A 46341-nucleotide genomic window follows, 5' to 3' on the forward strand; every position below is an offset into this window, starting at 1 on the left:
TCCTGGAGCTGCTCGACGCGCCGGCCGACCCGGCGCCGACCGACGTGGCGCCGGGGCGGCCGCCGCTCGTCGCGACCGACCTGGCGGCCGGCTGGCCGGGCACGCCGCCCGTCGTCGAAGGCCTCGACCTCGACCTGCGCGCCGGGCGGTCGGTCGCGATCGTCGGCCCGTCCGGCACGGGCAAGACGACCACGCTGCTCACGCTCGCAGGCCTGCTCCCCCGGCGCGGTGGCTCGCTCACGCTCGGCGGGCACGACGTGGACCACCTCTCCCGGGACGCCACGGTGACCGCGGTCGTGGTCGGCACCGAGGACGCCCACGTGTTCGGCACCACCGTGCTCGAGAACCTCCGCGTCGCGCGCGGCGACGTCACGACCGAGGAGGCCGACGAGGTCCTGCGGCGCGTCGGGCTGGGCGACTGGCTCGACAGGCTCCCCGACGGCCTCGACACCCTGCTCGGCCCCGACGCCCGGACCGTCTCCGGCGGCGAGCGGCGGCGTCTGCTCGTCGCGCGCGCCCTGCTGTCCCCCGCCCCGCTGCTTCTGGTCGACGAGCCCGCCGAGCACCTCGACCCCGCCCGGGCGGACGCGCTGGTCACCGACCTGCTGCGCGACCCCCGTGGCGTCGTCGTCGTGACCCACCGGCTCACGCCGCTGGCCGCCGCCGACGAGGTCGTCTGGCTGGACGGCGGACGGGTCCGCGCCCGCGGCACGCACGCGGAGCTCGTCGCCACCGCCCCGGGCTACGGTGAGTCGCTGGACCGCGAACGCGCGACCGACGGGCAGGAGGCCGGACATGCCCGTTGAGAAGGGGCAGCTCACCGAGGTGCCCGACTCGCCGCTCCCCCTCACCGGCGACGCCCTGACCGACCTGCTCGGCGCCATCCTTGCGGTCGCCAGCGAGCTCGAGCTCCCCACCGTCCTCGAGCGGTTCGTGCAGGTCAGCGGCGAGCTCACGGGCGCCCGCTACGGTGCGATCAACGTGCTCGACCCGCAGGGGGCCTCGACCCTCTTCGTCTTCACGGGGGTGCCCACCGCGGTGGCCGCCGCGCTGGGGACCGCGCCGCACAACCAGGGCGTGCTCGGCCAGATCCCGAGCACGGGGGTGCTGCGCCTCGGGGACCTGCGGGAGCACCCCGCCTTCCGCGGCTTCCCGCGTGAGCACCCGCCGATGGGGTCGTTCCTGGGCGCCTCGGTGCGCGTGGGCCCGCGGGTGTTCGGGCAGCTGTACCTGTCCGAGAAGGCCGGCGGGTTCACGCAGGAGGACGAGGACGTCGTCGTGGCCCTGGCCGCCGCCGCCGGCGTCGCCGTCGCCAACGCGCAGCTCTACGCCGAGGCCGAGCGGCGCGAGCACTGGCTGCGCGCCGGCCAGGACATCACCACGATGCTGCTGGAGGACATCGACGAGGAGGAGGCGCTCGAGCACATCGCCTCGACCGCCCGCGAGGTCGCGCACGCCGACACGGCCGCGCTCGCGCTGCCGGGCGTGGGTGGGGAGCTCCTCATCGAGCTGGCGGTCGGGCACGCGAGCGATCGCCTCCTCGGCGCACAGATGCCGCACGGCGGTCGTGCGTGGACGGTGATGACCGAAGGCAAGGGCCTCACGCTGCCGTCCCTGTCGGCGGCCCGCTCGGTCGCCGTCCCCGTCATGCGCACGTTCGGACCCGCGCTGTACGCGCCGCTGCAGTCAGCCGGCCGCAACATGGGCGTCCTCATCCTGCTGCGCCGTATCGGTGGCCCTCCGTTCGAGGACGGTGACCTGGCCACCGCCGAGTCGTTCGCCGCTCAGGCCGCGCTCGCCTACGTGCTGGCCGGCGCACGGCACGCGCAGGACGTGGCCGCGCTCCTGGACGAGCGCGAGCGCATCGCGCGCGACCTGCACGACCTGGCCATCCAGCAGCTGTTCGCCACCGGCATGCAGCTGGAGACCGTCCGGCGGCGCGCAGCGCGGGGCGTCGACCCCTCCGAGCTGACCGGCATCGTCGACGAGGCGCTCGACAACGTCGACGGGTCGGTCCGCCAGATCCGGCAGATCGTGCACGAGCTGCGCGACCCCGACGCGGCCTCCGGGCTGGTCGAGCGCCTGCGCCGGGAGGCCTCCCTCGCACGCACCGGCCTCGGCTTCGCGCCGTCGTTCGTCCTCAGCCTCGACGGTCTGGCTCTGGTCGACGACGGCGTCGACGAGGACCGTCTGGACGAGCGGGTCCACCCCGCGCTGACCTCCGACGTGGTCGCCGTCGTGCGGGAGGGGCTGGCGAACGCGGCCCGGCACGCCCATGCCTCGTCGGTCACGGTGCGGGTCTCCGTCCGCGGGACCGGACCGCTCGGGGACGTCCTCGTCGAGGTGCAGGACGACGGCGCGGGCCTGCCGGTGCGACGCGAGCGGTCGTCGGGCACGGGCAACCTCGCCTCGCGCGCCCGCCAGCACGGCGGGACGTTCAGCCTGGGCGTCCCGCCCGACGGACGCGGCACGCTCCTGTCGTGGGAGGCGCCGCTCGGCTGAGCGTGCTGTCCCGGGTCTCAGTGCCCCGGCTCGGCCCGCCAGCTCGTGTGCTTGCGCGACGCCACCCACGCGGCCACCTGGGTACGTCGCTGCAGGCCCATCTTGGCCAGCAGCGAGGTGATGTGGTTCTTCACCGTCTTCTCGACGACGCCGAGCCGCTCCGCGATCTCCCGGTTCGACAGCCCTTCCCCGATGAGCTCGATCACCTTGAGCTCGCTCGGCGTGAGGTTCTCGGTCGGGTCGTCGTGCCCGGCCTTGCGGCGCGTCACCGTCCGCTCGTCGAGCAGGACCCGGCCGGCCGCGACCGCTCGGATGACGTCCGTGATCTCGGCGCCGCGCACGGACTTGAGCAGGTACGCGGCGGCCCCGGCGTCGAGCGCCGCGGCCAGGGCGTCGTCGTCGTCGAACGACGTCAGCACGATGGCGCGGGCTTTCGGCAGGGTCTCGCGCACCGTCCGCAAGAGCTCGATGCCCGTGCCGTCAGGCAGCTGCAGGTCGACCAGCAGCACCTGCGGGCGCACCAGAGCGGCGCGGCGGGCACCGTCGGCCACCGACCCCGCCTCGGCCACCACCGACATGCCGTCGGCGCGGTCGACGACCTCGGCGATCCCTCGGCGGACCACCTCGTGGTCGTCGATGATCATCACGGTGATGGGTCCTGCGGAGGCGCTGGTGGGGGGCACGATGGCATCGTAACGACGTGACCACCCTGCTGCTGCCATCGACACTGACCGACGAGCCCACCGTCCCCGCGGACATCCGCGTGCTGCGCTACGACGTGCACGAACCGATGCCCGACGACGCCCTCGATGCCGAGGCGCTGGTGCTCTGGGGCAACAGCGACGAGCTCCTGGCCGACGCCGCGCGGCGCCTGACCCGGCTGCGCTGGGTGCAGACCCTCGCCGCCGGGCCCGACGCCGCCCTGGCCGCGGGCTTCGCCGACGACGTCGTCATCACCTCGGGCCGCGGCCTGCACGACGGGCCCGTCGCGGAGCACACGCTCGCGCTGATCCTCGCCGCCGCTCGCCGGCTGCCCGAGCTCGTGCGCGCCCAGGACGCGCACCGCTGGGCCGGCGACCTGGGCGGGATGCAGGACGCGCGGCCCGGCCAGGTCTTCCGCACGCTGGACCGCTCCCGCGTGCTCATCTGGGGGTTCGGCTCCATCGCGGCACGGCTCGCTCCCCTGCTCACGGCTCTCGGCGCCCAGGTCACCGGCGTGGCGACGACCGCGGGCGACCGCAACGGCTTCCCCGTGATCTCGGCGTTCGACCTGCCCGACCACCTGCCCCGCACCGACGTCCTGGTCTCGCTCCTGCCCGCCACGGACCGGACACGGCACGCCGTCGATGCCGATGTCCTCTCCTCGCTGCCGGCGCACGCGTGGGTGGTGAACGTGGGCCGGGGCGCCACCCTGGACGAGGCGGCGCTGCTCGAGGCGATCCGAGCGGGGCGACTGGCCGGCGCCGCCCTGGACGTGTTCGAGACCGAGCCGCTGCCGGCGGACTCGCCGCTCTGGGACGAGCCCCGCATCCTCATCAGCCCCCACGCGGCCGGCGGTCGGCCCATCGGCGCAGGTGAGCTGATCACGGCGAACCTCGGGGCGTTCCTGTCCGGGGGCAAGCTGCGGAACGTGGTCCGTCGCTAGAACCGACCTCGCCGCGGGCGGGGCTGGCAGTGCGGGCAGGAGTACGACGACCGGTTCATGAACTCGTCGCGACGGATCGGCGTGCCGCAGCGCGGACACGGCCTCCCCTCCTGGCCGTAGACGGCGAGCGAGCGGTCGAAGTACCCGGACGCCCCGTTCACGTTGACGTACAACGCGTCGAAGCTGGTGCCGCCCTGCGCCAGCGCCTCCGTCATCACCTCGTGCGCGCCGGCCAGCGCGCGCTCGACCTCGGAACGCCGCAGCGTCTCGGTCGGCCGCGCGTAGTGCAGCTTCGCGAGCCACAGGCCCTCGTCGGCGTAGATGTTGCCGATGCCCGAGACCAGGGTCTGGTCGAGCAGAGCGCGCTTGAGGCCGGTCCTGCGCCGTCGCACCGCGGCGACGAGCGCGTCGTGGTCGAGCGCGGGGTCGAGCAGGTCGCGGGCGATGTGGGCGACGGGCTCGGGGACCACCGGGGCAGGCGAGCCGAGCCCGCCCGGCAGCCCGTCGCGCGTCGGCACGAGGTCGGGGACGCTCAGGTGGCCGAAGGTGCGCTGGTCGACGAAGTCGAGCGCGGAGCCGTCGTCCAGCGCGGCCCGCACGCGCAGGTGGGGGTGCTCGAGGAGGGGCTCGCCCGGTCCGCGCACCAGCAGCTGCCCGCTCATGCCGAGGTGGGCCATGAGGGCGTCGTCGCCGTCGTCGAGCAGGAGCCAGAGGTACTTGCCGCGCCGGACCGCCGCGTCGAGCCGCCGCCCGTCGAGCCGGCCGACGAAGTCCAGCGGTCCGCCGGTGTGCCGCCGGACGCTGTAGTCGCGCCGCACCTCCACGCCCGTGACCGTGCGGCCAAGGACATGCCGGGCCAGCCCGTCCCGGACGGTCTCGACCTCGGGGAGCTCGGGCACGTCAGGCGGAGGTGTCCTGCTGCAGGAGGGCGAGCGCCCGGTACGCGTCCGCGGCGGCGTCCTGCTCGGCGAGCTTCTTGGCGGAGCCGATGCCGACCCCGCGCGGCACCCCGGCGACGACCGCGCGAGCGGTGAACGTACGGGAGTGGTCGGGCCCCTCGCCGGTGACCTCGTAGAAGGGGGCTCCGAGACCCAGCGTCGCCGAGAGCTCCTGCAGCGACGTCTTCCAGTCGAGCCCGGCACCGAGGTCCGCGGCGGCCTCGAGGGACGGCCCGACCAGCCGCTCGACCAGCCCGCGCGCCGGCTCCAGGCCGTGGGACAGGTAGACGGCACCGAAGACCGCCTCGAGCGTGTCCGACAGGATCGAGTCCTTGTCCCGACCCCCGGTGGTCAGCTCGCCCTTGCCCAGCAGCACGAAGCTGCCCAGGTCGAGCTCGCGGGCGACGACGGCGAGCGCGCGCTGCGACACCGTGGCGGCCCGCATCTTCGCGAGGGCACCCTCCGGCAGGTCGGGGTGTGCCCGGTAGAGCGACTCCGTGACCACGAGCCCGAGCACCGAGTCCCCGAGGAACTCGAGCCGCTCGTTGGTCGGGATGCCGCCCGCCTCGTGCGCGAACGACCGATGGGTCAGGGCAAGCACGAGAAGCTCGGGGTCCAGGTGGACCCCGAGCTTCTCGAGAAGTTCTGCCGCGGCACTCACGCCGGCCCTCCGGTCATCAATGCTGCGCGGCGGGACGAGCTGAGGCTCAGCGAGCCTCGAACTCGGTACGCACGGCCTCGGCGTAGGCACGGTCCTTGTAGGTACCGCACGTCGGGCAGGCCGTGTGCGGCATCTTGTTGGACTTGCACTGCGGGCACGTGTGGAGCGTCGTGGCAGTGGTCTTCCACTGCGACCGACGCGCACGGGTGTTGCTGCGCGACATCTTGCGCTTCGGAACAGCCACGGCTAGCTCTCTTTCGTCTCGTCGTTCGAACCCAGCAGGTCGCCCAGGGCGGACCAGCGGGGGTCAAGCGTCTCATGCGAGTGGTCAGGGTCATCCGCGAGCCGTGCGCCACACTCGGAGCACAGACCGGGGCAGTCGGGTCGGCACAGCGGCTGGAACGGCAGAGCCGGCACGACCGTGTCCCGCAGCGCGGGCTCGAGGTCGACCAGGTCGCCCTCCAGCTCGCGCACGTCCTCCTCGTCGTCGCCGTCCTCGACCGCGATCGCCGCGCGCTCAGGGTAGACGTACAGCTCCATGAGGGAGACGTCGACGTTCTCGACAACCTCGCCCAGGCAGCGCACGCACTCCCCGATCGCCCGGCCGCGGACGGATCCGGAGACCAGGACCCCCTCCATGACCGCCTCGAGCCGCAGATCCAGCTCGACATCGGTCCCGGTGGGGATGCCGATCACGTCGGTACCGAGATCCTCCGGGGCGCCCACGGTGCGCTGCACGGTCCTCGTCGATCCCGGACGTCGGCCGAGCTCGTGCGAATCGAGCACGAACGGCGAACGGGGATCGAGGTGAACAGGGCGCTGCACGGCCAGGGTCCCCTCGTTGATCTCGGTCCGTGCCATGAGCGGCAGAACCAACGGGCAACTCTACGGCACAGGTCAGGAGCCGCCCAAATCCTCCGGGAGTGGCGCAGGTCTCAGCTCTCGTCGGCCCCGAGCCGCCCGGCCAGCTTCGCCCGGCCCGCCTGCACCTGGCTGAGCACCTTGCCCAGGTCGATCTCGAAGTCGGCCAGGCGGCGGTCGCAGTAGTCGTCCGCGTCGCGCTGCAGCCGCTCGGCGGTCTCCTCGGCCTCGGCGACGATCTGGGCCGCCCGCTCCTGCGCGGCCAGCACGACCGCCTCCTGCTCGACCAGGGCGGCGGCCTGGGCGCGCGCCTGAGCCAGCACGGCGTCCGCGTCGGCCTGCGCGACCGACCGCGCCGCGTCGGCGTCGGCCAGCACCTCGTCGGCGCGCGACAGCTGGCTGGGCAGCACGTCCCGCGCCTGCTCCACCAGGTCGAGCAGCTCGGCGCGGTTCACCAGCACCGAGGACGACATCGGCATCGCGCGCGCGTTGGCCACCGCCGTCCCGATCGCGTCCAGCACGCCCGTGAGGCCCTCAGGCCGGGTGGTCGGGTCCTCGTCCGTCATCGTGCGTCCCTTTCTCGAAGTGCCGCCCGCACAGCGTCCACGACACCCTCCGGCACGAGGTCGTCGATCGGTCCGCCGTACCGGGCCACGTCCTTGACCAGCGAGGACGCGATGTGCGCCAGCTTCTGGTCACCGACCACGAACACCGTCTCCACGCCGGACAGGTGCCGGTTCATGAGCGCCATCGGCAGCTCGGCGTCGAAGTCCGCGCCCCCCCGCAGGCCCTTGACCACCGCGGAGGCACCGACCGTGCGGACGAAGTCGGCCAGGAGGCCGTCGACCGCCTCGACCCGTACCCCGTCGAGGTCCCCGAGCGCCGTGCGCGCCAGCGTGAGCCGGACGTCGATCGGCAGCAGGGCCGCCTTCGACGAGTTCCGGGCGATGCCGACGACGACCTCGTCGAACATCGATCGCGCGCGCCGGATCACGTCCAGGTGCCCGAGGGTCAGGGGGTCGAACGACCCGGGGCAGACGGCGATGGTCACGACGTCAGGGTAGGCCAGCGGCGTGCACGGGCCAGCCGGACGCGCGGCGCCCTACCCTCGGGCATGGCCTCCGACGTCGTGCTCGAGCACGCCACTGCCGCCGACTCCCCCGCCGTCCGGACCGTGCTGGCCCGCGCCTACCGGACGAACCCGCTCATGGCGTGGGCGCTGCCCGACGAGGAGACCCGCGAGGACGCGTGCGCCGCCTGGCTCGGGCCGTCCGTCGACCGGTACCTGGCGGTCGGTCGGGTGCACGTCGCCCGCCGCGATGGCCGCGTGGTCGGGGCCGCGGCGTGGCGGCTGCCCGACGCGGAGCCTGCCCCGTCGTCGCTGCCGACGCCCGCCGGGGCGCTGGCCGCCCTGGTGGGTGTGGACCGTGCTGCGGAGATCCTCGCGGCGCTCGCGTCCGCCGCACCGCTCGCACCCGCCGCGCCGAGCCCTTACCTGAACTTCCTCGCGGTCGAGCCGCCGTGGCAGGGCCGCGCCATCGGCCGACGGCTGGTCGAGGCGGGAATCGCCGCCGCCGGGGACGCCGGGACGTACCTCGCGACCACCGACCCTCGGAACCTGCCGTTCTACGGACGGCTCGGCTACACCGGCGTGGGGACGGTCCGACTGGGCGACGACGGCCCGCTGCTCACGGTGCTGCAGCGAGCTCCGCGAACCACATGACGGTCTCGCCGTAGGCGCGTCGGTCGAAGCGCTCCAGCGGCGGGGTCCAGGCGGGCTCGGGCGTCCGCGACGACCGCTCGACCACGACGACCGCGTGCTCGGACAGCGCGGGCGCCACAGCCGCCAGCACGTCCCCGAGGTCCTGCTCCGACAGGTCGTAGGGCGGGTCGACGAGCACGAGGTCCCAGGGCGCCACCGGGGCCCGCTGGGCGAACCGCTCGGCCTTCTCGGAGACCACCTGCACGTGGTCGGCCAGGCCGAGCGACGCGACGTTGCGGCGGCAGACCTCCACGGCGTCGCGGGCGGCGTCGACGAGCGTGACGTGCTGCGCCCCGCGGCTGGCCGCCTCGATCCCGAGCGCGCCGGACCCGGCGTACAGGTCGAGCACGCGGGCGCCGTCGACGACGTCCAGGTGCTCGAGCCGGGAGAACAGGGCCTCGCGCACCCGCTCGCTCGTCGGCCGGGTGCCCGCCTTGGGAACCGCGAGCGTGCGGCCACCGACGGTGCCGGCGACGATGCGGGTCACTTGCGGACGCCCGCCTTGTCCTGCATCGACTCCTGCGACTCCATCATCCGTTCCATGAGCGAGCCCGTGCGGATCGACGACGCGATCGCCACCGCGATGACCGACAGGATGACCTGCACGTACAGCAGGATCGGGTTGACCGTGCGCAGCAGGACCGCGATCCAGACCGGGAGCAGGCCGAGCACCACGAGGTCCGGGCCGCGCGCGAGCACGGTCGCCACGCCGGTGGGCAGGGCTCCCATCGGCGTCGAGACGAGCGCGCCGCCCCAGTCGGGCGCCGGCCGGTACGAGGCCCGGACCGCGGCAGCCGCCCACACCGGCGTCGACGCCAGCCCGAGGGCGATCCAGCCGGGCACGTCGGAGGCCCAGCGGCCGACCGCGGCGAACGCGACGACCGACCAGAGGGCCATCGCGGCGGCGGGCACGACCATGCGCAGCCGTCGCACCGTCTTGGCCTCGATGGGCAGCAGGCGGTCGAGGATCGGGGCCATCTCGGCACGCCGGGCACCCTCGCCGGTCGCGCTCATGGCGACGTAGCCCGCCACGAGCAGGCCCAGCAGGACTCCGAACGGGCTGGCCAGCTGCGGAACCGTGCTGACCAGCACGGGCACCAGGGCCGCGACCCCGAGCTGCACGACGTGCCGCGCGGACCGGCGCAGCACGACGAGGTCGGCGGTGATCAGCGCGGACGCCGGCCCGCGTGCGGTGCTCAGCGGGGAGAGCCAGCGCCGCACGGGGGGCGCGGCGCCGTCCGTCAGGGCGCGGCCGAGCTCGCGCGAGTCCATGGAGACCACGGCACCGACGGCCTGCGTGGCCACGGAGCCGCTCTCGCGCAGGGTCCGCTCGGGCATCCGCCCGAGCCGGTGGTCGACGAGGAAGGCGAGGCCGACGACGACGACCGCCAGGGCGGCCAGCAGCCACCAGGGCGGACTCGGGACGGCGTCCACCGACCAGCCCGCGAGCGACAGCGCGACTGCGGCCACCGGGGCGAGGAACAGCAGCACGTCGCCGACGAGCGCGATCCCGCGCCGCGACACGCTGGCCGACTGCCCCACCGCCGCCAGCAGCACGATCCCGGCCGCGACGACCGCGGCCGTGCCGGCGACCCGCACCACGCGGTGCCCGGGATCGGCCAGCAGGCCGGCGTCGAGGAGCGCGACGACCACCGCACCGACGAAGCCCGCGAGCAGCGGCAGGCGGCGGGCCGCCGGGCGCAGCAGGCCCCGCCGGTCGACGGGCAGCCCCAGCCACCAGGCCGCCTCGGCACCGCCCGCACCGACCGGGCCCAGCCGGCCGGCGAGCGACAGCAGCACCCCGGCGAGCGCCACGAGGATCACGACGACCAGCGTGGCGAGGCTCAGCGAGACCGGCGCCTCGACGTCCGGAGCGGGCGGCAGGGCGACGCGCATGGCCTGGGCGGCGCCGAGCGCGATGCCGATGCTGATCGCGATGCTGATGACGACGTAGTACACGCTCGACAGAAGCGAGCCGATGCTCGCGCCGCCGCGGGAGTTGGCCGCCTGCGACGTGAACCGGCGGATGCTCTTGGCGGACGGGACCTCGCCGACCTCGAACGGCTGGACCGCGGGCTCGTCGTCGAGCATGTCGTCGTGCAGGTCGGTCACGGGTTCTCCCGCGAGATGAGGTCGGCGGCCTGGTCCGGGGGCAGCAGGCGCGTGACGTCGTCCGCCACGTGCACCGCCCGGTCGGCGACGGCCCGCAGGAGATCGGGGTCGTGCGTGGCCAGCAGCACCGCGCCGCCCGCCTTCTTCTCGGCGACGATCCGGTCCGCCAGCCGGTCCCGCATGGCCCGGTCGAGGCGCTGCTCGGGCTCGTCGAGCACCAGCAGCGACCGGGGCCGCACGAAGCCGGCGGCGAGCAGCAGGCGTCGGCGCTGACCGGAGGAGAGCGCGACGGGCAGGGAGCGCGCGTGGTCGGTGAGCCCGAACTCCGCGAGCAGCCCGGCGACCACCTCCTGCGCGCCGTGCACGCCGTGCCCGCGGGCCGTCAGGTAGAGGTGCTCCGAGACCGTGAGCGCCGGGAAGTAGGCGTCGTCGTCGAGCACGCTGGCCACCTTGGTGCGGAAGCCGACCTCGCGCTCGTCCACGGGGGCGCCGAACACCTGCAGCGTCCCGCCCGACGGCTCCAGCAGCCCGATCACCGCGCGGAGCACGGTCGACTTGCCCGAGCCGTTGGCCCCGACGAGCGCGACCACCTTGCCCGGGGCCAGCGTGAACGACACGGGTGCGCACACGGGCGCTCCGCCGTAACCGACGAGCAGGTCCTTGGCGCTGATCACGGGCTTCGACACGTGCGCCAGGGTATCCGCGCTGGATGGGTGCTGCCGTCAGCTCTGCCCGAGGAACTCCTCGCGCCCGTCCGCCAGCTGCGTCGCGATCGCCGCCTGCAGCGCGGGCCACGCGGCCAGCTCGGGGTCGGCCTCGACCAGCGCGCGGGCGTCGTCGCGCGCCCGGTCGATCACCGCGCCGTCGCTGACGATGCGCAGGAACCGCAGGGTCCCGCGCCGCCCCGACTGCGCCGAGCCGAGCACGTCGCCCTCGCGGCGCAGCTCGAGGTCGACGCGCGCGAGCTCGAACCCGTCGGTCGTCTCCGCGAGCGCGCCCAGCCGMCGGGCCGCGACGGTGCCCTCGGGGGCGTCCGCGACGAGCAGGCACAGCCCGGGCGCGCTCCCCCGGCCCACGCGGCCGCGCAGCTGGTGCAGCTGCGAGAGCCCGAAGACGTGCGCGTCGAGGATCACCATGACGGTCGCGGCGGGCACGTCGACGCCGACCTCGATCACCGTGGTCGACACGAGCACGGGCGTGCGGCCCGAGGCGAAGTCGGCGATCGCGCGGTCCTTCTCCTCGCTCGTCATCCGCCCGTGCAGGAGCCCGACGGCCGCGCCGCCGAGCCGCGGGTCGGAGCGCAGGGTCTCGGCCACCTCGAGCACGGCCCGCAGCGGCTTCTTGGGGGCCCGCTGCGCGGCGGCCTGCGCCTCGCCGACGGTCGCGGGCTCGTCGGCGACCAGGTCGACGCCGTCGTCGGCGTCGCCCGATCCCTCGGCGTCCTCGTCGATCCGCGCGCACACGACGAACGCCCGGCCGCCCTTCTCGACCTCTTCGCGCACGCGGCTCCACGTGCGGTCCATCCAGACGCGGTTGTCGGCGGGCACCACGTGCGTGGTGATTCCGCTGCGCCCGGCGGGCACGTGCCGCAGCTCGGAGATCTCGAGCTCGCCGAACACGGTCATGGCGACCGTCCGCGGGATCGGCGTCGCCGTGGTCACCAGGAGGTGCGGCGCGTTCGCGGCCTTGGCCTGCAACCGGCCCCGCTGCTCGACGCCGAACTTGTGCTGCTCGTCGATGACCACGAGCCCGAGGTCCGCGAACTGCACCGGGTCGGAGAGCAGCGCGTGGGTGCCGACGACGATCCCCGCCTGTCCGCTGGCGGCCTCGAGCAGGTTGGTGCGCCGCTCCGCGGCCGACTGCGCGCCCGTGATCACCGCCACCCGGGTGCCGATCTCGGACCCGCCCAGCAGGCCGCCCTCCGCCAGGTCGCCCAGCATCGCGCGCAGGGTCCGCACGTGCTGCGCGGCGAGCACCGACGTGGGGGCCAGCAACGCCGCCTGCCCGCCGGCATCCACCACCTGGAGCATCGCCCGCAGTGCGACGACGGTCTTGCCCGAGCCGACCTCGCCCTGGAGCAGCCGCTGCATGGGGTGCGGTCGGGCGAGGTCGTCGGCGATCTGCTCCCCCGCCGCCACCTGGCCCTCGGTGAGCGTGAACGGCAGCCGGGCGTCGAACGCGTCCAGCAGGCCCCCGGTCCGCGCCGGTCGGGCCGTCGACTCCTCGCGCTGCGCGTGCGCGCGTCGGCGGGCCAGCTCCGCCTGCAGCACGAACGCCTCCTCGTACCGCAGGCGCGCCTGCCCCTTGCGCCAGTCCTCCTCGGTCTGCGGCACGTGCACCCCGCGCAGCGCCGACCAGCGCGAGGCCAGGTGACGCTCCGCGCGCACCAGGTCAGGCACCGGGTCCGGCACGTCCTGCTCGGTCAGCGGGTCGAACGCCTTGCGCACCGCCTTGCGGATCTTCTCCGACTCCAGGCCGGCGGTCGCCGGGTAGATCGGGATCGGCCACTCGGCCTCCTCGAGCGCGACCTCCTCGTCCACCTCGAGCCCGAAGATCGCGTAGACGGGGTTGGCCAGCTGCAGCCGCCCGTTGAACACGTTGATCTGCCCCGAGAACAGCCCGAGGCTGCCCGGCACCAGCCGCCGGAGGTGGAACTCCGCCGCGTTGCGGTGGGGCATGAAGATCACCAGGTCGAGCGTGCGGGTGCCGTCGGTGATCTTCGCCTCGACCCGCGGCTTGCCCGTCTTCATCGCGGTCTTGATCTCCGCGCCGCGCACCCGCGCGACGAGCGAGACGTTGGCCCCGACCGCGAGGCTCGCGATGTCGGTGACCTCGCGCGAGTCCGCATACCGCCACGGGTAGTAGGACAGGAGGTCGCCGACGGTCTCGAGGCCGAGCCCCGTGAACTTCTTCTGGTCGGCCGGCGTCGCGGCCGCGAACCGCTCGTCCAGCGGCTCGACGGGCGTGTGGACGCTGTCGGGATAGGTCAGCCGGTCCGGGCTCGGCCTGCGCGTCGCCACGTCAGTCCAGCCCGATCACGAGCGCCGGGCCGTGCCCGGTCGGGCCGACCACCGTCGTCTCGACGCCCGGGTGCCGCCCCGCCAGGTGTGCCAGGAGCCCGTCGACGAGCGCGCCGTCCGGAGCGTCCCGCACGAGCACCGTCAGGCTCTCGGCGGACACGGGTCGAGTCACGGCCACGAGCGCGTCGGTCGCGTCGCACGCGGACCGCTCCGTCGCGACCTCGACCTCGCGCACGTCGAGCCGGGCCAGAGCCGCGTCCGCCGCTGCCCTCCCCTCGACGGTCGGGCCGGCGCCGGCGAGCGCCAGCGCACCCACCACGAGCCGGACCTCGTCGCGGGCGTCGAGCACGTGGACGAGCACACCGGGCGTGGCGAGCTCGACCGGCGTGCCCGCAGCGCCCGGCAGGAGGACCACGTGCGCGGCGCCCGAGTCGACCACCGCCCGTTCGAGGTGGACCGGTCGGACCGGCGCCTCCGGGCACTGCACGACGGTCACCGCACCCGTGGCGGCGTACCAGGCCGCGAGCCCCGGCGCCGCCGTGCAGACGACGACGCCCCACCGCTCGGGCCCACCGTCGATCGCCGACCCGCCCGCGTGCGCACCCGAAAGCAGTCGCACGAGCACCTGCTCACGGCGACCCACCGCCGCGCCATCGATCGCCGCGGCCGGGTCGTCGGTGTGGACGTGCACGTGCCACCAGCCGTCGCCGCCCACGACGGCGACCGAGTCGCCGACCGCGCCCATCCGGCGACGCAGCTCCGCGCCGGTGTCGACCACGGGCTGCTCGTCGCTCACCAGCAGCATCACCTCGAACGCCCCGCCGGTGGCCTCGGCCGACGCGTGGTGGGCGGCCGCGGCGGGCAGCCAGTCGAGCGGGACCGCCACGGGCCGCTCGTCGCCGGCCGCGCGGGCCAGGGCGTCGAGCACGACCAGCAGGGCGCACGCGCCGGCGTCGAGCACGTGCGCGGCGCGCAGGACGGGGTGCGCGGCGCTGATCCGTCCGAGGGCGCGCAGGGCCTCCGCCACCGCCTCCGCGAGGGTGGTCGGCAGGTCGGCGCCCGCGTCCGCAGCCGTCGTGGCGGCGCGGGCCACGACGTCGGCGAGCGTGAGGACGGTGCCCTCCTGCGGCTCGACTGTGGCCTCCCGGGCGGCCCGGGCCGCCACCGACAGGCAGCGGGCGGCCTCGTGTGCGCCCGCGGCGGCCGGCAGCGCGCGGGCGAAGCCGGTCAGGTACTGGCTGACGATGACCCCGGAGTTGCCGCGGGCGGCCAGCAGGGCACCCCGGGCGAAGGCCCGCGCCACGTCCGGCGCGCTCGCGTCGGAGCCGGCGAGCGCCACTGCCTCGACGCCCCCGGTGACGGTCAGCAGCACGTTGGTGCCGGTGTCGGAGTCCGCGACCGGGAACACGTTGACGGCGTCGATCCGGTCCCGGGCCGCCTCGAGGGCGGAGCAGGCCGCGGCCGCCCACGTGCGCACCGCCGCCGCGTCGAGCAGGTCCACCGCACCTCCGTCGTCCCCGGCCACCCCGGACAGCTCGAGCAGGCCGCCGCTCCCGCCTGCACCTGCGCTGCACCACCCTGCCTCATCGCACCCACATTTGGGTCGACGTGCCCGATGGGCTAGTCTTGACCGGTTGCCCGGCCATGCTGGGCACTGGTGGTGCCCCGCAGCGGCCCCCGAATCCTCTCCGGAAACGGCATGGAGTCGGCGTCGCTCGTGCGCTCCGACACATACTTCGCCGCACACGCGGCAGATGATCCGTACAGAGCAACAGGAGAAGACCGTGGCTGCCAACTGCGACGTCTGCGCCAAGGGCCCGAGCTTCGGGCACAGCATCTCGCACTCGCACGTGCGCACGAAGCGTCGCTGGAACCCGAACATCCAGCGCGTGCGTGCCGTCGTCGCGGGGACGCCCAAGCGTCTCAACGTGTGCACGTCGTGCCTCAAGGCCGGCAAGGTGCAGCGCGCGATCTGACGTACCCCTGAATCGTCCGAAGGGCCATGAGGTTGTCACTTCATGGCCCTTCGTCATGTCCGATTCCTGTGGCATGGTGACCTCCATGGTCGAGCAGCTGGACGAGGTGACGATCCGCGTCGCCACCGAGGGGGACGCCGCAGGGATCGCCCGGGTGCACGTGCGCTCGTGGCAGGAGGCCTACGCGGGAATCGTGCCCGACGCGTACCTGGCCTCCCTGGATGCCGACGAACGCACCGCCCAGTGGGGCCGGTACCTGCGCGAGGGCCCGCGCGAGGAGATCCTCACGTGGGTCGCCGCCGTGCCGGACCGACTGGTCGGGTTCGTCACGGTCGGACCCGGTCGCGACGAGGACGCGCGGCGCGGCGACCGGGAGATCTTCTCCATCTACCTCGATCCCGGCACGTGGGGGCACGGCGTCGCCCGTGACCTCATGCGGACCGTCATCGCTGAGGTCGGCGACCGGACCACCATCACGCTGTGGGTGCTCGCGGACAACGAGCGCGCGCGGCACTTCTACCGGCGTCACGGCTTCCAGGCCGACGGCGTGGAGCGCTACGACGACATCGGCGGCGAGAGCCTGCTCGAGGTCCGCTACCGCCGAGGCTGAGCCCTCACCCGCCGAAGTGGTCCCAGCCCGACCTCGCCGGCGCGGCCACCCCGTCGACGAGGACCCCCGGGACCGGCCCGTCCGTGACCCGGCCCACGACCCGGAACCCCTCCGGCAGCACGGCTCCGGACGGGAACGTCGCCAGCAGCGCGTGGTCCTCCCCGCCGTCGAGCACCCACCGCTCCACCGTCGCGCCGAGCCGCGCCGCCTCGTCGCCCAGGCGGCACAGGTCCTCGGCGAACGCCGCCACCTCCAGGTCGATCTCGACACCGCTCGCGCGGGCGAGCCGACCGGCGTCCCGCAGCAGGCCGTCGGACACGTCGAGCATCGCGGTGGCCCCTGCGGCGGCCGCGGCCGGTCCCGCAGCCAGCGGCGACACGGGCCGCAGGTACGCGGCCACGAGCTCCGCGTCCGGGTCCACGACGCCCGACTCGAGCAGGGCCAGCCCGGCCGCCGACCACCCGGCGACGCCCGCGTGCGCCACGACGTCGCCCGGGCGCGCACCCGACCGCAGCACAGGCGCGCGTCCGGCCAGGTCACCGTGCGCGGCCACGGAGACCACCACCAGCGGCCCGCCGGACAGGTCCCCGCCCACCACGCCGACCCCGTGCGGGGCGCACTCCGCGGCGAGGCCGCGGGCCAGGCCGTCCACCCACGACGCCGGCAGGTCCGGCGGGATCACCAGGGCGACCACCAGGCTCGTGGGCCGCGCGCCCATCGCGGCGACGTCGGCGAGGTTCTGCACGGCCGCACGTCGGCCGACGTCCTCGCCCGAGGACCACGACCGCCGGAAGTGCCGGTCCTCGACCAGCACGTCGGTGGTCACGACGAACCGGCCGTCGGGCGCGGCAACGACCGCGGCGTCGTCGCCGGGTGGGACGAGCGTGTCGGCGCCCACCGGCAGGAGGGGGAAGATGCGGGCGAGCAGCTGCTCCTCGGTCAGCTCGGAGACGAGCAGAGAGCCTGGGTCGATGCTGGAGGTGTCGCCGGTCACCCCGACACGGTAGAGGTTCGGCGCGCCGCTCGGGTTACCGTGACCGGGTGCCCCAGCCGCCCCTGCACCGACGCCTGCTGGCCGTGGCCTCGGTCGGTGGCGTCGCGGTCCTCGGCGGGTGCGCGAGCACGATCCCGGCGCGGGTCGCCCCGCATGCCACGGACCCCGTCTGCGCGTCCGTCGTGCTGGCCGTGCCGGACTCGCTCGGCGCGGGCCTCCCCCAGCGCGACACCACGGCGCAGGCCACGACGGCGTGGGGCGACCCCGCGGCGCCGATCGTCCTGCGCTGCGGCGTCGAGCCTCTGGGGCCGACGACGGACCACTGCCAGACCGTCGAGACGCCGGGCGGCCCGAGCATCGACTGGGTCGTCGTCGAGGGAGAGGACGGCGACTGGACGTTCACCACGTACGGACGCCAGCCCGCGGTCGAGCTGCACGTGCCCGCCGCGGTCGCGACCGAGCGCTCGACGTCCTTCGTCGACCAGCTCGGGCCCGCCGTCGCCCTGACCGAGCAGGTCCGCAGCTGCGTGTAGGTCAGCGCCCGTAGAGGGAGGCCACAGGGCAGTCGAACGCTGCCCGGTCCGCCAGCCCGACCCGGTTGAGGTACTCGACGATGATCTTGTACGACCGGAAGAAGCCGACCTCGGTGTAGTTCACCCCGAGCTTCTCGCAGTAGTCGCGCACGACCGGCTGCACGTGCCGGAGGTTCGGCCGCGGCATGCTCGGGAAGAGGTGGTGCTCGACCTGGTAGTTGAGCCCGCCCATGACGAAGTCGACGGCCACGCCGCCCCGGATGTTGCGGGACGTGAGGACCTGGCGGCGCAGGAAGTCCACCTTCATCCCCGCGGGGATGATGGGCATGCCCTTGTGGTTCGGCGCGAACGATCCGCCGAGCAGCACACCGAACAGGGCCATCTGCACCCCGATGAACGCGAGCGCCTTGCCGGGCGGGAGCAGCCAGAACAGCAGGCCGACGTAGACGGCGAGCCGCGTGATGACGATCGGCGCCTCGACCCAGCGGTGCGGCACGGTGCCCTTGGCGAGCAGCAGGCGGACGCTCGACGCGTGCAGGCTGAGGCCCTCGAGCATGAGCAGCGGGAAGAAGAACCAGCCCTGGTGGCGGCCGAACCACGCGCGCCAGCCGCTGCGGGTCTCCAGCACGTCCTGCGTCCAGACGACGACGCCCGGCGCGATGTCGGGGTCCGCCCCCACCTGGTTGGGCGAGGCGTGGTGCCGGTTGTGCTTGTTGCGCCACCACGTGTGGCTCAGGCCGACGAACCCGCCGGCGAGGATGCGGGAGGTCCAGTCGTTCCACGGACCCGACTTGAAGATCTGGCGGTGCGCGCTGTCGTGCCCGAGGAACGCGATCTGCGTGAGCACGACGGCGAACCCGGCCGCGACGGCCAGCTGCCACCACGAGTTGCCGACGAGGACGACGGCCACCCAGACCGACGCGAAGGCCAGCACGACGGCGACCAGGCGGGTCCAGTAGTAGACGTAGCGACGACGCAGCAGCCCGGACTCACGGACGTACGCGGCGAGCGCCGAGTAGTCCTGCGCGGTGGCCGCTCGCGCCGGAATAGATGCCCCGGGCGACACGGTAGCGCTCATGCGCTCGCCTCGCGGGTCTGGTCTGCCTGCGAGACGGTCATCACGTTCACCATCGATCTACGTGAGCCGGCGTTGGCTGCCGGCCGTGCGGCGCGCCCCCGGCTGGAGGGTGCGGAGGGGCGCGGTGCGTCCCGACAGTGATGGGGGGACGTCCACCCCGGACGACGTCGTTGTCGCGCCGCGGTCCATCACGAGTGCCCCGAGGGTAGCCTGCCGCGCTGGGTTTGGGCGTACGACAGGGCGAACGTCGGGCGTACATCCGTCATTCGTCACCGCAGACCCGTGGGCCGCGCGAGCGCCAGGCGCAGCAGCTCGTCGACGAGGTCGGCGTAGCCAACGCCCGACGCCTCCCACATCCGGGGGTACATGGAGTACGGCGTGAACCCCGGCATCGTGTTGATCTCGTTGACCACGACCTCGCCGTCGGGCGTGACGAACACGTCGACGCGGGCCAGACCCTCGCAGCCCACGGCCTCGAACGTGCGCACCGCGACGTCCCGCACGGCCTCGACGACGCCCGGCGGCAGGTCGGCCGGGCACGCGAGGGTCACGCCGGCCTCGTCGAGGTACTTGGCCTCGAAGTCGTAGAACGCGTGCCGCGAGTCGGTCACCAGGATCTCCCCGGGCAGCGAGGCCCGGGCCCGGTCGCCGTCGTGGCCCCCGAGCACGCCGCACTCGATCTCGCGGCCGACGATGGCCGCCTCGACGATGATCTTCGGGTCGTGCTCAGCAGCCGCGCGGATCGCTGTCGGCAGGTCCGCCAGGTCGGTGACGCGCGAGATGCCGAGGCTCGATCCCGCGCGTGCGGGCTTGACGAACAGCGGGAGCCCGAGGTCGGCGATCCGTGCGGTCACGCCCTCGGGGTCGCGGTCGAGCTCACCAGGCTGCACCACGCTGAACGGCCCGACGGGCAGCCCGTGACCCGCCAGCACCAGCTTCATCATGTGCTTGTCCATGCCGACCGCGGAGGCCAACACCCCGGCGCCCACGTACCGGACGTCCGCCAGCTCGAGCAGACCCTGCAGCGTGCCGTCCTCCCCGAACGGGCCGTGCAGCAGCGGGAACACGACGTCGACCTCGCCCAGCACGCGCGGCAGCTGACCGGCCTCGAGCACCTGCACGTCGCGGTCGTCGACGGCCTGCGGCAGCAGCACGTGCGCGGCCGTGTCCTCGACCTGCGGGAGCCGGCCGTCGACGATCGCCCAGCGGTCGGGGTCGTCGTCGGCGAGCACCCAGCGCCCGGCGGGCGTGATGCCCACGGCCAGGACGTCGTAGCGGTCGCGGTCGATCGCGCGCAGCACTCCGCCGGCGGTCGCGCAGCTGATCCCGTGCTCGCCGGACCTGCCGCCGAACACGACCATCACCCGTGGTCGGCGAGCAGTCCCGGTGGTGGTCTCGTGGATCGGCTCAGGGGTCTGGTCGTGGCCCGAGGGCTGTGCGGTGGCGTCCATCGCGCCCGACCCTACCTGTCGGGGGCCGGGCCCAGAGCACGACGCCGGGTAACCTGCCGCCGTGACCTCGCAGCGTTTCGACGACCTCTCCCCCGCGACGCTCACGGTCGCGGCCGGCCGGCCGGCACGGACCCAGGGCGCCCCGGTGAACCCCCCGCTGGTGCTCTCCTCGACGTTCGTGTCCCGCGGCGTGCCCGCGCCGGACGAGCCGCTGTACGGGCGGATGGACGCCGAGACCTGGCACCCGTTCGAGCAGACGCTCGGTGCGCTGGAACGCTCGGCCCACCCGGCGCTCGTGTTCGGCTCCGGCATGGCCGCCATCGCCGCCGCCTTCTCGCTCATCCCGCCGGGCGGCCGGCTCGTCCTGCCCCGCCACTCCTACCAGGTCACACTCGCCTACGCCCGCGACCTGGAGGAACGGCTGGGGGTCGACGTCGCGCTCGTCGACATCGACGACACGGACGCCGTGCTGGACGCGTTGCGGACCCCCACCTCGATGCTCTGGATCGAGACGCCGACCAACCCGATGCTCGAGGTCGCCGACCTCCCGGCGCTGGTCGCGGGCGCGCACGCCGCCGGCGCGCTGGTGGGCGTCGACAACACCTTCGCGACGCCGCTGGTCCAGCGCCCGCTCGAGCACGGCGCGGATGTCGTCGTGCACTCGGTGACCAAGTACCTCGCCGGGCACACCGACGTGGTCCTGGGCGCCGCGCTGGCCGACGACGACGACCTGCACGCCCGGCTGCACGCGTACCGGACCCTGCACGGTGCGATCGCCGGACCGTTCGAGGTCTGGCTCGCCCTGCGCGGCCTGCGCACGCTCGCGCTGCGCGTCGAGCGCGCCCAGGCCAACGCCGCGGAGCTCGCGCGGCGCCTGAGCGAGCACCCGGGCGTCGCCGAGGTCCGGCACCCGAGCCTGCCGTCGGACCCCGGCCACGACCGGGCCGCACGCCTGATGGACGGCTTCGGCGCGATCATCGGCCTGCGCCCGGTCGGCGGCCCCGAGGCGGMGGACCGAGTCGTCGCGGCGCTGGAGCTCTGGGTGCCGGCGACGAGCCTGGGCGGGGTCGAGTCGACGCTGGAGCGCCGCCGGCGGTTCGCCACCGAGTCGCTCACCGTGCCGGAGGACCTGCTGCGGATGTCGGTCGGCATCGAGGACGTCGAGGACCTCTGGGCCGACCTGGACCAGGCTCTGAGGGCTGGCTAGCGGGCTGGCTAGCGGGCTGGCTAGCGGGCTGGCTAGGGGCTGGCTAGACCCCTTCGGCCTTGTGCGGCCGGGCGAGGAGCAGCGAGGCCATCTGGTCGACCGGCAGCCCCTCGTGCAGCACCTTGACCACGGCCGAGGTGATCGGCATCTCGACGCCCAGCGTGGTCGCCAGCTCCAGGACCGACCGGCTCGACTTGACGCCCTCGGCCGTGCCGCCCGTGGCGGTGATCGCCTCGTCCAGGGTCATGCCGCGGCCGATGTGCCCGCCGAGCGTGTGGTTGCGCGAGTCCGGCGACGCGCAGGTGGCCATGAGGTCGCCCAGACCGGCGAGGCCGGGGAACGTGTCGGCGTCGGCGCCGAGCGCGAGCCCGAGGCGCGTGATCTCGACCAGCCCGCGCGTGATGACGGTCGCCATGGTGTTGAAGCCGTGGCCGCTGCCCTGCGAGATGCCGACCGCCAGCGCGATGACGTTCTTCACGGCGCCGCACAGCTCGACACCGACCACGTCGTCGTTGGTGTACGGCCGGAAGTAGGCCGAGGCGCACGCCCGGGCCACCAGCTGCGCGGTCGCCTCGTTGGTCGAGGCCACCACGGTGGCGGTCGGCTGCCGGTGCGCGATCTCGAGCGCCAGGTTGGGGCCGGAGACGACGGCGACGCGCTCCGCGGGGATGCCGAGCGACTCCGAGACCACCTCGCTCATCCGGCGGTCGGTCGACAGCTCGACGCCCTTCATCAGGGAGACGGCGACGGCGTGCGGGGCGACGGCGTCGGCCAGCGGCGTGAGGGTGGCACGGGCGCTCTGCGACGGGATGGCGACCGCGACGATGTCGGCACCGGCGAGCGCGGCCCGGACGTCACCCGTCGCCGTGACCCGCCGCGGGAGCACGACGCCCGGCAGGTAGGCCTCGTTGCGGTGCTCGTCGGCGATCTGCCGGCAGACCGCCTCGTCGCGACCCCAGATGGTCACGTCGCAGCCGGCGTCGGCCATCACGGCCGCGAACGTGGTGCCCCACGCCCCGGCTCCGAGCACCGCGGCGCGCAGCCGGGGAGCTCCGGGGACGACCGGCCGCTCCTCGGCCACCTGGTCCGCCGTCACGGCAGCTCGGGGTGGGTCGCGTGGTCGCCGCCGACCCTCTTCTCGCCCTGCGCGAGCGGCTTGCGCATGTCGTAGCGGATCGCCGGCGGCTCCTCGCCGCGGACCTCCTGGAGGAGCGCGGTGATCGCGGTCATCACGCGCTCGGTGGCCTCGCGCAGCGTCTTGGTGTCCTGCGGGCGGTCGTACAGGTCCTCGAGGTCGACCGGCGGGCCGGCCACCACGGTGACCAGCTTGCGCGGGAAGGGCTTGAGCAGCTTGCCGTAGCGCGCCAGCAGGTCCTGGGCGCCCCACTGGGCGACCGGGATGACCGGGGCCTTCGTGCTGAGCGCCAGCCGGGCGATCCCCGTCTTTCCGACCATCGGCCACAGGTCGGGGTCGCGCGTCAGCGTGCCCTCGGGGAAGACCGCGACCGCGTCGCCGGCCTCGACCGCGAGGATCCCCGCCGCGAGCGAGTCCCCCGCCGACGCGGTGTTCCGGAAGACGGGGATCTGCCCCGTCGCCCGCAGCACCCAGCCGAGCACCGGCACCTTGAACAGGGGCGCCTTGGCCAGGATCTTCGGCGCGTAGCCGTTGTCCCACAGGAAGTGCGCGAACGTCAGCGGGTCGATGTTCGTCATGTGGTTCGACGCGACAATGAACCCGCCCTCGGCGGGGAGGTTCTCGGTGCCGCGCCACCGGCGGCGGGTCATGGCGAGCATCGGGGGACGCACGATGCGCGCGACGTTGCGGTAGGCGCGGTTGGATCTGGCCGGCGGATGCACGGGAGCCGATGCTACCGGTGACCCGGAGCGGTCGATGTGCTCATGCCCTCGTCAGCTCGCGGCTGAACTCGGCACCCAGCGCCTCGAGCTTCTCGGTGAAGCGCTCGTAGCCCCGATCGATGAGGCTGATCCCACGCACCGAGGAGGTGCCCTTGGCCGTCAGCGCGGCGATGAGGTGGCTGAAGCCGCCCCGCAGGTCCGGCACCTCGATGTCCGCCGCGGCCAGCGGCGTCGGACCCGAGATGACGGCGGAGTGGAAGAAGTTGCGCTGCCCGAACCGGCACGGCCGACCGCCCAGGCACTCCTTGTAGACCTGGATCGTCGCGCCCATGCCCACCAGGGCCTCCGTGAACCCGAACCGGTTCTCGTAGACCGTCTCGTGCACGATCGACAGGCCCTTCGCCTGGGTGAGCGCCACCACGAGCGGCTGCTGCCAGTCCGTCATGAACCCGGGGTGCACGTCCGTCTCGAGCGTGATCGAGCGCAGGTCGCCCCCGGGGTGGAAGAACCGGATGCCGTCGTCGTCGATCGCGAACTCGCCGCCGACCTTGCGGAACGTGTTGAGGAACGTCGTCATCTCGGGCTGCGTGGCTCCGCGCACGAAGATGTCCCCGCCCGTCGCCAGGGCCGCCGACGCCCACGACGCCGCCTCGATCCGGTCGGACAGGGCCGTGTGCCGGAAGCCGACGAGCCGGTCGACGCCCTCGATCCGGATCACGCGGTCCGTGTCGACGGAGATGATCGCGCCCATCTTCTGCAGCACGTTGATGAGATCCATGATCTCGGGCTCGATCGCCGCGTTGGCCAGCTCGGTGACGCCCTCGGCGCGCACGGCCGTGAGCAGCAGCTGCTCCGTGGCTCCGACGCTCGGGTACGGCAGCGCGATCTTGGTGCCCTGCAGGCGTCGCGGCGCCCGGATGTGGATGCCGTTGTCGGTCTTCTCCACGACCGCGCCGAACTGCCGCAGGATGTCGAGGTGGTAGTTGATCGGCCGGTCGCCGATCCGGCACCCGCCCAGGTCCGGGATGAACGCCTCGCCCAGACGGTGCAGCAGGGGGCCGCAGAAGAGGATCGGGATGCGGCTCGAGCCCGCGTGGGTGTCGATGTCCGCGACGTGCGCCGACTCGACGTCCGTCGGGTCGAGGTGCAGCACCCCCGCCTCGGCGTCGGCGTCGACCTTGACGCCGTGCAGCTCGAGCAGGCCTGTCACCACGCCGACGTCGCGGATCTGGGGGACGTTGCGCAGGACGCTCGGCGTCTCGCCCAGCAGGGCCGCGACCATCGCCTTGGAGACGAAGTTCTTGGCACCGCGGACGGTGATCTCACCCGACAGGGGGTTGCCACCGTTGACGTACAGCAGATCGCTCATCGAAACATCGTCTCCCACGCGCGGGGGTGCTCCCGACCGTCCGAGCGGCGGCGCGCCGAGGTCGGTGCCGAACCTTCACACGGCCGGGCCCGCGGATTACTTCTTCTTGGTGCTGCCCTTGCCGGACTTCTTCCCGGCCTTCTTCGAGTCAGCCTTCTTCGCGTCAGCCTTCTTCGCCGCGGCCTTCTTCGCGTCGGCCCGCTTCTTCGCCTCGGCCTTCTTCGCCGCGTCGGCCCGCTTCTTGACGTCGGCCTTCTTGGCGTCGGCCTTGGCCTTCGCCTTCTGCGTCGCCTTGCTCTTCGGGGCCGCTGCGGCCTTGACCTTCGGCGCCACGTCCACCGACGGCCGTGCGGGGCCCGGCGCCGCTGCCGGCGCGGTGAGCCCCTGCAGCGAGCCGAGGTCCGCGACCGCGCCCAACGGCTCTCCGGCTCCGGCCGCCACGCGTGCGCGCAGCGTGGCACCGGGGTGGAAGCGAGCGACGGTCGTCGCCGCGACCTCGAGGGTCTCCCCCGTGCGGGGGTTGCGGGCCGTGCGTGCGGCGCGGCCGGCCGCCTCGAACGTGCCGAAGCCCGTGAGCGTCACGCGCTCGCCGGCGGCCAGCGCCGACGTGATCTCGTCGACGACCGCCTCGACTGCGGCGAGCGCGGCGCCCTTCGACGCGCCTCGAGCAGCGATCCGGTCGGCGATCTGCGACTTGCCCAGCATGGTCGTCCTCTCTGGGCCGACACGCTCCGCGTCGTTGCCCGCTGCCACGCTATCGACAGCGGACGCCCGGCGGGCCACCCGCGTGGGCGACCCGCCGGGGCGACCTCAGGGGCGTCGGCCGATCTCGACCGGCACGCCGGCCGGTCGGGCGGCCACGATCTCGACGGGCGGCAGGTGCTTGGCGGGCAGCGTCGCGGGCCGCCACGGCTCGCGGCGCGCCTCGAAGTCGGAGATCTCGTCGGCGTGCTCGAGGGTGAGCCCGATGTCGTCGAGACCCTCCATCAGGCGCCAGCGCGTGTAGTCGTCCACCTGGAAGGGCACCACGACGTCGTCGCACGTGATCGTCTTCGACTCGAGGTCGACGGTGACCTCGGTGCCGGGGCGCGTCTCGAGGATCTTCCAGATGAGCTCGATGTCCTCCTGCGCCGCCTGGGCGGCGAGCAGCCCCTGCTTGCCGGAGTTGCCACGGAAGATGTCCGCGAAGCGGTTCGAGATGACGACCTTGAACCCGTAGTCCTTGAGCGCCCACACGGCGTGCTCGCGCGACGAGCCGGTGCCGAAGTCGGGGCCGGCGACGAGCACGGACCCAGCCTTGTACGCGTCCTGGTTGAGGATGAACGACGGGTCACCGCGCCAGGCGGCGAACAACGCGTCCTCGAACCCCGTGCGCGTCACGCGCTTGAGGTAGACGGCCGGGATGATCTGGTCGGTGTCCACGTTGCTGCGCCGCAGCGGGACGCCGACGCCGGTGTGCTGGCTGAACTTCTCCATGGCTGTGTCTCTTTCTCGGTTCCCGAGCTTCCCCGGGTCAGACCGTCTGGAGGTCGGTGAGAGGGCTGCCGTCGGGCGTCGGGGCACCGGTGGCGAGGTCGGCGTACGACGAGAGCGTGCCGCGGATGGCAGTGGCGGCGGCGACGAGCGGCGAGACCAGGTGCGTCCGGCCGCCCTTGCCCTGCCGGCCCTCGAAGTTGCGGTTCGACGTCGACGCCGAGCGCTCGCCAGGGGCGAGCTGGTCGGGGTTCATGCCCAGACACATCGAGCAGCCGGCGTTGCGCCACTCGGCGCCGAAGTCGAGGAAGATCTTGTCGAGGCCCTCGGCCTCCGCCTGCAACCGGACACGTGCCGAGGCCGGCACCACCAGGACGCGGACGTCGTCGGACTTGTGCTTGCCGCGGATGACCTTGGCCACCGAGCGCAGGTCCTCGATGCGACCGTTGGTGCACGAGCCGATGAAGACCGTGTCGACCTTGATCTCGCGCAGCGGCTGGCCCGGCGTCAGGCCCATGTACTCGATGGCGCGCTCGGCGGCGACGCGCTCGTTGGCGTCGGCGATCTCCTCCGGCACCGGGACCGAGCCGGACAGCGGCAGCCCCTGGCCCGGGTTGGTGCCCCACGTGACGAACGGCTCGAGGTCCTCCGCCTTCAGCACGACCTCGACGTCGAACTCGGCGTCGTCGTCGGTCTTCAGCGTGCTCCAGTACGCGACGGCGGCATCCCAGTCCGCGCCCTCGGGGGCGTGCGGACGGCCCTTGAGGTAGTCGAACGTGGTCTGGTCGGGGGCGATCATGCCCGCGCGGGCGCCGGCCTCGATCGACATGTTGCAGACCGTCATGCGGGCTTCCATCGACAGCGCCCGGATCGCCTCGCCGCGGTACTCGAGCACGTAGCCCTGCCCGCCGCCGGTGCCGATCTTCGCGATGATCGCCAGGATGATGTCCTTGCTGGTGGCGCCGGGCGGCAGCTCGCCGTCGACCGTGATGGCCATCGTCTTGAACGGCGCGAGCGGGAGCGTCTGCGTGGCGAGCACGTGCTCGACCTCGCTGGTGCCGATGCCGAACGCGAGGGCGCCGAACGCGCCGTGCGTGGACGTGTGCGAGTCGCCGCAGACGACCGTGAGGCCCGGCTGCGTGAGGCCCAGCTGCGGTCCCACCTGGTGGACGATGCCCTGGTCGGCGTCGCCGAGCGAGTGGATGCGCACGCCGAACTCCGCGGCGTTGTTGCGAAGCGTCTGGATCTGCGTGCGGCTCGTCTCGTCGGCGATCGGCCGGTCGATGTCGAGCGTCGGGGTGTTGTGGTCCTCCGTCGCGAGCGTGAGGTCCGGCCGGCGGACCGGGCGGCCCGCGAGGCGCAGGCCCTCGAACGCCTGCGGGCTCGTCACCTCGTGCACCAGGTGGAGGTCGATGTAGAGGAGGTCAGGGGCGCCGTCCGTGCCCCGTCGCACGACGTGCGCGTCCCAGACCTTCTCCGCCAACGTGCCGGCCATCTTCTCGGTCCGTTCTCTCGTTCGTACTCTCGGCCGGGAGTGTGGTTTTCCCGGCTCGTCTGCCGTCGCACTTGCATCTCAGCCTTCGAGACGCCAATATCGACCTATGGACAACTCTAGCGGAGTCGGCGTGCTGGACAAGGCCGCATCCGTTCTCAGCGCCCTCGAGGCCGGCCCAGCCACGCTCGCGCAGCTCGTCACCGCCACCCATCTTGCTCGCCCGACGGCCCACCGGCTGGCCGTGGCGCTCGAGCACCACCGTCTGGTGGCGCGCGACATGCAGGGTCGGTTCGTGCTCGGCCCGCGCCTCTCGGAGCTCGCGACGGCCGCCGGCGAGGACCGCCTGCTCGCCGCCGCCGGTCCCGTGCTGGCCGCCCTGCGCGACCACACCGGCGAGAGCGCGCAGCTCTACCGACGCCAGGGCGACCAGCGCATCTGCGTGGCGGCGGCCGAGCGGCCCATCGGCCTGCGCGACTCGATCCCGGTGGGCGCCACGCTCACCATGCACGCGGGCTCCGCGGCGCAGATCCTGCTCGCCTGGGAGGAGCCGGACCGCCTCCACCGGGGGCTGCAGGGCGCCAAGTTCACCGCCACGATCCTGTCCGGCGTCCGTCGCCGCGGCTGGGCGCAGTCGGTGTCCGAGCGCGAGGTCGGCGTCGCGTCGGTGTCCGCCCCCGTGCGCGGCCCGTCGGGCCGGATCGTCGCCGCGGTGTCGGTCTCCGGCCCGCTCGAGCGACTCTCCCGACAGCCCGGCCGGCTGCACGCCGCCGCGGTCGTCTCGGCGGCCAACCGCCTCACCGAGGTGCTCCGCCGAACGGCCGACTGATGGCTGTGCGGGGCGCCGCGGCCAGCCGACGACGGCTGCGCAACCGCGTGGCGGCCATCGGGTTCGCCGTCGGGTTCGTCGTGGGCGCGCTCCTGGCCGCGCTCGGCGGGGGTGGCGCAAGCGGAGCCGTGATCACCGGCGTGTTCATCGGCGCGCTCGTGGCCGTCATCGGCGCGATCGTCGTCGCCCTCCTGAAGACGTCCTCCCACGGCCCACCCGGGCAGCACTGACAGCTCGGACGCGCGGCCCGGTCACCCACGGTGGCCGGGCCGTCGCCCTCTCGGCACCCGCGGGGTCGCGCACGCAGAAGGCCCGGTCACCGTGGTGACCGGGCCTTCTGCTCTGTACCCCCGACCGGATTCGAACCGGCGCTACCGCCGTGAGAGGGCGGCGTGCTAGGCCGCTACACAACGGGGGCCTATACGCTGCGAGACCCGAGGGCCTCGCTTGCGAGTGAACACTCTACCCGATCCTCCGAGGAGGTCGGACCAGCGGTGCTCGCGCTGGGGTACCAGGACTCGAACCTAGACTAACTGAACCAGAATCAGTCGTGCTGCCAATTACACCATACCCCATGGGGGTATAACGCCCGGAGCTCGGGAGCCGCCTGGCGGGGCGGACACACGTGCATCCGGACGTCGTACCGGCGGTGAACACTACCTGAGCGTCGGGGCCGGGTCCAACTGGCTCCCCCCTGGACTGCCGTTCGTGACGAAGGCCACGGAGCGCCGCACTCAGCGGGGGATGTTCGCGAGCTCCGAGGCGTCGTACCAGAGCAGGTCACGCTCGTCGAGGCGGTCGACGGCCGCCTCGTCCCCTCCGGCGGCCAGCACGACGTCGGGAGCCGCGCCGGGCTCGTCGACGTGCACGCAGATGACGTCAGCCTGCGCCACGGGGCTCACCAGCTCGATCGCGCTGGGCACGTCCTCGTCGTCGGTCACGGGCTCGACCGCGGCGTCCGGGACGTCGACCGAGACGACCAGCCGCAGCTGCGGGGCGTCGGGGTGCGTCGCCAGGTGCTCGAGCGAGTCGTCCGCGGCCGCGAGCTGCGCCGCGAACTCGAGGCCCTCGTCGTCCTCGTCGGGGAACAGGGCACGCAGCGCGGCCGTCACGGCGTGCGCGCGGCGCGCCGTGAGGACACCCGCTGCGGGGTCGAGCTGGTCGAGCGAGGCCGGGAGGTAGATGCGCACCCCGCCAGTGTGCCGTGCGGCGGGCGCACCCGGGCGGTCAGGCGCGCGCGGCGGCGACCGGCTCGACCGCGGACGCGCCGACCAGCACGGCATCGACCCGGGCCGCCACGCCCGCCAGCGCCCGCCGGACGGGCGAACCCGGCGCGGCCTCGCGCAGCGTCTGCGCCTCGAGCAGCGCGGTGTCCACGGCCGCCCGGTCGTCGGGCACGAGGTGCGCGTCCGTGACGCCCGCGTACCGCGCCAGCGCCTGCCCGACGGCGTCCCCAGGGTGCGGGCCGGCCACGGAGGCCCGGACCCGATTGACCACGACCACCCGCGTGGCGCCGAGTCCGAGGTCGGTCAGCTCACCGAGGCCGCGGACCAGCCGCTGGATGCCCACCGGGTCGCCGGCACCGACCACGAGGACGACGTCCGCCGCCTCGAGCGCGCTGAGCGTGGCCGCGTTGCGGCGCGGCGCCCGGGTGTCGTAGCTGAGCACCTCGTCCTGCTCGAGGCAGAAGCCGCAGTCGACCACCGTCCACTCCGCCAGCCCGCGGGCCACCGACCAGACGGCGTCGAGCGACGACGACGGGAGCTCCGGCCAGCGGTCGGCCCGCGAGATGCCGGAGAGCACCCGCAGGTCGGGCGCGATCGACGGGGTCAACCGGGCGAGGGTCATCAGGTCGAGCGTGCCCTGCCCGGCGGCGCGGGCCGCGGCCGCCAGGCCTGGCGCCTCGTCCAGCATGCCCACCACCTGCGCGACGCACCCGCCGTAGGTGTCCGCGTCTACGAGCAGCGTGCGGCGCCCGGCGGCGGCGAGCTCGGCAGCCACGTTCACCGCGACGGTCGTCCGGCCCGGCGCACCCGTGGGACCCCAGACCGCGACGACGAGGCCCCGGCTCGGGCGCCGGATCTCCTCGGGCCGCACGGCGTCCGGCACCTCGTCGTCGCGGGCGTCGAGGATCGCGAGGGCGTCCCGGACCAGGGAGCCGGCCGCGGGCTCGTCCTGCGGGGCGACCGCCACGAGGTCCGCACCCAGCGCGGCGAGCCTCTCCCCGACCCAAGGACGTGCGGCGTCGCCGATGCCGACCACGCGGACGCCCGCGCGGTGCAGGAGGTCGATCGCCTCGCGGTCCAGCAAGTCAAGGTCGCCCGAGACCACGGCGAGCCGTCCGAGGCCCGCCTCGGCGGCGGCGAGCAGCTCGGTGAGGTCGGCGCACCGGCGGGTGACGCTCAGGCGGCCGCCGGTCTGCTCCACGGCCTGGACGATGATCGACTCCGCCGAGCCCTGCACCGCGCACAGCACCCCGACCGTCACGTCAGCCAACCGTCCCGGGGACCGGCACCACGTCGACCGCGCCGTCCGCCGCGAGGGCGGTCAGGATGCTGGGCAGCACGTCCGTCGGCACCAGCACCTGGACCGAGCTGCCGCCGGACGCACGGAACGCCCCCGACGGCGTCGTGACCTCCGCGACCGTGAGACCGCCCGCCAGCTGCCGGGGCTCCCCCGGCGACGCGTCGTCGTCGGGGGCCGGCGGGGTGAACCAGACGTCGACGAGGGCGCCGGGTGCGACGTCGCGGGACGGCGCGCGCGTGAGGGTGATCGACACCGGCCGCAGGTCGAGGTCGGCGGCCGAGCCGACCGCGGAGGCCGGCACCAGCTCGCCGCGACCGACGGCCCGCACGACGACGCCGTCCGTGGCGAGCGCCTCGTCGGCCCGTAGGTAGTGGTCCAGGTTGACCGTCCCGAGACGGACGTCGACCACCGAGAGATCGTCGACCGCGACCCGGTCCCCCGGCACGAGAGCCGCGCGGGTCACGTAGACCGGGACCGTGGCCTGCGCCGTTCGCACCGCCCACGAGCCCAGCAGCACCGACGCCGCCACCATCGCGATCCCGGCCAGCAGGCGCGGGTCACGCCAGCCCGGGCGGCGCAGTCGCGCGGCCACCGGCGCGGGCAGATCGATCACGCTCGTGTCCATCGACTCTCCTGGTTCGTCGCGCTCCTGGGCCGCCATCCTGCCGTGTGCGGCACGCCGCGGAGGGAGCATTGTGGACAAACCGGTCCGGGCGCCAGCGCGTGCCACACTGCGGTCATGCCGTCGAGGTTCCTCACGCTCGCTGACGTCACCGAGGTGCTCAACATCTCCGCCCCGCAGGCCTACGCGCTCGTCCGCTCCGGCGAGCTGCCGGCCATCCAGATCGGCGGGCGTCTGCAGTGGCGCGTCGAGTCCACCGAGCTGGAGAAGTACATCCAGCGGATGTACGAGCAGACGCGCGCCCGCATCACCAGCGACGGCGGCGCGCACGAGGAGCCGGTCTCGGACTGAGGCGCCTCAGCCGCCCGACCGGACCACCCTGAGCGCGGCGAACGGGACCGCCCATGCGGCACGACCGGAACGGCCCTCGTCCGCGAGGTCGAGATGGTCCGCTCCCACCCGCTCGATGCGGCCCGACAGCTCGCCGCCCCCGGCGTCGAGGCGGACGACCGCACGATCCCGCGCCAGCGCGCGCAGCGCGTGCCCGAGACCCAGCCGCGCCTCGACCACGCCGGGGGCAGGGGCGGCGTGCGCGACGAGCCCGTCGACGGCGACGACCGCGCTCATCGGCACGAGGGCCCGGCGCGCGGGCGAGTCGGCCAGCAGGAGCCACTCCGGCGCCGCATCGACGAGCTCGCCCTCCACCGCGTCGGCGCTGCCCACGAGCACGTGCAACCGGCAGCCGACCGACGAGCGCGCCCGCGCGGCGAGCCCGACCGACGCACGCTCGGCACGCGCGAGCTCCGCGACGTCCGCCCGCACGCCGGCCAGCTGGCCCGCCGCCAGCTGGGCCTCCATGTCCGCGAAGAGCGACTCCCACCGCATGAGAGCACCGTAGGGGGTCGCTCACGCGCACGGCGCCTGCCGCTCCTGGGAGCCTGGACCGCCCGCGCCGGGCGTCGGCGTCAGACCGTCGGCGGCACCTGCTCCCCGGGGAACAGCGCACGGTGCAGCTTGGCGTACTGCCGCTTGCCCACCGTCTTGTACAGCACGCGGACGAAGGCGGGCGCCTCGCCGAAGAACCGGGCGCGCTCGGCAGGCTCGAGGTTGGCCAGCAGGATGCCGAACTGCGGCATGAGTCGCGACTTCGGGATGGCGTCCATGGTGTGCTCGCCGAGACTCTCCCACTCCTGCTTCGTGAGCACCCGCTCGGCGACCGGGATGACCTCGACGACCTCCCGCCGCAGGTGGACCTTGAGCACGGCGAACATGCGCTCGTAGGCGTCGGCGAGACGGTCACGATCCGTGGGATCCGCCGTCCCGCGCCACTGCGCCAGCAGCGGCCCGGCCTCGTCGAGGAGCTGCTGCACCTGGGCGTGGTGCGCACGCATCTGCCCGACGTGCAGGGCGCAGGCGGGCGCGCGCTGCTCGAGCTTGTCCCACAGCAGCTGGTCCTCGCTGTGGTGGTGCTCGTGCAGCGTCGCGTCGATGTCGGCGAGCCACCCGCCGACGAGCTCGCTGCGGGCGGTGTCGCCGGCCGCGACTCCCCGGACCAGGCCGGGAGCCTTCCCGTAGGACCAGAGGAACGCGTTGTGCACCACGCGCATGTCCTGGCCGTTGCACAGCTGCGGACCCTCAGGCACCGGCGGGGCGATCTCCCCGGGCTCGGCGACGTAGAACTCGACCACGGTTCCTCCTGCAGCACTGGAGAAGAGGCAGTGGGCTGTCACGCACTCGCGCGAGACGAGAGTACCGACGGCTACGGGTGCGACAAAAGTGGCAAAACGCCCGGATCGCTGCGGGGTGCGGCTGCACCCCCCACGAGTTAGCCAGCTCACCAGCGTCTGACCGGGCGCACCCGCGACCCAGACCCTTCGCCCGGGCCACCCACGTGTTCTCTCGACTCGACGCTCTGCGCCCAGGCAGCAGATTCCGAGGCGCGCGACGCCGAGCCGATGCACCTCCACGCACAGGTCGCGGACATGGCTGGACACGCCATCGGACATTCAGGTACATCTATGACACTCAAGGATCATCAAACTGCATCAAACAACATGATTCGAGGTCTTCATGGCGATCAACAGCAGGAACGGTGGCCGCCCACGCGCGGGCGGGGCGCTCGGTGCGCTGCTGGTGGGAGCAGGGGTGTCGGCCACCCTGGCGGCGGCGTCGGTCGCCCGGCTCTCGGCCGCGATGACCGCGCACGCCGGCGCGTGGCGCGTGGACGCGGTCGTCGAGGTGGGCGTCTGCGCCGCGGGCGCCCTCGTGGCCTCGTGGCTCGCCGCCTGCGCGCTCCTCACCGCGGTGTGCGTCCTCGCCCGGGTGGCCGGCGCGAGCTGGCGGGCGGGCGAACGGCTGGTGCACCGGTACGCACCGGCGATCGTGCGCAAGGCGCTCGTCGTCGCGGTCGGCGCGAGCGTGGGGCTGGGCATGGCGACCGGGGCGTCCGCGGCCACCCCCGCGCCGGCGCCGTCGCCCTCCGCCTCGGTCGCGACCGCGGCGGACGATCTCGGCTGGGTCGTCACCACCCCGCCGGCCGGCTCGGCGCGAGAAAGCGCTGCGCCCGAGCCGTCGGCGTCGGCGATCGTGCAGGACGACCCGGACGTCGAGCAGGCGAGCACCGCGGCGCCGGCGCCAGTCCCGGTGCCGGTGCCGGTGCCGGTGCCGGTGCCGACGAGCACACCCGCCCCTCCCTCGGCCGACGCCGGCCCTGCGAACGGCTCTACGGTCGCAGTTGCGGACGGGGACAGTCTCTGGGCCATCGCGGCCCGGCACCTGCCACCGGGCGCCAGCGACGCGCAGATCGCCGCCGCGTGGCCGCAGTGGTACCACGCGAACGCCGCGACCATCGGCGCGGACCCCGACGTCATCCACCCCGGGCAGGTGCTGGTCGTCCCCGCGACCGTCGCCGGAGCGTCGTCGTGAACGCGCTCGTGCTCGCCCGCCCGGGCACGGGCACGGCCACCGAGGAGGCGTTCGCTCGCGTCCGCGCGGCGCAGCACGGGGACGGCACCGCGCGGCAGCGCCGGCCGCAGGCGCGGCTGGTGCCGGCTCTGCCGCGCCCCGCGGTCGAGGAGGCGGCCGGGCCCGCGCAGGCAGTGCCGCTGACCGCGTCGGCACGCATAGCCGTCCTGCGGGCGAGCGACCGGTCGCCCATGGCCGAGGTCGACGACGACGAGCCCGGACCGCTGCCCGACGGCGACCCGGCCGTGGTCGCTCGCACGATCGCGCTCGCCGCGCTCGAGGTCCTGACCGGTCGGCGGTCCGCCGCCCAGCTCGCCCGCTGGCTGACACCCGGCGTGCTCGACTCGCTCCAGGTGCGAGCCGGGCTCACGCAGCGGGTGCTCGGCGGCGGCGTCGGGACCGGACGACCGCCGGTGATCCGCCGTGCCCGCGCCTGCCGGGTCGGGCCGCTCGTGCTCGAGGCGAGCGTCGTGGCCGACGACGGCACGCGGGTCCGGGCCGTGGCGGTCCGGCTGGAGGCACACCGGGGGGCGTGGCGGGCCACCGCGCTCGAGATCGGCTGACGCACGACGCACGAATGCCCACCCGGTCCAGCCCGACGAAGAACCGCCCTCTCAACTCCCCGGAAACGACCACGGTCGCTACAACTCCTCAGACGAGGTGTTGCAGCGACCGTGTAACCCGCCGATCGGGGCGGGCCGTCGTCCAGGTCAGCGCTTGCGCTGCTGCTTGGCTGCCTTGCGGCGGGCCTCACGGTTGGCCGTGCCGTCCTCGCCAGACGTGGCGGCTGGCCGGGCGCCCGCGTTCTTGCCGCCCGCGTCCCCGCGCGTGACCACACCGCCGTCGCCGTCGACCGACGGGGCCGAGTACTGCAGCGGAGCGCGCTCCGTGGGCCCGTCGATGCCCTTGGCCACGAGCTTGCCCGCCGTAGGGCCGTCGGAGACCGACCGCTTGAGCGCCGCCTGCGCGCCCGCGCTCGCCGCGGCCTGGACCGCCGAGTCCGCCGTGACCGCGGGAGCCGCGGGGGCCTCGGGCTCGGCGACCTGGACTTCCAGGTTGTAGAGGAAGCCGACCGTCTCCTCCTTGATGGCGTCGGTCATCGCGTTGAACAGCTGGTAGCCCTCGCGCTGGTACTCGACCAACGGGTCGCGCTGGGCCATCGCCCGCAGACCGATGCCCTCCTTGAGGTAGTCCATCTCGTAGAGGTGCTCGCGCCACTTGCGGTCGAGGACCGAGAGCGTCACGCGCCGCTCGAGCTGGCGCATGTTCTCCGAGCCGATCTGCTCCTCGCGCTCGGCGTACGCGTGCGCGGCGTCGGAGAGGATCTCGCGCTCGATGAGCTCGGCCGACAGGCGCGTCGCGCCGCCGGCCTGCTCGACGACCTCCTCGGGAGTGATCGAGACCGGGTACACGGCCTTGAGCGCGGTCCACAGCGCGTCGAGGTCCCAGTCCTCCGGCCGACCCTCGGCCGCCGCGCCCGTGATGTAGGCGGACAGCACGTCGGTACGGAAGTGCTGGACCTGCTCGTGCAGGTCCTCGCCCTCGAGGACCCGGCGGCGCTGCTCGTAGATCACGACGCGCTGGCGCGACATGACGTCGTCGTACTTGAGCACGTTCTTGCGGATCTCGAAGTTGCGCGCCTCGACCTGCGACTGCGCCGACTGGATGCCGCGTGTGACGATCTTCGACTCGAGTGGCATGTCCTCCGGGAAGCCGGCGCGCGTCATCATCGACTCGGCGAGGCCCGAGTTGAACAGGCGCATCAGGTCGTCCTGCATCGACAGGTAGAACCGGGACTCGCCCGGGTCGCCCTGGCGGCCGGAACGACCACGCAGCTGGTTGTCGATGCGGCGCGACTCGTGCCGCTCGGTGCCCAGCACGTACAGCCCGCCCAGCTCGACCACCTCGTCGTGCTCGGCGGCCACCGACTCCTTGGCCTTCTCGAGCGCGAGCGGCCATGCAGCCTCGTACTCCTCCGCGTTCTCCGCGGGGTCCAGGCCACGGGCGGACAGGTCCTCGACGGCCATGAACTCGGCGTTGCCGCCCAGCATGATGTCGGTGCCTCGACCGGCCATGTTCGTCGCGACCGTCACGGCACCCTTGCGGCCGGCCTGCGCCACGATCGACGCCTCACGCGCGTGCTGCTTGGCGTTGAGCACCTCGTGCGGCACGCCCTGCTTCTTCAGCTTGGAGGAGAGCAGCTCGCTCTTCTCGACGCTCGTGGTGCCCACCAGGACCGGCTGGCCCTGCGCGTGCCGCTCGACGATGTCCGCGACGACGGCGTCGAACTTGCCGTCCTCGCTCTTGTAGACGAAGTCGCGCTGGTCGATGCGCTGCATCGTGCGGTTGGTCGGGATGGGGACGACACCCAGGTTGTACGTGCCCTGGAACTCGGCGGCCTCGGTCTCGGCCGTACCGGTCATGCCCGCGAGCTTGCCGTAGAGGCGGAAGTAGTTCTGCAGCGTGATCGTGGCGAGCGTCTGGTTCTCCGCCTTGATGGCGACGCCCTCCTTCGCCTCGATCGCCTGGTGCATGCCCTCGTTGTAGCGGCGGCCCGGCAGGATGCGGCCGGTGTGCTCGTCGACGATCAGCACCTCGCCGTTCATCACGACGTAGTCCTTGTCGCGCTTGAACAGCTCCTGCGCCTTGATGGCGTTGTTGAGGAACCCGATCAGCGGCGTGTTGAGGGACTCGTAGAGGTTGTCGATGCCGAGGTAGTCCTCGACCCGCTCGATGCCGGGCTCCAGGACGCCCACCGTGCGCTTCTTCTCGTCGACCTCGTAGTCGCGCTCGGCCTGCAGGCGGCGGACCACCTTGGCGAACTCCGCGTACCAGCGGTTGGTGTCGCCCGACGCCGGCCCGGAGATGATCAGCGGCGTGCGGGCCTCGTCGATCAGGATCGAGTCCACCTCGTCGACGATGGCGAAGTTGTGGCCGCGCTGCACCAGCTCGTCGGTGCTCCACGCCATGTTGTCGCGCAGGTAGTCGAAGCCGAACTCGTTGTTGGTGCCGTAGGTGATGTCGCACGCGTACTGCTTGCGGCGCTCGGACGGCTCCTGCCGCGACAGGATCACGCCGCTGGTCAGGCCGAGGAAGCGGTAGACGCGGCCCATCAGCTCGGCCTGGTAGCTGGCCAGGTAGTCGTTGACCGTGACGACGTGGACACCCTTGCCGCTCAGCGCGTTGAGGTACGCCGGCGCCGTCGCGACGAGCGTCTTGCCCTCACCGGTCTTCATCTCGGCGATGTTGCCGAGGTGCAGGGCGGCGCCGCCCATGAGCTGCACGTCGAAGTGCCGCTGCCCGAGGGTCCGCCGGGCGGCCTCGCGCACCGTGGCGAACGCCTCCGCGAGGATGTCGTCGAGCGTCTCGCCCTCGGCGAGGCGGGCCCGGAAGCGGTCCGTCTCCTCGCGCAGCTCGGCGTCCGACAGCGCGACGAAGCTGTCCTCCAGGGCGTTGACCTGCTGGGCGATGCCCGACAGCTTCTTGACGATCCGGCCTTCACCGAGGCGCAGGACCTTCTCGAGGATCGCTGGCACGCACTACTCCCGACGTGTTCGCACTCCGGGCGCGCGCGGCGTCGGAGCGGCTGAGGTGACCGGCCGCACGGCCGGGCCCGTCCATCGTAGGCGAGGCTGCGCGGCGCGGGCGTAGAACGACCACCGCGCCGCTCAGCAGCACCGCGCCGACCACGCCCGCGGCGCCCAGGCGCTCGCCGCGCAGGAGGACGGCACCGATCGTGGCCGTGAGCGGTTCGAGCAGCGCGAGCAGGGCCGCGGTGGTGGCCGGGACGTGCCGCAGGCCCGTGAAGTAGGCGCTGTACGCGGCCGCGGTGGGCACGACGGCCAGGTAGGCCAGGAGCACCCAGCCCTGGGCGTCGCCGGGGACGGCGAGCCCGGGACCGGCCAGAGCGGCGACCGGCAGCAGCAGGATTCCGCCGAGCGTGAACGCGGTCGCCGTGAGGGGCAGCGGGCCGAGTCCGGGCACCCTGCGGCGGTTCAGCCCGGTCATCGTCGCGAACGCCGCGGCCGCGACGAGCGCGAGCAGTGCGCCGGCCGCGGTCCCCGGCCCGGCGGCGTCCGACGGGCCGACCAGGAGCACCAGCCCCGCTAGCGCGAGGCTCAGCGCCAGCAGGGTGCGGGGCGACGGGAACCGTCGTTCGGCGACAGCGGTGCCCACGGCCACCAGCAGAGGGGCCGCGCCCAGCGCCACGAGCGTGGCCACCGCGACTCCGGCCCGTTGCACCGCGCCGAAGTAGGCGGCCTGGTAGACCGCGGCGAGCAGGGCGGTCTCGACCACTCGGAGGACAACCGGGCGAGTCCGGGCCAGGCCGCGCAGCGCACCCGCGACCGCGAGGCCCACCAGCAGCACACCCCCGCCGCCGAGCAGGCGGTACGCCGCCACGGTGAGGGGCGGGAGGCCGGCGACGTCCGCGAGCGCCGCCCMGGCGAGCCCGCCGGTGCCCCAGAGCACGCCGCCGAGGGCGACCAGGGCGAAGTCGCGCGGCCGCGTCTGGGGCGTCACGCGGCTAATCGCAGGGCGTGCGACAGGTCGACCGCGAGGTCGCCGCGCAGCAGCCCGTCGCGGTCGCCCACGACGATGTCGCCCAGGCCGAGCCACCCCGCGAGCTCGCGCAGCTCCGCCGCCAGGGGCTCGACCACGTCGGCGTCCGGCACGGTGGAGCCCAGCGCACGATGGGCCGCGTGGACGCGCAGCACACCGGCCTGCCGGTCGGCCTTCAGGTCGACGAGCGCCGGCAGCGCCTCGCCCAGCAGGAACGGCAGCACGTAGTAGCCCCAGACCCGCTGCGGCTCGGGCACGTAGATCTCGATGCGGTAGCGCAGGCCGAACAGCGCCTCGAGCCGACGGCGCTCGAACACCAGCGGGTCGAACGGGTTGAGCAGCGCCTGCCCGGTGGCCCGGCGCGGCAGGTCGGCGTCCCGGTGCCGCCACACGGTCCCCTGGTTCCAGCCGTCGACGACGACCTCGTGCAGCACCCCCTCCTCCACCAGCTCGGCGATCGCGGGCGCGACCCGGACCTCCTTGATGCGGAAGTAGTCGGCGATGCTGCGCAGCGTGCCGATGCCGTGCGCGCGGGCGCCGATCTCGGTGAGCGCGCGGATCGCGTCCGCGTCCGAGGGCTCGGGGGCGGCCAGGACCTCCGGCGGCAGGACCCGGGACGTCAGGTCGTACCGCCGCTCGAACGCGCCGTTGCGACCCGCCGACGTGATCTCCCCGGTGAAGAACAGGAACTCGAGCACGCGCTTGGCCACCGACCAGTTCCAGCCCCACTCCCCGCGCGTGGTCGGGTGATCGGCCTCGAAGTCCGCCTGCACCTCGCGGGCCGTGATCGGGCCGCGCTCGGCGATGATCGCGCGGACCTCCTCGAGGATCGGCGAGTGCTTCAGCGGCACCTCGGCAATCGCGCCCCACGCCTGGTTCTGGTAGTCGCGCTGCCGGAAGCCGAGCAGCCGGTACGTCTCGGGCGGCACGAACGAGGCCATGTGCGCCCACGTCTCCACCAGCCGTCGCGGGGACCGGCCGGACGCGCGGTCCAGCAGCGCCGGGTCGTAGGCGCCGATCCGGGAGAACGTCGGCATGAGGTGCGCGCGGGCCAGCACGTTGACCGAGTCGATCTGCAGCACACCCAGCCGGTCCACGACCTGCTGGAACTGACGCATCGTGGGCTCGGCCGCGCGTTCCGGGCGGGAGCGGTCGAGGCCCTGCGCGCGCAGCGTGATGCGGCGGGCCTGGGAGAGGGTGAGGCGCTCGGGCAGCACACGCCCATCCTGCCGTGCACCACCGACACGACGACGCCCGCCCGGTCGCGGGGACCGGACGGGCGTCGTGGCACCGGCGTCGTCAGCCTCCGACGGCGGCCGCGACGGCGACGGGCGTGTCGAGCTTGATGATCCCGTAGCTCCAGCCGCGACGGCGGTACGCGACCGACGGCTGCGCGGTCTCGGCGTCGATGAACAGGAAGAAGTCGTGCCCGACGAGCTCCATCTCGTAGAGCGCGTCGTCCACCGTCATCGGCTGGGCCTGGTGGACCTTCTCGCGGATGATCACGGGCGAGTCGCCGAGTGTCGTCTCGGTGGCGGCGTCGGGGTCGACCGGTGCGGGCACCTCGGGCTCGGGCTCGGGTGGCCGGACGTCGACGGGGGCGATCGGAGTGTGGTTGCGGTGGTCCTTGCGCCGGTCACGCGTGCGACGCAGTCGCTCGAGAAGCTTCCCGAGCGCCAGGTCCAGCGCCGCGTACCGGTCGTCTGCGCACGCCTCGGCACGGATCACGGGTCCTCGGTCGACGACCGTGAGCTCGACGCGCTCACTGCTGCCCGCCTGACGGGGGTTGGTCTCGTGCGACACGACGACATCGATCCGCTGCGCGCGGGGGGCCAGCTGCTCGACTTTCGCGAGCTTCTGCTCGACGTGCGTCCGGTACTTCGGAAGCACCTCGGTGTGCCGGCCGGCAACCACGATCTCCATGTGAGCCTCCTGCGAGGTCAGGGGCGGGCCGTACCCGCCCAGGTGACAAGCGATGGGCTGCCCCAGGGGGCAGTCGGGCGGCGTCACCTCCTCCCGCGGCCCGCCGGACGACCCCGCCGGGGTCGGCTCCTCTCGGCGCCGTGGCTCAGGCCCCCACGCTAACCCCGTGGGTGTCGACGAACCACCCGCACCGCGCACGGATCACCCTGTGGACACCGGTCGCCTCGGCGGCAGCCTCGGCGGGGCGGTCGGACCGGGCGTCGACGCGAGCGTGATGCCCCCGACGACGCGCGCGCCGGCCCGCTCCAGCGCCGTGCGGGAGGCCGCCAGGGTCGCGCCGGTGGTGAGGATGTCGTCGACGACGAGCGTGGCGCTCCCCCGCACGCGCGGCACGTGTACCGGGCGCACCCGGACGTGCCCGGCGAGGTTCCGGGCGCGCGCCCGAGCGCCCAGGCCGACCTGGTCCCGACCGCCCGCCCGGGCCAAGACGGGCACCGCCTCGGCCGGCACGCCGGCGTCCGAGAGCCCGCGGGCCACGGCGGTCGCGAGCGTGCCGACGAGGTCGGCACCGCGGMGGCGGCGCGACGCGGCCGTCGACGGGGCGGGCACGACGAGGAGCGGCCGTTCGTCGAGGCCGAGCCGGCCGGCGACGACCCGTGCCGCGCTCGTGGCCGCGAGCGCGAACGGACCGGTGAGGTCGATGCGGCCGCGGTCCTTCCACGCGACGATCCCGCGCCGCACGTCGMCCGTGCAGTCGGCGAGCGTCCACACCGGCAGCGCCCCGGACCCGTCCAGCCGGTCGAGCCGGGGCGCGCGGTCCTCGCACCGCCACGGCGGCCCCGCCACGCGGGCGGCGCACGCCGGGCACCAGGCGACGTCGTCGGCACCGCATCCTCCGCACTCGACGGGCAGCAGCAGTCCCAGCAGCTCACGGACGAGGGTCACGGGCCGAGGGTGCCCTCCCCGGAGCTCGATCGGCACGGGGACCGTGGACGACGGGGGGCTGTGGGCGCCTCGGTCAGCCTGGGAAGAACGGGTCGGACGCGCCGGTGACGCCGACGATCTGCGCCCACGTGGGTCCGACGAACCGACGCAGCTCGCCGTCGGTCGTCGTCACGTAGATGACGCTCCCGGCCGCGAGCGCGGCGAGCTTGGGCACGTCCGGCAGCGCCTTCGTCGGGCCGGCGACCGGCACCAGGTGCACGGCGGGGTTGCCGGTCGACCGCCCGATGACGGCGAGCGTCGACTCGTCCGCCCAGACGACCGCGCTGGCGTCCACGAGCGAGGCGCCCGCGCGTTGGGGCAGCCCCACCTGCTGCGGGGAACCGGACTCGTCGCGCGTGATCGCGGCCACGTCGACCTTCACGTCGTCGGCACCGGACGAGATGATCGCGATCCGGACCCCGTCGCGGGCCACCCGCACCGCGCGCACGGTCCGGTCGACGAGCCAGTCGGCGGTCACGTGGACCGGGTCGCCGTCGGCGGGCACCGCGACGAGACCGTCGGACGAGGCGGTCCACGCCCAGCCGAACCGGTCGACGGACGGCGCGACCAGACCGGTGCCGGTGAACAGGTCCCGAGCGGGCTCCGCACCCGTCGGCACGGTCGTCAGGGTGGTCGTCCCCGAGAGCATCACGCGGACCGACGCGTCCTCGTTCCGCGCCGGGCCGCGGGCGTCGCGACCAGCGAGCGAGGCGAGCCCCGGCACGGGTGCGACCTCGCCGTCCACGAGCGCGGCGATCTTGTCGTCCTGGACGAGCTCGACGTTGCTCGGGGGCTGGTTCCCGCGCTGGAGCGTCTTGGCGCCCGGCTCGAGGATGACGCCGCCCGCGTCGACCTGGACGGAGCCGATGCCCTTGACCGGCAGCAGGCTCGCGTCGATCTGCTGGAGCAGGAGGTCCCGGTCCGCGCGGGTGACCGCGAGCGCCGGGGCGAGGCTCACGTGGGCCACGCCGTCCTCGCCGATGGTGACCGACTGCGGGTTGAGCTCGACGCCGTCCGGCACCGCGGTGTCGACCGCGTCCTGCAGCCACGGGGACGGGCCGGCGAGCAGCTCGGTCATGATCGAGGTCGGCAGGTTCTTCCAGGGGAACCAGCGCGACTCGGGGACGAGGAACACGTGGTCGGGTGACAGGAAGTACAGGGAGGCCGGCCGGTAGCTGCGGGCGAAGTCCTCCTGCTGCAGGATCAGGCCGTCGGGAGGCTTGGAGATGCGCCACTGGTCGGCGTCGTCCTGGACCATCTCGAACGTGAACGACTCGCCGCCCTCCGGCGCCGCCTCCGCGTAGCGCCCGCCCTCGTCCACGCGTGCCTTCACGGGGACGTCGATGGTGACCTCGGTCTCGACGGTGGACGGCTCGTACTGCCACGGGCCCGCGACGGCGACGCTCGCCAGCGGCTGCCAGGTGGTCTTGGCCTCGCCCGCCAGGTACTCCCGCGCGGTCACGAAGCTGTCGCTGAATCCGGCGGCACCGGCCGCGAGGAAGCCGTCGACGATCTCCGTCGGGGTGTCGCCCGGCTGCGGCCCTTCGGCCAGCACGTCGATGTCCGACGGCTCGGTGACCTCGGCATCGCCCTCCTGCACGGGTCCCGAGGTCGGGATCGCCGTGCACGCCGCCAGCACGGCCACCGTGAGGGCGCCGAGGGTTGCCCGACGGAGCCGGCGCGCGCTCATCGGACCTCCTGCCGGTCGGCCGTGTCGAGCTCGTCGGCCACCATGTCGGGCAGCGCCGCGGGGTCGGTGTGCGGACGCACCACGGGGATGCGCAGCGCGCCGGTGATCGGCGACTCGTCCGGCGCGAGCGGCAGCGGCGACCCGCTGAGCCGGATGCCCGCCCGTCGCGGCAGCGTGAGCCGGAAGCTCGCGCCACGGCCCGGCCTGCCCCACGCCTCGAGCCAGCCGCCGTGCAGGTGCGCGTCCTCCAGCGAGATCGCCAGGCCGAGCCCCGTCCCGCCGGTCGTGCGGGCACGCGCCGGGTCGGCGCGCCAGAAGCGGTCGAACACGTGGACCGCCTCGTCGGGCGTCATGCCGACGCCGCGGTCGCGGACGGTGACGGCCACGGAGTGCGCGTCAGCCCCGACCGTCACCTCAACCGTGCTGCCCTCCGCGTGCTCGACGGCGTTCACCAGGAGGTTGCGCAGGATGCGCTCGACCCGGCGGGGGTCGATGTCCGCGACGCAGCGCTCCTCCGGGACCACCACGTGAAGCCACGCGCCGCGACGGTCGGCCAGCGGCGAGGCGTGGTCGACGGCCTGGATGACGACGTCCCGCACGTCGCGGCTCTCGGCGTCGAGCACCGCCGCGCCGGCGTCGAACCGGCTGATCTCGAGCAGGTCGGCCAGCAGGTCCTCGAACCGGTCCAGCTGGGTCTGCAGGAGCTCGGCGGACCGCTTGGCGGCGGGGTCGAAGTCCTCGCGCGACGCGTGGATGACCTCGCCGGCCATGCGGATGGTCGTCAGCGGCGTGCGCAGCTCGTGCGAGACGTCGGAGACGAACCGCCGCTGGAGGGTGGACAGCTCCTCCATGCGGTGGATCTGGTCCTGGAGGCTGTCGGCCATCTCGTTGAACGAGCGCGCGAGCGTCGCCATCTCGTCCTCGCCCTTCTCGGGCATCCGTTCCGACAGGTGCCCGTCCGCCAGCCGCTCGGCCACCTCCGCGGCGCGCCGCACGGGCCGGACGGTCTGGCGTGTGACCAGCCACGTCATGCTGCCCAGCAGCACGACGAGGGCGACCGCCGCGAGGCCCAGCGTGCGCTGGAGGAAGTCGAGGCGGTCCTGCTCGGACTGCAGGCTGTAGAGGAAGAACAGCTGGTAGGTGCCGTCGACGGGGACGGTCACGTCCTGGCCGACGATGACGCCCGGCGAGATGCCGCCCGACTCCAGGGGGATCGCGACGGACTGCCAGTGCTGGCCGCCGCCGGCCGTCTCGAGACGGAGCTCGGGGCTGACGAGCGGCACGAGCTCCTGGTTCGAGGCGGCGCCCGAGACGGTGACGCTGCCGCCCTTCTGCCCGGGCGCGCGCAGCAGGAACACCTCGCGCCGGTCGGACCCGCCGGTGCGCTGCGCCAGCGCGACGTCGCGCTTCAGCCGCTGCACGTCCGTGCCCGACGTCGCCGTCGACGCATCGAGGGTGGCCTGCGCCTGCTGGGTGGACCGGGCGCTCTCCTCCAGCACCTGGTCGAGCCGCGCGTTGAACAGGCCGTCGGCCATGCGGCCGCTGACGTACGCCCCGACGAGCGTGAGAGCGACGAGCCCGATGGCCAGGGTCGAGGTGATGACGCGGACCTGCAGGGAGGAGCGCCACGCCCGAGCCCACGACCGGATCCGTCGACGCGACCGCGCCCGAACCAGCCGCCAGGTGCTGCTCACCCGCTGCATGGAGGCCTCACGTCGAGGCCACGCCCGCCTTGTAGCCGACGCCGCGGACGGTGACGACGATCTCGGGCTGCTCGGGATCGTTCTCGATCTTCGAGCGCAGACGCTGCACGTGCACGTTCACCAGCCGGGTGTCGGCGGCGTGCCGGTAGCCCCACACCTTCTCGAGCAGGACCTCGCGCGTGAACACCTGCCACGGCTTCCGGGCGAGCGCCACGAGCAGGTCGAACTCGAGCGGCGTGAGCGAGACCGGGCGCCCGGCGCGCGCCACCCGGTGGCCTGGGACGTCGATGGTCACGTCACCGATGGTCAGGTGCTCGGGGGCCGGCTCGTCGCTGCGGCGCAGCCGGGCACGCACGCGCGCCACCAGCTCCTTCGGCTTGAACGGCTTCGAGATGTAGTCGTCGGCGCCCGACTCCAGGCCGAGAACCACGTCGACCGTGTCGCTCTTGGCCGTGAGCATCACGATCGGCACGCCCGACTCGGCACGGATCTGCCGACACACCTCGTTGCCGTCCTTGCCGGGCAGCATGAGGTCGAGCAGGACGAGGTCCGGCTGCGTGGCGCGGAACACCCCGATCGCCTCGTCACCGTCCTCGCAGAACACCGGGTCGAAACCCTCCGACCGCAGCACGATGCCGATCATCTCGGCCAGCGCGGTGTCGTCGTCGACCACCAGCACGCGTCCCTTCATGGCGGCATTGTCGCACCGCGCAGCCCCCGACCTGGGCCACCTGGGTCCACGACGCGACACGGGACCCCACAGATCACCCGGACGCGCGTCGGAGGCGCCTGTCACCGTGGCACGATGATTGCTCCGCGGGGGGCAGGTTCGCAGGCCACCTCGACGATCCGCACGTCCGACGACAGCCGAGGGAGCCGCGCTCGCATGACGAGCCCGCACGACGACGTTCCACAGACGCCGACGTGGGCCGCGCCCTCCGGCAGCACGCCTCCGCCGGCGCCGCCGGTCGCGCCCGGCCAGCCGGCGCCCGTCCCGCC

The 46341-nt window shown here is 73.8% G+C and carries 47 protein-coding genes and 2 tRNA genes; 13 read left to right on the top strand and 36 right to left on the bottom strand.

The features are described 5' to 3' along the window. Together ACXJKA_RS16860 and ACXJKA_RS16865 are read left to right on the top strand one after the other, a co-directional pair. Positions 1-806: ATP-binding cassette domain-containing protein (locus tag ACXJKA_RS16860; protein ID WP_456826371.1), on the top strand; the 806-nt coding region annotated here is incomplete at its 5' end. Next, positions 796-2502: a sensor histidine kinase gene (locus tag ACXJKA_RS16865; protein ID WP_456826372.1), complete on the top strand. Its 1707-nt coding sequence runs from the start codon at positions 796-798 to the stop codon at positions 2500-2502. The genes ACXJKA_RS16860 and ACXJKA_RS16865, both read left to right, overlap by 11 nt. A 17-nt stretch (positions 2503-2519) precedes the next feature. Here ACXJKA_RS16865 and ACXJKA_RS16870 read toward each other — a convergent pair whose 3' ends face one another. Continuing rightward, positions 2520-3146 (bottom strand): response regulator, encoded by a 627-nt coding sequence (locus tag ACXJKA_RS16870; RefSeq protein ID WP_456826410.1) that lies wholly within the window; start codon positions 3144-3146, stop codon positions 2520-2522. A 65-nt stretch (positions 3147-3211) separates the two neighbouring features. On the opposite strand from ACXJKA_RS16870, the gene ACXJKA_RS16875 reads away from it, so the two are divergent. Beyond that, on the top strand, positions 3212-4147 hold the full coding sequence (locus ACXJKA_RS16875; RefSeq protein ID WP_456826411.1) for an NAD(P)-dependent oxidoreductase: 936 nt from the start codon (positions 3212-3214) through the stop codon (positions 4145-4147). Here the strand turns inward: ACXJKA_RS16875 and mutM are convergent. The 6 genes from mutM to coaD all read right to left on the bottom strand — a co-directional run bounded on the left by mutM (position 4144) and on the right by coaD (position 7658). After that, positions 4144-5046: a bifunctional DNA-formamidopyrimidine glycosylase/DNA-(apurinic or apyrimidinic site) lyase gene (mutM, locus tag ACXJKA_RS16880; RefSeq protein WP_456826373.1), complete on the bottom strand. Its 903-nt coding sequence runs from the start codon at positions 5044-5046 to the stop codon at positions 4144-4146. The genes ACXJKA_RS16875 and mutM overlap by 4 nt on opposite strands. Position 5047: 1 nt before the next feature. Beyond that, positions 5048-5746, bottom strand: coding sequence for a ribonuclease III (rnc, locus tag ACXJKA_RS16885; protein ID WP_456826374.1), 699 nt, complete (start codon positions 5744-5746; stop codon positions 5048-5050). A 46-nt stretch (positions 5747-5792) separates the two neighbouring features. Beyond that, entirely contained in the window at positions 5793-5990 is a 198-nt protein-coding gene (rpmF, locus tag ACXJKA_RS16890; protein WP_370505356.1) for a 50S ribosomal protein L32, read from the bottom strand. Positions 5991-5992: 2 nt separating this feature from the next. Further along, positions 5993-6571, bottom strand: a complete 579-nt coding sequence (locus ACXJKA_RS16895; protein ID WP_456826412.1) for a YceD family protein — start codon at positions 6569-6571, stop codon at positions 5993-5995. Positions 6572-6681: 110 nt separating this feature from the next. Continuing rightward, positions 6682-7173, bottom strand: a complete 492-nt coding sequence (locus ACXJKA_RS16900; protein ID WP_456826375.1) for a hypothetical protein — start codon at positions 7171-7173, stop codon at positions 6682-6684. Continuing rightward, on the bottom strand, positions 7170-7658 hold the full coding sequence (gene coaD / locus ACXJKA_RS16905) for a pantetheine-phosphate adenylyltransferase (RefSeq protein ID WP_456826376.1): 489 nt from the start codon (positions 7656-7658) through the stop codon (positions 7170-7172). The genes ACXJKA_RS16900 and coaD overlap by 4 nt, the downstream gene beginning before the upstream one ends. A 63-nt stretch (positions 7659-7721) precedes the next feature. Between coaD and ACXJKA_RS16910 the strand changes: the two genes are divergently transcribed. Then, a complete protein-coding gene (locus ACXJKA_RS16910; RefSeq protein WP_456826377.1) occupies positions 7722-8330 on the top strand; it encodes a GNAT family N-acetyltransferase in 609 nt (202 codons plus the stop codon). On the opposite strand, the gene rsmD is transcribed toward ACXJKA_RS16910, so the two are convergent. Genes rsmD through ACXJKA_RS16935 form a run of 5 tightly spaced genes read right to left on the bottom strand, consistent with a single transcriptional unit; the run spans position 8296 to position 15002 of the window. Beyond that, positions 8296-8856: a 16S rRNA (guanine(966)-N(2))-methyltransferase RsmD gene (rsmD, locus tag ACXJKA_RS16915; RefSeq protein WP_456826378.1), complete on the bottom strand. Its 561-nt coding sequence runs from the start codon at positions 8854-8856 to the stop codon at positions 8296-8298. The two genes, ACXJKA_RS16910 and rsmD, sit on opposite strands and share 35 nt — an antisense overlap. Further along, positions 8853-10481, bottom strand: coding sequence for a DUF6297 family protein (locus ACXJKA_RS16920; protein ID WP_456826379.1), 1629 nt, complete (start codon positions 10479-10481; stop codon positions 8853-8855). Before ACXJKA_RS16920 ends, rsmD begins: the two co-directional genes overlap by 4 nt. Continuing rightward, positions 10478-11167, bottom strand: a complete 690-nt coding sequence (locus tag ACXJKA_RS16925; protein ID WP_456826380.1) for an ABC transporter ATP-binding protein — start codon at positions 11165-11167, stop codon at positions 10478-10480. The genes ACXJKA_RS16920 and ACXJKA_RS16925 overlap by 4 nt, the downstream gene beginning before the upstream one ends. A 36-nt stretch (positions 11168-11203) precedes the next feature. Further along, positions 11204-13501 (bottom strand): ATP-dependent DNA helicase RecG, encoded by a 2298-nt coding sequence (locus ACXJKA_RS16930; RefSeq protein ID WP_456826381.1) that lies wholly within the window; start codon positions 13499-13501, stop codon positions 11204-11206. Between the two features lies 1 nt (position 13502). After that, positions 13503-15002, bottom strand: coding sequence for a DAK2 domain-containing protein (locus ACXJKA_RS16935; RefSeq protein ID WP_456826382.1), 1500 nt, complete (start codon positions 15000-15002; stop codon positions 13503-13505). Positions 15003-15285: 283 nt separating this feature from the next. On the opposite strand from ACXJKA_RS16935, the gene rpmB reads away from it, so the two are divergent. Both rpmB and ACXJKA_RS16945 read left to right on the top strand, forming a co-directional pair. Further along, positions 15286-15477, top strand: a complete 192-nt coding sequence (gene rpmB, locus ACXJKA_RS16940) for a 50S ribosomal protein L28 (RefSeq protein ID WP_028050248.1) — start codon at positions 15286-15288, stop codon at positions 15475-15477. 85 nt (positions 15478-15562) lie between these two features. Then, positions 15563-16087: an N-acetyltransferase family protein gene (locus ACXJKA_RS16945; RefSeq protein WP_456826383.1), complete on the top strand. Its 525-nt coding sequence runs from the start codon at positions 15563-15565 to the stop codon at positions 16085-16087. Positions 16088-16091: 4 nt separating this feature from the next. On the opposite strand, the gene ACXJKA_RS16950 is transcribed toward ACXJKA_RS16945, so the two are convergent. Beyond that, the gene (locus ACXJKA_RS16950) at positions 16092-17081 is read right to left on the bottom strand and encodes a thiamine-phosphate kinase (RefSeq protein WP_456826384.1); all 990 of its coding nucleotides are present in this window, start codon (positions 17079-17081) and stop codon (positions 16092-16094) included. Positions 17082-17128: 47 nt separating this feature from the next. Here ACXJKA_RS16950 and ACXJKA_RS16955 point away from each other — a divergent pair, with 47 nt between their 5' ends. Further along, positions 17129-17614 carry a DUF3515 family protein gene (locus tag ACXJKA_RS16955; protein ID WP_456826385.1) on the top strand — a complete coding sequence of 162 codons (486 nt, stop codon included), beginning with the start codon at positions 17129-17131 and terminating at the stop codon, positions 17612-17614. Between the two features lies 1 nt (position 17615). Here the strand turns inward: ACXJKA_RS16955 and ACXJKA_RS16960 are convergent, their stop codons facing one another. Both ACXJKA_RS16960 and ACXJKA_RS16965 read right to left on the bottom strand, forming a co-directional pair. Next, entirely contained in the window at positions 17616-18692 is a 1077-nt protein-coding gene (locus ACXJKA_RS16960) for a fatty acid desaturase family protein (protein WP_456826386.1), read from the bottom strand. A 269-nt stretch (positions 18693-18961) separates the two neighbouring features. Next, entirely contained in the window at positions 18962-20143 is a 1182-nt protein-coding gene (locus tag ACXJKA_RS16965) for a D-alanine--D-alanine ligase family protein (RefSeq protein WP_456826387.1), read from the bottom strand. Between the two features lie 61 nt (positions 20144-20204). On the opposite strand from ACXJKA_RS16965, the gene ACXJKA_RS16970 reads away from it, so the two are divergent. Further along, the gene (locus ACXJKA_RS16970; RefSeq protein ID WP_456826388.1) at positions 20205-21350 is read left to right on the top strand and encodes a trans-sulfuration enzyme family protein; all 1146 of its coding nucleotides are present in this window, start codon (positions 20205-20207) and stop codon (positions 21348-21350) included. A gap of 43 nt (positions 21351-21393) precedes the next feature. Here the strand turns inward: ACXJKA_RS16970 and ACXJKA_RS16975 are convergent, their stop codons facing one another. The 6 genes from ACXJKA_RS16975 to leuC all read right to left on the bottom strand — a co-directional run bounded on the left by ACXJKA_RS16975 (position 21394) and on the right by leuC (position 27544). After that, positions 21394-22446, bottom strand: a complete 1053-nt coding sequence (locus tag ACXJKA_RS16975; protein WP_456826389.1) for an NAD(P)H-dependent glycerol-3-phosphate dehydrogenase — start codon at positions 22444-22446, stop codon at positions 21394-21396. Beyond that, positions 22443-23207 (bottom strand): lysophospholipid acyltransferase family protein, encoded by a 765-nt coding sequence (locus ACXJKA_RS16980; protein WP_456826390.1) that lies wholly within the window; start codon positions 23205-23207, stop codon positions 22443-22445. Before ACXJKA_RS16980 ends, ACXJKA_RS16975 begins: the two co-directional genes overlap by 4 nt. A gap of 40 nt (positions 23208-23247) precedes the next feature. Beyond that, positions 23248-24576 (bottom strand): UDP-N-acetylglucosamine 1-carboxyvinyltransferase, encoded by a 1329-nt coding sequence (murA, locus tag ACXJKA_RS16985; RefSeq protein ID WP_456826391.1) that lies wholly within the window; start codon positions 24574-24576, stop codon positions 23248-23250. Between the two features lie 96 nt (positions 24577-24672). Further along, entirely contained in the window at positions 24673-25281 is a 609-nt protein-coding gene (locus ACXJKA_RS16990) for an HU family DNA-binding protein (protein ID WP_456826392.1), read from the bottom strand. A 105-nt stretch (positions 25282-25386) separates the two neighbouring features. Then, the gene (gene leuD, locus ACXJKA_RS16995; protein WP_456826393.1) at positions 25387-26052 is read right to left on the bottom strand and encodes a 3-isopropylmalate dehydratase small subunit; all 666 of its coding nucleotides are present in this window, start codon (positions 26050-26052) and stop codon (positions 25387-25389) included. Between the two features lie 37 nt (positions 26053-26089). Then, on the bottom strand, positions 26090-27544 hold the full coding sequence (gene leuC, locus ACXJKA_RS17000) for a 3-isopropylmalate dehydratase large subunit (protein WP_456826394.1): 1455 nt from the start codon (positions 27542-27544) through the stop codon (positions 26090-26092). A gap of 106 nt (positions 27545-27650) precedes the next feature. On the opposite strand from leuC, the gene ACXJKA_RS17005 reads away from it, so the two are divergent. Continuing rightward, positions 27651-28370: an IclR family transcriptional regulator gene (locus ACXJKA_RS17005; protein WP_028046824.1), complete on the top strand. Its 720-nt coding sequence runs from the start codon at positions 27651-27653 to the stop codon at positions 28368-28370. After that, entirely contained in the window at positions 28370-28600 is a 231-nt protein-coding gene (locus ACXJKA_RS17010) for a hypothetical protein (RefSeq protein ID WP_456826395.1), read from the top strand. The genes ACXJKA_RS17005 and ACXJKA_RS17010 overlap by 1 nt, the downstream gene beginning before the upstream one ends. A 115-nt stretch (positions 28601-28715) precedes the next feature. Here ACXJKA_RS17010 and ACXJKA_RS17015 read toward each other — a convergent pair. The 5 genes from ACXJKA_RS17015 to ACXJKA_RS17035 all read right to left on the bottom strand — a co-directional run bounded on the left by ACXJKA_RS17015 (position 28716) and on the right by ACXJKA_RS17035 (position 31521). After that, positions 28716-28788 (bottom strand) — tRNA-Glu (locus tag ACXJKA_RS17015). Positions 28789-28873: 85 nt separating this feature from the next. Next, a tRNA-Gln gene (locus tag ACXJKA_RS17020) sits at positions 28874-28945 on the bottom strand. 159 nt (positions 28946-29104) lie between these two features. After that, a complete protein-coding gene (locus ACXJKA_RS17025; protein ID WP_456826396.1) occupies positions 29105-29560 on the bottom strand; it encodes a DUF6912 family protein in 456 nt (151 codons plus the stop codon). 37 nt (positions 29561-29597) lie between these two features. Next, entirely contained in the window at positions 29598-30857 is a 1260-nt protein-coding gene (locus tag ACXJKA_RS17030) for an AAA family ATPase (RefSeq protein ID WP_456826397.1), read from the bottom strand. A gap of 1 nt (position 30858) precedes the next feature. After that, complete coding sequence (locus ACXJKA_RS17035; protein ID WP_456826398.1) at positions 30859-31521, bottom strand: hypothetical protein; 663 nt, start codon at positions 31519-31521, stop codon at positions 30859-30861. A gap of 114 nt (positions 31522-31635) precedes the next feature. Between ACXJKA_RS17035 and ACXJKA_RS17040 the strand changes: the two genes are divergently transcribed. After that, complete coding sequence (locus ACXJKA_RS17040) at positions 31636-31869, top strand: helix-turn-helix domain-containing protein (protein ID WP_456826399.1); 234 nt, start codon at positions 31636-31638, stop codon at positions 31867-31869. Positions 31870-31875: 6 nt separating this feature from the next. Here the strand turns inward: ACXJKA_RS17040 and ACXJKA_RS17045 are convergent, their stop codons facing one another. Together ACXJKA_RS17045 and ACXJKA_RS17050 are read right to left on the bottom strand one after the other, a co-directional pair. Then, positions 31876-32403, bottom strand: a complete 528-nt coding sequence (locus ACXJKA_RS17045) for a hypothetical protein (protein WP_456826400.1) — start codon at positions 32401-32403, stop codon at positions 31876-31878. Positions 32404-32483: 80 nt separating this feature from the next. Next, on the bottom strand, positions 32484-33206 hold the full coding sequence (locus ACXJKA_RS17050) for a hemerythrin domain-containing protein (protein ID WP_456826401.1): 723 nt from the start codon (positions 33204-33206) through the stop codon (positions 32484-32486). 382 nt (positions 33207-33588) lie between these two features. Between ACXJKA_RS17050 and ACXJKA_RS17055 the strand changes: the two genes are divergently transcribed. Together ACXJKA_RS17055 and ACXJKA_RS17060 are read left to right on the top strand one after the other, a co-directional pair. Next, on the top strand, positions 33589-34443 hold the full coding sequence (locus ACXJKA_RS17055) for a LysM peptidoglycan-binding domain-containing protein (protein WP_456826402.1): 855 nt from the start codon (positions 33589-33591) through the stop codon (positions 34441-34443). Further along, positions 34440-35045: an Rv3235 family protein gene (locus tag ACXJKA_RS17060; RefSeq protein ID WP_456826403.1), complete on the top strand. Its 606-nt coding sequence runs from the start codon at positions 34440-34442 to the stop codon at positions 35043-35045. The genes ACXJKA_RS17055 and ACXJKA_RS17060 overlap by 4 nt, the downstream gene beginning before the upstream one ends. A 147-nt stretch (positions 35046-35192) precedes the next feature. Here ACXJKA_RS17060 and secA read toward each other — a convergent pair whose 3' ends face one another. The 8 genes from secA to mtrA all read right to left on the bottom strand — a co-directional run bounded on the left by secA (position 35193) and on the right by mtrA (position 46033). Next, on the bottom strand, positions 35193-38018 hold the full coding sequence (gene secA / locus ACXJKA_RS17065) for a preprotein translocase subunit SecA (protein WP_456826404.1): 2826 nt from the start codon (positions 38016-38018) through the stop codon (positions 35193-35195). Further along, positions 37981-39003, bottom strand: coding sequence for a DMT family transporter (locus tag ACXJKA_RS17070; protein WP_456826405.1), 1023 nt, complete (start codon positions 39001-39003; stop codon positions 37981-37983). The genes secA and ACXJKA_RS17070 overlap by 38 nt, the downstream gene beginning before the upstream one ends. Next, complete coding sequence (locus ACXJKA_RS17075) at positions 39000-40256, bottom strand: winged helix-turn-helix domain-containing protein (RefSeq protein WP_456826413.1); 1257 nt, start codon at positions 40254-40256, stop codon at positions 39000-39002. The genes ACXJKA_RS17070 and ACXJKA_RS17075 overlap by 4 nt, the downstream gene beginning before the upstream one ends. 85 nt (positions 40257-40341) lie before the next feature. Next, positions 40342-40965 (bottom strand): ribosome hibernation-promoting factor, HPF/YfiA family, encoded by a 624-nt coding sequence (hpf, locus tag ACXJKA_RS17080; RefSeq protein ID WP_456826406.1) that lies wholly within the window; start codon positions 40963-40965, stop codon positions 40342-40344. A gap of 201 nt (positions 40966-41166) precedes the next feature. After that, complete coding sequence (locus tag ACXJKA_RS17085) at positions 41167-41910, bottom strand: ComF family protein (RefSeq protein ID WP_456826407.1); 744 nt, start codon at positions 41908-41910, stop codon at positions 41167-41169. A 73-nt stretch (positions 41911-41983) separates the two neighbouring features. Continuing rightward, the gene (locus tag ACXJKA_RS17090; RefSeq protein WP_456826408.1) at positions 41984-43639 is read right to left on the bottom strand and encodes an LpqB family beta-propeller domain-containing protein; all 1656 of its coding nucleotides are present in this window, start codon (positions 43637-43639) and stop codon (positions 41984-41986) included. Continuing rightward, the gene (gene mtrB, locus ACXJKA_RS17095) at positions 43636-45342 is read right to left on the bottom strand and encodes an MtrAB system histidine kinase MtrB (RefSeq protein WP_456826409.1); all 1707 of its coding nucleotides are present in this window, start codon (positions 45340-45342) and stop codon (positions 43636-43638) included. The genes ACXJKA_RS17090 and mtrB overlap by 4 nt, the downstream gene beginning before the upstream one ends. A 7-nt stretch (positions 45343-45349) precedes the next feature. Beyond that, positions 45350-46033, bottom strand: a complete 684-nt coding sequence (mtrA, locus tag ACXJKA_RS17100) for an MtrAB system response regulator MtrA (protein ID WP_055912929.1) — start codon at positions 46031-46033, stop codon at positions 45350-45352. Between the last annotated feature and the right edge of the window lie 308 nt (positions 46034-46341).

It is taken from the genome of Cellulomonas sp. P5_E12 (assembly GCF_054049315.1).

Coding starts and splice junctions, on each gene's coding strand:
- leuC (WP_456826394.1), bottom strand. CDS start 27,544: ATGGCCGGCACGTTGGCGGAGAAGGTCTGGGACGCGCACGTCGTGCGA.
- ACXJKA_RS16945 (WP_456826383.1), top strand. CDS start 15,563: ATGGTCGAGCAGCTGGACGAGGTGACGATCCGCGTCGCCACCGAGGGG.
- ACXJKA_RS17035 (WP_456826398.1), bottom strand. CDS start 31,521: ATGGACACGAGCGTGATCGATCTGCCCGCGCCGGTGGCCGCGCGACTG.
- ACXJKA_RS17010 (WP_456826395.1), top strand. CDS start 28,370: ATGGCTGTGCGGGGCGCCGCGGCCAGCCGACGACGGCTGCGCAACCGC.
- ACXJKA_RS16870 (WP_456826410.1), bottom strand. CDS start 3,146: ATGATCATCGACGACCACGAGGTGGTCCGCCGAGGGATCGCCGAGGTC.
- ACXJKA_RS17005 (WP_028046824.1), top strand. CDS start 27,651: ATGGACAACTCTAGCGGAGTCGGCGTGCTGGACAAGGCCGCATCCGTT.
- ACXJKA_RS17045 (WP_456826400.1), bottom strand. CDS start 32,403: ATGCGGTGGGAGTCGCTCTTCGCGGACATGGAGGCCCAGCTGGCGGCG.
- mtrB (WP_456826409.1), bottom strand. CDS start 45,342: ATGCAGCGGGTGAGCAGCACCTGGCGGCTGGTTCGGGCGCGGTCGCGT.
- mtrA (WP_055912929.1), bottom strand. CDS start 46,033: ATGAAGGGACGCGTGCTGGTGGTCGACGACGACACCGCGCTGGCCGAG.
- ACXJKA_RS17090 (WP_456826408.1), bottom strand. CDS start 43,639: ATGAGCGCGCGCCGGCTCCGTCGGGCAACCCTCGGCGCCCTCACGGTG.
- murA (WP_456826391.1), bottom strand. CDS start 24,576: ATGAGCGATCTGCTGTACGTCAACGGTGGCAACCCCCTGTCGGGTGAG.
- ACXJKA_RS16865 (WP_456826372.1), top strand. CDS start 796: ATGCCCGTTGAGAAGGGGCAGCTCACCGAGGTGCCCGACTCGCCGCTC.
- ACXJKA_RS16910 (WP_456826377.1), top strand. CDS start 7,722: ATGGCCTCCGACGTCGTGCTCGAGCACGCCACTGCCGCCGACTCCCCC.
- ACXJKA_RS16960 (WP_456826386.1), bottom strand. CDS start 18,692: ATGAGCGCTACCGTGTCGCCCGGGGCATCTATTCCGGCGCGAGCGGCC.
- ACXJKA_RS16965 (WP_456826387.1), bottom strand. CDS start 20,143: ATGGACGCCACCGCACAGCCCTCGGGCCACGACCAGACCCCTGAGCCG.
- ACXJKA_RS16900 (WP_456826375.1), bottom strand. CDS start 7,173: ATGACGGACGAGGACCCGACCACCCGGCCTGAGGGCCTCACGGGCGTG.
- hpf (WP_456826406.1), bottom strand. CDS start 40,965: ATGGAGATCGTGGTTGCCGGCCGGCACACCGAGGTGCTTCCGAAGTAC.
- ACXJKA_RS17040 (WP_456826399.1), top strand. CDS start 31,636: ATGCCGTCGAGGTTCCTCACGCTCGCTGACGTCACCGAGGTGCTCAAC.
- leuD (WP_456826393.1), bottom strand. CDS start 26,052: ATGGAGAAGTTCAGCCAGCACACCGGCGTCGGCGTCCCGCTGCGGCGC.
- ACXJKA_RS16990 (WP_456826392.1), bottom strand. CDS start 25,281: ATGCTGGGCAAGTCGCAGATCGCCGACCGGATCGCTGCTCGAGGCGCG.
- ACXJKA_RS17055 (WP_456826402.1), top strand. CDS start 33,589: ATGGCGATCAACAGCAGGAACGGTGGCCGCCCACGCGCGGGCGGGGCG.